Below are 47,113 nucleotides of genomic sequence, written 5' to 3'. Positions count from 1 at the left end.
CGTCCTCGCGGCGTACGCGCCGCTCGTCCTCGCCGTCGGGTGGGCTGACTCCAGCTTCACGTGGTTGTGGGTCGCCTACGGCGGCTTCATCGCCGCGCGACTGGTCACGCTGTGGCTGAGACAGCGGGGCACGGTGTGGATGGTCCTCGGCACCACCCGATCGCCGAACTGAGGCTACTTCTTTGCGAGGAAGCCGACCAACGTCCAATCAGGCTGTTCGAACTGCGCCGCACCGTAGTTGACGAGCCCCTCGCGTACACCCACCGCGATCGGCGTCACCGCCAGCGGGAGGACGGTGGGATCCTCGGCCAGCCTCTTGTCGAGCTTGGTGATCCGTGTGAACCTCAGCTGCTCGTCCAACGTCTTGATCGTGACGTCCCACCCCTTGCCGATCTCATCCCGCCCGATGCCGGTGAAGTTCTGGGTGGAGTCGACAGGGTAGAACTGCGCCTTGGCGGGGCCGACCGGGAACGGCGACGCCTGCCGGACGAATGTCACGAGGTCGAAGTCGAGCGGGATGATTCGTCGGTCGAAGAACTTCTCGGCCGGGACTGTCTCCAGCTTGACCTCGATGCCGACCTTGCCCAGATCGGCGACGATGCGCTTGGCCCGGTCGCTGTTGCGAGGGGTCTGGGCCGGGACCGGCATCGTCAAGGTCAGCGACTTGCCTTTCCGCTTGCGAGCGCCGTCGGGTTCCTCGACCCATCCAGCCTTCGTCAGCAGGTCGGCAGCCTTCTTCGGGTCGTAGGCGAGCTTCCCTGAAGAATCGACATAGCCCAGCTGGCCCGGCACCAGGATGACGCTGCCGAGTGGCTCGGCCGATGCTCCGAACTCCGCAGCGGCCGCCTTGGCGATGGCATCGCGATCGATCGCGTGCCCGACCGCTCGGCGCACGTCGGCGTCCTGAAGCGGTCCCCGACCACCGTTCAGCGTCACCTGCGACCAATCAACGCCCGCAGCCCGCTGCACCACACCACCTTTGGCCTCCGAGGCGGCGGCGTAGGTGTCAGCGTTCAGGTCAGCCGCATCCAGGTCTCCGGCGGCATAGGCCTTGGCCTGCAGTGCTGGGTCCGCCACCTGCCACACGATCTTGCCAAGTTTTGGCTTGGTTCCCCACCAGCGCGGGTTGGGCTCCTGGGTGATCGTTCCCATCTTGCTGTCGATAGCCGACACCACGAACGGGCCGTTCGACGAGATCGCGCGGTCGCGGAATCCCTTGTTGAAAACCTTCGGCGAGGAGGTGACGTTGGCGGCCAGTCTGGGATAGATGTAGCGCGGCCACTCGGCATTTCGCTGGCTGAACGTCACGGTGTAGTCGAACTTGGTCTTGCCCTGCTTGACGCTGGAGATGTCCTCGAACCCAGCTGTCGAAGCGACCTCGAAGTCCTGGTTCGAGCCGTTGAGGGCCTTCCAGTACGCAATCATGTCCGCTGCCGTGATCGAGGTGCCGCCCTGCCACACCGCGTCGGGGTTGAGGCGCACCTTGATGGTCAATGGGTCCTTGTCCGCGATCTCGACGGACGTCGCGTAGTCGGGATCGACCTCCCACCCACCGTGGGTCGTGATGCGCACAGCACCACCAACCGTCGGCGCGAGCAGTCGACCGGCATCGGAGTTGGCTGCTTCGGGATGGGCGGGATTGAAGTTGCGGGGCATCGCATCTGCGCCGAGGCGCAGAGTGCCACCGGTGGCGACACGGTCGCGGGCCGCGACGGTCCAGGCGGTGCTGCGCAGGCCTTCGTCCGCCGATGCGCTGGGGGCCGCGGTCGGGGTTGGAGCAGAGTCGTCGCTGGACGCCAGCGAACAGCCGGAGAGCGCAAGGCCACCGGCCAGGAGAAGTGCGGCGGGGGCCGCGGACACACGCATGGGTGAGAAAACCACCGGTGGCAGGTCAGGGCCGGTAGATCCAGGACCTGACCTGCCGAGGCGGTCTACTTGGCCGCGACGACGTTGAGCTTGACCTGCGCGCTCACGTCGGGGTGCACGCGGACGGAGACCGTGTGGGCTCCCAGCGACTTGATCGGGTTGCCGACCTCGATACGACGCTTGTCGACCTTGGCGCCGGCCAGGCCGAGGGCGCTGGCGATGTCCGAGACCGTGACGGCACCGAACAGACGACCACCGACACCAGCGCGAACCGGGACGTTGACCGGCTCCGCCTCGAGGTTGCCCTTGATGCTCTGGGCCTCCTCGAGATCGTGCACGGCGTGCGCCTGACGGGCGGCCTGGATCGATTCGACCTGCTTGGCAGCACCCTTCGACCAACGAATGGCGAAGTTGCGCGGCAGCAGGAAGTTGCGGCCGTAGCCGTCCTTGACCTCGACGATGTCGCCGGGTGCTCCGAGGTTCGTGACCTCGTGGGTGAGGATGAGCTTCATCTCGGGCCCCTTAGCGGCTGGTAGAGGTGTAGGGCAGCAGCGCCATCTCGCGGGCGTTCTTGATGGCCTTGGCGATGAGACGCTGCTCCTGGACGGTGACACCGGTGACGCGACGCGCGCGGATCTTGCCGCGGTCGGAGATGAACTTGCGCAGCAGCGCGGTGTCCTTGTAGTTGATCTCGGTGATCTTGGCCGCGGTGAGCGGATTGCTCTTCTTCTTCGGCTTCCGAATGACTGGCTTTGCCATGATGCTCCTGAACTTGATGCTGACGTGTGTTTAGAAAGGGGGCTCGTCGGTCGTGCCGGCGTTGCCGCCCCAGGCGTCAGACCCACCGCCCTGTGGTGCCGCAGGCTGCGTCGACCACGGATTGCTCTGCGCCCCGCCGCCTCCTGGGCCTCCGGCGTTGCCGCCGCCCTGGCCGCCACCGAAGTCGCCGCCACCGGACCGGTTGGCCTTGGTGACCTTGGCCGTGGCGTAACGCAGCGAGGGACCGATCTCATCGACATTGATCTCGACGCTCGTGCCCTTCGATCCGTCCTGACGCTCGAAGTTGCGGATGCGCAAAGCGCCAGTCACGATGACGCGCTGACCCTTCTGCAACGACTCCGCACAGTTCTCGGCCAGCTGGCGCCAAGCGGCGCAACGGATGAACAGCGCATCGCCGTCCTTCCACTCGTTCGTCTGACGATCGAACGTGCGAGGCGTCGAAGCGACGGTGAAGTTCGCAACTGCGGCGCCCGAAGGAGTGAACTTGAGCTCCGGGTCGTCGGTGAGGTTGCCGATGACGGTGATGACGGTTTCGCCTGCCATGTGCGCAGCCTTTCGGGTTTGGGGTGTCTGACTCCAAGTGAACCGCAGCAGTACGACACCTGCGAGGGGTCGCGCGCGGTCCTTGTGGACATCTCTGTCCTTGGGTCGGGCCTACTTCACGTCGGGACGTGTGACCTTCGTACGGACAACGGACTCGTTGAGCGTGAGCTGACGATCGAGCTCCTTGACCGTGGCCGGCTCCGCCTGGAGCTGGACGACGGCGTAGATGCCCTCGGTCTTCTTGTTGATCTCGTAGGCAAAACGTCGCTTGCCCCACACGTCGACGCTGTCAACGCTTCCGCCGTCCTGGCGAATCACGTTGAGGTAGGTGTCGAGGCTGGGGGCGACGGTACGTTCTTCGAGGTCACCATCAAGGATGATCATGACTTCGTACGGGCGCAATGACATTCAGTCTCCTTCGGACTAAACGGCCGCAGGGTCCCTGCGGCAGGAGAAGCGTCACCGATTGGCAACCGGTGAAGTCTACGGGAACAGCCGGAATGAAAGCCAATCCGCGTCCGATCCGGCCAAACGCTCCAGCCCCTGGTGTCGACTCGGCGTCATTCCGTCGTGATCGCCTGGAGCACGTTGAGCCTGGCGGCCCGTCTGGCCGGGAGAACCGCGGCGAGGACCCCGACGACACCCGCGACCACGACGAACGTCACGAGCCGGATCCACGGGATCGCGAGATCAGTGATTCCCTGGTCCGCGACGGCTCGCTGGAGCACGACCCCGAAGAGCAGCCCTGCGGCGATGCCGAGGAGCGCCCCGAGGACCGCGATCGCGATTGCCTCGAGCCGCACCATCCGTCGGAGCTGTCCGCGGCCGAGACCCACCGCACGCAGCAGCCCGACCTCCCGGGTCCGTTCGATGACGCTGAGGGCCAGTGTGTTGACGATTCCGAGCACCGCAATGACGATCGCCAGTCCGAGCAACGCGTAGATCAGATACAGCAGCTGGTCGACCTGAGCGCGCTGCGCCGCGGAGAACTCCGCTTGGTTCTGCACCGTGACTGTCGGGAACGCCTCGGTCGCGGCCTCCAGTCTGGTGCCGAGAGCCGCTTGGTCGACACCGGCTTCGGCATTGACTGCGATGCTGGAGTCTGCCCGCTGCACCTTGCCGGCGGTGATGGTGGAGAAGGGCGTGATGGCACTGCCGACGACATACGTCGAGGTGTAGATGCCCGACACCTCAAGCGGCACTGTGCCCGCGGCGAAGCGCAAGGTCACCGTGTCGCCTACCGAGACACCGAGCGAGTCCGCCTTGCCCTCGACGAGCGCGATCTGCCCGTCCCGAAGAGCGGGCCCGCCCGCAAGGTAGTTGATGTCGAAGATCTGTCCGAGCGCCGCTGAGTCGCCCGCCGAGATGTTGGCGCGGCTGCCATCTATTTTGGTGCTGGCGAGCTGGGCCGGGGCGACCGTCCGCACGCCGTCGACGGCCCTGATGTCATCGGCGATCGTCGGTGAGAACGGCTGGCCGATCGCGTTGGAGATCAGGTAGTCACTGGTGAACTCCTTCTTGACGCTGACGTCGATCGACTTGTTGATCGACGCACCGAGCACCGACATCGTGGTGACCAGGGCCAGCCCGATCATGAGGGCCGAAGCGGTTGCTGCCGTACGACGAGGGTTGCGCAAGGAGTTCTGTGTCGCGAGTCGTCCAACCGTGCCGAACATCCGCACGTAGACACGACCCATCGCGACGAGAACCGGGATCGCGAGCACGGGACTCATCATGGCGATCGCCAAGAGAATCGCGAGGATTCCGATTCCGACCTGCGTCGCACCCGAGGAGCCCGAGCCCAGCAGACCGGTCGTCAGCAGCGCGGTGCCGAGGACGGCCAGAGCCACTCCCACCAGCAATCGCCGTCGGATCGATCCCTCCGGCAGTGCGACGTCATCGCGCATTGCCGCAACAGGTGCGATCCGGGATGCCCTGCGGGCCGGGAGATACGCCGCGAACATCGTGACGAGCACGCCCACGACATACGCGAACACCGCGGTGCTGGGCTGGAACACCAGTGGACTTCCAGTCAGATCGAGGCCGAAGTTGGCGAACAGCGCGCGCAGTGCCGCCGCGAGTCCGAAGCCCAGACCGAGCCCGAAGGTCGAGCCGAGCAGACCCACGATCGCGGCCTCGATGAGCACCGACCGGGTGACCTGGCGGCGAGAGGCGCCGAGCGCGCGCAACAGGGCCAGCTCGCGACTGCGTTGCGCGACGAGGATCGAAAAGGTGTTGATGATGAGGAAGGTGCCGACGACCAGGGCGATCGCCGCGAACACCAGCAGAAAGGTGTTGAGGAATCCCAGCGCCGTGTTGACGATGCCCTTGATCTCGTCGATCGCCTTCTTGCCGGTGATCGCCTCGGTGTCCTTCGGCAGCAGGGGCGTCACCGCGTCGACGAGCTGCTGCTGGCTGACTCCGGGCTCTGCCGTGAGTCCGATCGTGGTGAAGGCGTCCGCGCCGCCAAGGAAGATGTCCTGCGCGGTGGCGGTGTCGAAGAACACCAGACTGGCACCCGCGAGCCCGCCGCCGGCGAACTCGGCGTGGCCGACCAGGGTCGCCTCGACCTCGGGCCGGTCGCCCGCCGTGATCATCTGGACCGTGTCGCCGATCGCGTAGCCGGCCGAGTCGGCAGATTTCTGATCCATCGCGACCTCGGCGGGGCCGTTCGGCTCGCGCCCGTCCGCGATACGTACGGACTGATCTCCGTTGGCGTTGGGGGCGTCGCTGAAGTTGAACGACAGCGTCGGGGCCCCCGTCCCTCCCAACAGCTTGCCGTTCTTCCTGACCACGAACAGTCCCTGACCATCGACGGATCCGTCCGCGCGCGCGACCCCGGGTACGTCGGCGAGCGTGGGCACCAACGACGCCGGGATCTTCCGACTGTCGATGTTGACGGCCTCCGTGAAGCCACCACCCCGGTCGAGTCCGGTCAATCTGACACTCGCATCGCTGACCGATCCGCTGACGATGTTGTCGAAGCTCTTGGCCATCGTGTCGGTGAAGATCAACGAGCCCGACAGGAAGGCGACACCCAGCACGATCGCGAACGCGCTGAGGATGAGCCGGACCTTGCGCGCCAGCAGATTGCGCAGTGTGACCAGAATCATCAGGCCTCCATGGCCCGAGCCTGCAGGGCGGTCATGTGCTCCAGCACCGAGTCGACCGATGGCGAGCGCATCTGATCCACGACCAGACCGTCGGCCAGGAAGATGACCCGGTCGGTGTACGAGGCCGCGATCGGGTCGTGCGTGACCATCACGACGGTCTGGCCGAACTCGCTGACGCTGCGGCGTAGAAAACTCAGCACCTCCGCACTGGCCACCGAATCGAGGTTGCCCGTCGGCTCGTCGGCAAAGATGATCGACGGGCGGCTCACCAGCGCCCGGGCACAGGCCACACGCTGCTGCTGGCCGCCGGACATCTCGTGCGGTCGGTGTCCCAGCCGGTCGCGCAGACCGACGGTGTCGATCACGGTGTCGAACCACGCCGCGTCAGGCTTCCTGCCAGCGATCGACAACGGCAGAGCGATGTTCTCCTCCGCGGTCAGTGTGGGCACCAGGTTGAAGGACTGAAACACGAAACCCACCTGATCGCGTCGCAGCTCGGTCAGCGCCTTGTCCTTGAGAGTCGACAGCTCGACGTCACCGATGTGGACCGTGCCGCTGCTCGGAGTGTCCAGAGCCGCCATGCAGTGCATCAGCGTGGATTTGCCGGACCCCGACGGACCCATCACCGCCGTGAACTCGCCGTCGTGGATGTCGACGCTGACGCCGGCCAGCGCCCGGACCTCGGCGTCATCCTTGCCGTAGATCTTCGTGAGATCTGTCGTCCGCGCGGCGATGGTGCGAGCGGGTGCAGGGGGTGACGTCATGCCTCCACGGTATCGACGTGGCGTGTCACCTGACATCGACGAAGGTCCCGATTCAACCCTGCCATCCAGCCTCCGCTGCTCGTGCTCGACGGCGATCATCCAGCCTCCGCGTAAGTGCCATCCGGTCTCTGCGCTGCTGCCCATTCCTTGACCCGACTGCAACCTCCGTAGGCTCGACGCATGGAGTTTCAGATCGCGACGCTGCTGGTGTCGCGGGTGCGTCGCTACGACGGACGGCCCGCCGATGGCACCGCGTCGTACGACCCCGACTCCGAGCTCGTCGACCGGGTGCGCGTGCGGGCTCATCGAGGGCTCGTCGGGGACAGGTATTTCGGCACCAGGTTCGCGTTCGCAGCAGTCACGATGCTCGCGGCGGAGAGCATCGACCTGCTCGAGGGGCAGATCGCCAGCGAGGGCCTGTTCCCAGCCGGTGGCACCCCGTTCGACCCGGTGCTGGCACGGCGCAACATCGTGACGCACGGCCTCGACGTCGATGCGCTCGCCCGGACGACCTTCACCCTGGACGCCGGCCACGGACCCATCCGGTTCCGCTCGATGACACCTGCCAATCCGTGTGCGTGGATGAACACGGTATATGCGCCCGGCGCCCATCAGGCACTGCGTGGCCATGCGGGCATCAGGTGTGAGCCCCTGGACGACGGCGAGCTCGCCGTGGGCGCAGCCACGATCACCGACATCAGCCCGATCCCGCCAGACGAGCTGACCCGCCGGATCAAGGCCGCACCCTCCAGGTGATCAGACCTGGGAGCTCGGCGCCCACAGGTTGATGCCGGCCTCACCCGCGTGGGTGTCGATCTCGGCGAGCTCGTCGTCGGAGAAGTCGATGCGTGCCGCCGCTGCGAGGTTCTCGTCGAGCTGCTCGACCGACGAGACGCCGATCAGGGCCGAGGTGACGCCGCCGGGCCGCAGGGTCCACGAGATCGCCATCTGGGCGAGAGTCTGGCCGCGCTTCTTGGCGATCGCTGCGAGACCCTTGAGCCGCTTGCGGTTGTCCTCGTTGGCCATCGAGGAGTCGAACGAGCCACGATCCTGCGAGCGTTCCGGGTCCGAGCTCTGGACGTAACGGTCCGAGAGCAGGCCCTGAGCAAGTGAGCCGAAGCCGATCGAGCCGACGCCGTGCTCGTCCAGGACAGTCGTGAGGCCCTCCTCAATCCAGCGGTTGAGCAAGGAGTACGACGGCTGGTGAATCACGATCGGAGTGCCGAGCGTCTCGGCGATCGAGACCGCCTCGGCGGTGCGCTCCGGCGAGTAGGACGAGATGCCGGCGTAACGGGCCTTGCCCTGACGCACCGCGGTGTCCAGCGCCCCGATGGTCTCCTCCAGCGGGGTGTCAGGATCGGCACGGTGCGAGTAGAAGATGTCGACGTGGTCTACCGACATCCGCTCCAGCGAGGCGTCGAGGCTCGCGAGCAGGTACTTGCGCGAGCCGCGGTCGCCGTACGGTCCCGGCCACATGTCGTAGCCCGCCTTGGTCGACAGGATCAGCTCGTCGCGGTACGGCCTGAAGTCCGTACGCATCATCCGGCCGAAATTTTCCTCTGCCGAGCCGTACGGCGGGCCATAGTTGTTGGCCAGGTCGAAGTGGGTGATGCCGTGGTCGAACGCGTGGCGCAGAACGGCCCGCTGATTGTCGAACGGGAAGTTGTCGCCGAAGTTCCACCACAACCCCAGTGAGAGCGGTGGTAGCAAGAGCCCGGACCGACCGACTCGGCGGTAGTCCCAGTGTGTGTAGCGGTCCTCGGCCGCGACATACGGCCGGTGGAGCTCCGAAACAGGGTCCGCGAAGGAGGCGTGGTCGGTCATCCCTACAAACTAGCCGGACCGTGGTCGTCCGCGACTTGTGCAGACGTGGTTCAGGCCACAGGCCGGGAGACGGCCAGCACCGTCGGCTCGGACACTCCCGGCCAGCTGCCGACCAGTTCGTCCTCGCCGAGTACCGACGAGCCGGCATTGATGACCCGGCGAACCACGATCTCGGCGACCGAGGTGACCACGACCGTGGTCCCACCGTCGTCGCGGACGTCGACCAGACCGACCGTACCGAGCTCGGGCTGCTGCCCACTGCCGTTGACCCGGGCCGACGGCTCGCGCGACGAGCGGTGACCATGATCGTCGACCTCGAGCGCGGCCTGCGTACCGCCGGTCAGGATTGCCGTCGCCAGCGTCTGCGCGTAGACCGGGTCTCCGCATGCGTCGTAGACCCACCGATCACCCAGCACCGAGTGCTGCATCATGCCGACGAGCCACTCGTCGGCCCCGGCGAGCGGAGCCCCTCGATACGTCAGCGGCACCTGGTGGGTGGGACCATTGGCGTCCCCGACCAGATGGGTCTCCACACCCACCTCGCCGTCCGGATCGTCGAAGCGATAGGCCGCGATCAGCTCCAGCTCGGCCGGCTCGCCGGAGTACCACGGCCGGGACGGGAGCCAGCTGCGAATCAGCTCGATCTTCGAGGGGGTGAGCTCTGCCGCGTGCAGGAGTGCCATGGTGCCGACGCTAGCGCAGGCGGGTTATCTCCACGCCCACGAACAGCTCGGAGCCACCTGCCGTTGAGTAGATGCCCCGCAACGGGGGGCTGTCGCCGTAGTCACGGCCCTTCGCCACGACGACATGGCGTGGCCCAGTGGTGATCGCGTTCGTCGGGTCCCACCCGACCCACTCGCCGTCCCACCACTCGATCCACGCATGTGACTCACCCTCGACCACATCGCCGATGACGGGATCGGGCGAAGGATGCAGATAGCCCGAGACGTACCGAGCGGGGATCCGCGCCTCCCGCAGGACGCCGAGGGTCAGGTGTGCGAAGTCCTGGCACACCCCGGTCTGCGCCTCCCAGGCGTCGGCCGCGGTCGTGGTGACCTCGGTGCTGCCGGGGACGTATGCGACCCGCTCGTGCAGGAACCGGCTCGCCGCCATGGCGTAGTCGCTGGGGCTCGCCGCGGACTCGCGATGCGATCGCAGCTCCTCCAGCAGTCCGGGCGCCGGGGAGACCCAGGACGACAGCTCCAGGAACTCGCACCACTCGTCCTGCACCGACCCGAGTTCGGCCCACGTGACGCCGTGTGGCTTGGGCGGAATCTCCTGCGTCTCGACTGTCGAGGTCGCGACGACGGTCAGCTCGGCGTGCGGGTCGTGCACCTCGAACGACATGACCGTCGTGCCCCAGTAATCGCGATATTCGTAGCTCCACGGCGTCGGGGTGATCTCGAGCCGCGAGCGCAGGACGTACTGCTCGGACGTCGTCATGGGCGTCATCCGCGCCTCGTTGAAAGAAGCGACGGCCCCTTTCTCGTACTGGTAGCCGGTGGTGTGGCGAATGCGCATCTGCATGCTCATCGGCGACCTCCGGCGACGTGCCAGCCGGCGGTCCGCTGGGATGGATTCACAGCAGGACCCCGCCTCTCCAGGTGTGCTCCTCGTACTCAGCGAAGTAGCGCGCCGTGACGGCATCGCTCGCCGCCGCGCAGCTGCGTTGCAGCCGCTCCATCTCGACCGGCAGGTCGAACACGATGTCGGCCAGCGGCCGGTACTCCAGCTCGGTGCGGGCCCGGCCCAGCAGGCGCTGCGCCTCATCGCTGAAGCCTGATCGCTGACCGCTGCGCTCGAGCTTGGTCAGGGCCTTCTCGGCCTGTGCCAGCGAGGACACGATCGACCGCGGGAACCAGCGGTCCAGCAACAGGAACTCAGCAGCCTGACGGTCGGCCTCGATGCCGCGATAGGCGCGGATGAAGGATTCGTACGCCCCACACGCACGCAGCGTCGTGGGCCACGCGACCTGGGGGCCGGACGCCAGCGCCGCGGTCGACATCAGTCGCGCCGTCATGTCGACCCGCTCGATGCTGCGTCCGAGCATGTAGAACTGCCAGCCCTCGTCGCGCGACATCGTCGAGTCGGCGATGCCGGAGATCATTGCGGTGCGGTTGCGGACCCACGCGAACATGTCGGGCGACCGCATCGCGCGCGCCGCCGGCAGTCCGCGCCAGGTCGTGTTGATCGCCGCCCAGATGTCGGTGGACAACGTCTCCCGAGCCCGGCGGGCACTCTCTCGTGAGGCGCCGATCGCGGCCGCGATCGAGACTGATGAGTCGGCGTTGTGCGCCAGCAGGTCCAGGATCATCCATCGGTTCGGGTTGCCGGTGTAGTCCTCGACACCCATGACCGATAGCAGCTGCTCGCACGACGTGCGCTCGTCCATGCCGGGGTCCTCGATCAGCACCTGCATCTGCACGTCGAGGATGCGGGCGGTGTCGTCGGCCCGTTCGAGGTAACGACCGATCCAGAACAAGGACTGCGCGATCCGGCTCAGCATGTCGGGTTCTCCTTCACGTCCGGTCCGTCCTGCTGCTGTTGCTGCTCCTGCTCGTGCACGTGGAGGTCGCCGGAGTCGCCGCCTATCGCCGGCCCGGCGGACTGCGGGGTGCCCGCGATCATGCTTGCGGTCGGCGCGATCTCGCCCTCGTCGTCAGGGTCGGTGTGGCTCGCGAGCACCCAGGTGTCCTTGGACCCACCCCCGCGGCTGGAGTTGACGATCAGCTCGCCCTCCGGCAGTGCGACGCGGGTCAGTCCACCGGGCAGCACGAACACGTCGTCGCCGTCATGCACCGCGAACGGACGTAGGTCGACATGCCGGGGGCGGATGCCGTCCTCCACGAGGGTCGGAACGGTCGACAGCGAGACGACTGGCTGCGCGATCCAGGCGCGAGGGTCGAGCAGGATCTTGCCGCGCAGCTCGTCGAGCTCGCCCCTGGAAGCGGCCGGCCCGATCACGATGCCCTTGCCGCCGGAGCCATCGACCGGCTTGAGGACCAGCTCGTCGAGGCGGTCCAGCACCTCTTCCCGCTGCTCGGCCTCGCCCATCCGCCAGGTGTCGACATTGCGCAGGATGGGTTCTTCGGACAAGTAGTAACGGATCAGGTCCGGGACGTAGGTGTAGAGCAGCTTGTCATCGGCCACTCCGTTGCCGACCGCGTTGGCGATCGTCACATGACCAGCGCGGGCGGCGTTGATGATGCCCGGCACGCCCAGCGCGGAGTCCGCCCTGAACTGCACCGGGTCGAGGAACTCGTCGTCGATGCGGCGATAGATCACGTCGACCGGCTCGAGCCCGTTGGTCGTGCGCATCATGACCCGGCCCGAGCGGCACACCAGGTCTCGGCCCTCGACGAGCTCGACGCCCATCGTGCGGGCCAGCAGGGTGTGCTCGAAGTAGGCCGAGTTGTAGACGCCCGGTGTCAGCACGACGACGGTCGGATCGTGGACACCGGCAGGGGCAGCCTTGCGCAGCGCCGCCAGCAGCTGCTGGGAGTACTGCGACACCGGTCGGATGCGGTGATCGGCGAACACCTCGGGCAGCGCGGCCGACAGCGCGCGGCGGTTGGTCATGACGTAGGAGACGCCGGACGGGACTCGGACATTGTCCTCGAGGACGCGGAAGTCTCCATTGCCGTCGCGGATCAGATCGACACCGGCGACGTGGACCCGCACGCCGTTGGCCGGCTCGAGGCCCGCGACGACCCGATGGAAGTGCGGGGAGGTCATCACGGTCGCACGGGGGACGACGCCATCGGTGAACAGCTCGCCTGAGCCGTAGGCATCGGCGAGGAACGCCTCGAGCGCCAGCACGCGTTGACGGACCCCGCGCTCGACATGGTCCCAGTCCGCGGCCTCGATCAGACGCGGGACGATGTCCAGCGGGAAGGGCCGTTCCTCGCCGGCGACGCCGAACGTGACGCCCTGCTCGAGATAGGACGACGCCAGCGAGTCGGCCCGCAGGCGCACCTCGTCGGGCCCCATGGTGTCGAAGGACTCGCGCACCTGCCGGTAGTTGGACCGGACCGCTCCGTCCTGGAACATCTCGTCGAAGCCCACCACGGGTCCGTAACCGTCGAAGAGCTCAGGAGTGTGCACAGCCTCCACCGTAGGACAGATTCGCCACCCGCGGGTTTCGGCAGCTCATCGGGCGAACCGTCAGGTTTGGTTTTTCGTCGCGATGACAGCACATATGCGGAATCGGCCGCTACGCTTTCGGTCAGAAAGGGGCCGCGCCCATGAGCGATGCGTACGTTTTGGTGCTCAACGCGAGCTATGAGCCCTTGCAGCGCGTCTCGATGCGGCACGCCATCAAGATGCTGGTTCGCGAGGTCGCCGTCATCGAGGAAGAAGCCGGTGGATCCTTCGGCCCCTTCCCCGTGCCCAAGGTCCTGCGTCTGGTGCGATACGTCGTGACCCGTTGGCGGCACCGCCGTCCACACCTGTGCACGAAAAGTGCGATCAAAGCCCGCGACAAGATGTGCGCCTATTGCGGCGGACGCGCCGAGACCGTCGACCACGTCGTGCCACGCAGCCGCGGCGGCACCCTGACCTGGGAGAACGCGGTCGCCGCCTGCATCCGATGCAACCACCGCAAGGCCAACCGAACCCCGACCGAGGCAGGGATGGCCCTGCTGCTGATTCCTCGACAGCCGGCCTTCGTCGTCGTCGCGTGATCACGGTCGACAGGATCGACCTCGTGGGCGCCGTGGCCTCGCGCCCGGTTGGTAGCGTGGCCCGGTGACGTCAGCTCTCGTGGTCCGGCCCATCAGCACAGCGGAACATCTCGACTTCGTGCGAGGTCAAGCTTCGGTGAGCTTCCTGCAGACCCCTGCGTGGGCGACGGTCAAGAACGAGTGGCGCGGCGAGTCGATCGGCTGGTTCGAAGGCGAAGCCCTGGTCGGCGCCGCGTTGGTGCTCTACCGGCAGCTGCCGCGGTTCAGACGCTACCTCGCGTACCTGCCCGAGGGCCCCGACATCGACTGGACCGATGGCAACCTGGCGCGCTGGCTGACGCCACTGGCAGCACACCTCAAGTCCCAGGGCGCGTTCGGCATCCGTATGGGTCCTCCGGTGGTGACCCACCGATGGCACGCGGCGACGATCAAACAGGCCATCGCCGATCCGGTACTGACGACACTTTCCGCCGTTCCCGCCGATGTGAGCGACCCGGCGGCACTCGACGTCGCCGCAGAGCTCGGGCGACTGGGCTGGAAGGAGATAGGCAGCGAAGGCGGATTCTCCGCCGGCCAACCGAAGTTCAACTTCCAGATCCCGCTGGCCGGGCGCGACGAGGAGGATCTTCTCGCGGGCATGAACCAGCAGTGGCGGCGCAACATCAAGAAAGCCACGAAGGCCGGGGTCGAGGTGACCCGCGGGTCCCGTGCCGACCTTGCGGAGTTCCACCGGGTCTACACCGAGACCGCTGAGCGAGACGAGTTCACCCCGCGGCCGCTGGCGTACTTCGAGCGCATGTGGGATGCGCTCACCGCCGAGGAGGCCGACCGCCTGGTGCTGTACCTCGCCCACCACGAGGGTGATCTCGTCGCGGCGACGACCATGGTGCGGGTCGGCACCCATGCGTGGTACTCCTACGGTGCATCGACCACCGCGAAGCGCGACGTCCGCGGTTCCAACGCTGTCCAGTGGCAGATGATCCGGGACGCGAAGCAGGCGGGCGCCGAGACGTACGACCTGCGCGGCATCACCGAGACAATGGATTCGGACGACTCCCACGTCGGCCTCATCCAGTTCAAGGTCGGCACCGGTGGCGAGGCGGTCGAGTACCTCGGCGAGTGGGACCTGCCGCTCAACCGAGCCCTCTACCTCGGCTTCACCACCTATTTGAAGAGGCGGTCACGGTGACCTTCGAGCTGGATGTCGACGTCCAGCGCTGGCGGCGTGGACTTCGCACCCTGGTGGAGCAGACCCCCGGCATCGTCCCGGTCGTGAAGGGCAACGGATACGGCTTTGGTCGCGATCGGCTCGCTGCGGAGTCAACCGCGCTGGGGCTGGACACGATCGCGGTCGGCACCTACTCCGAGGTGCCCGGCGCGCTCGCCGCATTCTCCGGCGACGTCATGGTCCTCACCCCCTGGCGACCCTTCTTCACCGACGTCGTGTTCGACGAGCGAGTCATCCACACCGTGGGTCGGGTCGACGACATCGCCGCTCTCGCGGCCGGCGAGGGCTCGGGGTCGCGCGTTCTGGTCGAGGGAGAGACCTCGATGTCCCGGCACGGACTGGACCGGCACGAGCTGGCTGCCGCCGTCGCGGCCCTCGGCGGCCTGCGGGTCGAAGGCTTTGCCATTCACCTACCGATGGCTGGCAGCAATCTCGACGAGGCCGAGCGCTGGGCCGCCGCCCTCGAGACCTCCCAGGTCGAGACCACCACGATCTTTGCGTCGCACCTGACCCCGGCCGAGCTCGCGGTACTGCACGAGCGGCGCCCCAACCTCGTCATCCGACCCCGGATCGGCACCTCACTGTGGCTCGGCGACCTCGGAGCGCTGTCCGTCCGCGCGACGGTCCTCGACAGCCACCTGGTCGCCCGCGGCGAGCGGATCGGATATCGGCAGCGGCCCATGCCGCGCGACGGATTCCTGCTGGTCATCTCCGGGGGCACCAGCCACGGCATCGCGCTCGAGGCACCCAAGGCTGCCGCCGGTGTCGTGCAGCGCGGCAAGTCCTTCGCCAAGGGCGGACTCGAGGCAGCCGGGTTCTCGCTGTCACCGTTCACGATCGATGGCAAGCAACGCTGGTTCGCCGAGCCTCCACACATGCAGGCCAGCATGATCTTCGTGCCCGCGAGCGCGAGTGCACCCGAGGTCGGTGAACGCGTCGCCGTCGCGGTGCGCTTCACCACCGCGACGTTCGACGCCGTCAACCTTCGCTAGCTGACTACTTCGGCTTCGGACAGGGATCGGTGATGGTTCCGCACGTCGCAGCCGGTGAGGGCTCGGTCGTCGGCTTGGGCGGTTTCGTCGGCTCGGGTGTCGGGGTCGGCTTGGGTGTCGGCTTGGGGCTCGGCTTGGGGTCGGCGACGCACCCGGTCCTCGAGGCGTTGAGGCGTTGGTCCTTCCCGCACGTGGGCACGGGCTTCTGGTAGACCGTCCCCTTCTTGCCCTTCAGATTGGCAGGCGGAGGGAACGAGCCGCAGCCGGTGCCTTGCAGCGCAGCATTCATGTACGTCTGGAACGTCTGCGCCGGGATGCCACCGCCGTAGAAGGTCGGCAGCATGTAGCCCTCAAGGTCCGCATTGCCGAACTTGCCGCGGTTGTACATCACGACCGTGGCCAGTTTCGGCGTGTATCCGGCGAACCAGGACGAGGAGACGTGCTGGTCGTCGTCGCCGCCAGCCGTGGCCGTACCGGTCTTGCCGGCAGTGGGGCACACCGTGCGGGCAGCCGAGCCAGTGCCGGCTCGCCCGGAGTTGACGACCTTTTGCATCGCCGCGATGGTGTCTGCGGCGACGTCCTTGGGGATCGTCTGCTTGTTCTTTTTCTTGTGCTTGTGCAGGGTTTGACCCTGATCGTCCTTCACGGTCTGGATGACGTACCACTCAGCACGCTTGCCATCTGCCGCGAGTGTCGCGTAGGCATTGGCCATGTCGACCGGAGGGACGGGGAAGTACCCCAGTGGCGTCACCAGCGGTGGCCCGTCCGGCGAGTTCTTGATCTTGTCCACGATCGACGCAGGTACTCCGGCCTGGACCGCGGCGTCGAGCGTCTTGGTGGGTCCGTTGCTCATCTGGTCCATCAGGTCGACGAAAGCGGTGTTGATCGACTTCTGCGCCGCGAACTCCAGCGGGACCGAGCCGAACGACTCACCGCCGCTGTCACCCTGGTTCTCGGTGACCTGCTTGCCATTGATGATCAGCGGTGACGATCCATTGAGCTTGGTCTTGAGGCTGTAGCCGTCCTCGAGTGCGGCAACCACGGCGAAGGCCTTGAACGTCGACCCGGGCTGGGTGCCGTTGGTCGCCCAGTTGAACTGGTTCTTGAGGTAGTCGCGACCGGCATACATGGCCTCCACAGCACCGGTGCCTGGTCTGATCGACACGAGCGACTGGTGAAGCTCCTTGGCCCCGCTGGGGCGATGTGTCTTGATCGCCTTGATGGCAGCCTTCTGGCGCTTGTAGTCGAATGTCGTGGTGATGCGCAGACCGCCACCGTCGACCTGCTGAGCATCGAAGTCCAGCCCGTCCATCTGTCGCTTGACCAGTTCGAGCAGGTATCCCTTCGATCCGCTGAATCGGTTGATGTCGCGCTTCTTGACGAACGACGGCAGCTTGTCGGCGAACTTGGCGGCCTCGTCGGCCGTGATAGCGCCTGACTTCTCCATGCCGTTCAGGACATAGCGGAAACGCGGCCCGATGCGATCAGCGGCGCCCTCGGCGTACGGGTCGTAGTAGGTGGGGCTGTTGATGATCGTCGCTAGCATGGCCGACTGGGCGTAGTTGAGCTCGCTCGCGGGCTTGTCGAAGTACGTCTTCGACGCGACCTCGACGCCATATGCGCCGTTGCCGAAGTAGATCGTGTTGAGGTAGCCCTCGAGGATGTCCTTCTTGCTCAGCTGGTTGTGGATCTTGATGGACAGGATCGCCTCCTTGACCTTGCGGGTGTAGGAGCGCTCCTGCGTGAGGTAGAGGATCTTGACGTACTGCTGGGTGATCGTCGAGCCACCGCCCTGGATCTGACCGCTGGTCGCATTGTTGCGCGCAGCCCGGACGATGCCCTTGAGGTCAATTCCGCGGTTGGTGTAGAACGTGCGGTCCTCAGCGGCGATCGCCGCGGCCTGCATCGAGGCGGGAATGTCCCCGATCGGGATGCTCTCCCGATCCTGCTTGGCGAAGGTGCCGAGCTGGTGCTTGCCATCGGAGTAGTAGACCTTGGTCGTCTGGGTCTGGAACGCCGCATTGGCGTTCGGGATCGAGATGGCCCGGTACAGGATGAAGAACGCAATCGCGCCGGTCACGATGCCGAGGATGCCGAGAAAGGCGACCCAGCGAATGGTCGCGAGCCACCACGGACCGTCGCCACCGACCTTGCTGGCGAAGGTCCGAAGACGTCCGTCGCTCGCCGATTTCGCACGAGGGGACTTGCTGCGCTGAGTTGCCAAGGGTCCGTCTACCTCCATCGAGATCCCGGGATCGGATCCGTCAACGTCCAAGTGTGCCGAATCTACCTGAGTATTGGTTAATCGAGCGCCCTCATCGTGTCGCGGGTCACGGGGGTCGGTGTGGCGGCGATACACCAGCGCGATGTATCGTCTCGATATACAAACAAACGACACACTTTGTCAGGACAGGTCATGACACGACGCGGCGCGGCACTCGAGGTGGCTGTCCTCGGACTCCTCCACGAGGCCCCGATGCACGGCTACGAACTGCGCAAGCAGGTCAACGTCCTGCTCGGCTGGGGTCGTGTCCTGTCCTATGGCACCCTCTACCCCTGCCTCAAGGGACTCGGCAAGGCCGGCTACATCGTGGCCGACGAAGCTGAGGATCCCGAGGGGCGGGGCCGCCGCGCCAAGATCGTCTACAAGCTGACTGCCGAGGGCAAGGAGCACTTCGCTCAAGCACTCGAGGACTCCGGTCCGTCGGCGTGGGACGACGAGACGTTCGGGGTCCGGTTCGCGTTCTTCGCGCGCACCGACGCCGCTTCGAGGGTTCGCATCCTCGAGGGACGTCGCAGCCGGATGGAAGAGCGTCTCGACAACGTGCGCAAGGCAGGACAGCGAAAGCGCGACCGCGTCGACTCCTACACGCTGGAGCTGCAGCGGCACGGTCTGGAGTCGGTTGAACGGGAAGTGAAGTGGTTGACCGAACTGATTGACCGCGAACGGTCGGGCGGCTATCCCGACGAGCAGGACAACACCAACAACACAGGCATCACCACCACCGAGAAGTGACACGAGAATGAAGGAGAACCCATGGGTTCGATACGCGTAGCAATTGTGGGTGTGGGCAACTGCGCCACGTCTCTGATCCAGGGGGTCGAGTACTACAAGGACGCTGACCCCGACGGCAACGTCCCTGGGCTGATGCACGTCAAGTTCGGCGAATACCACGTCAACGACATCGAGTTCGTCGCGGCGTTTGACGTCGATGCCAAGAAGGTCGGCTTCGACCTCTCCGAGGCGACGCAGGCCAGCGAGAACAACACGATCAAGATCGCCGACGTCGCTCCCACCGGAGTCATCGTCCAGAAGGGCAACACGCTCGACGGTCTCGGCAAGTACTACCGAGAGACGATCGAGGAGTCGGACGCCCCGGCGGTCGACGTGGTGCAGGTCCTCAAGGACACCCAGGCCGACGTCCTGGTGTCCTACCTCCCGGTCGGCTCCGAGGAGGCCGACAAGTTCTACGCACAGTGCGCGATCGACGCGAAGGTCGCGTTCGTCAACGCCCTGCCCGTATTCATCGCCTCCGACCCGGAATGGGCCAAGAAGTTCGAAGACGCGGGTGTCGCGATCATCGGCGACGACATCAAGAGCCAGGTCGGCGCCACCATCACGCACCGCGTGATGGCCAAGCTGTTCCAGGACCGGGGCGTCGTGCTCGACCGGACCTACCAGCTGAACGTCGGCGGCAACATGGACTTCAAGAACATGCTTGAGCGTGACCGCCTGGAGTCCAAGAAGATCTCCAAGACGCAGGCCGTGACGTCGAACATCGACCACGACCTCGGTGCCAAGAACGTGCACATCGGCCCGAGCGACTACGTCCAGTGGCTCGACGACCGCAAGTGGGCCTACGTCCGCCTCGAGGGTCGCGCGTTCGGTGACGTCCCACTCAACCTCGAGTACAAGCTCGAGGTCTGGGACTCGCCCAACTCGGCCGGCATCATCATCGACGCGATCCGTGCGGCGAAGATCGCCAAAGACCGTGGTATCGGCGGCGCCCTGCTGTCGGCTTCGTCCTACCTGATGAAGTCGCCTCCGGAGCAGCGTCCCGACGACCTCGGTCGCGAGATGCTCGAGAAGTACATCTCTGGTGAAGTCGAGCGCTGAGCACTCACGCAAGCTCCAAAAGAGCTAGCTCTGGTGAGGTCGAGCGCTGAGCACTCACGCAAGCTCCAAAAGAGCTAGCTCTGGTGAAGTCGAGCGCTGAGCACTCACGCAAGCTCCAGAAGAGCTACTGCTCTTCAACCGACAAGACCCCATCGCCCTGAGGCGGTGGGGTCTTTCGTCGTGCAGGGGGCCAACTGTTCTACGGGCGTGCCGCCCAGAACGACTTCAGCGCCTCGGCCGCGTCGGCCTCGCCGAGTGGACCGCGGTCCATTCGCAGGTCGAGAAGGAACCGGTACGCCTCGCCCACCTCGGGCCCGGGCGCGATGCCGAGGATCTGCATGATCTGCGCTCCGTCGAGGTCGGGCCTGATCGAGCCGAGCTCCTCCTGCTCGGCCAGCGCCGTGATCCGATCCTCCAGCTCGTCGTACGTTCGCTGCAGCCGCAACGCCTTCTTGTTGTTGCGGGTCGTGCTGTCGGCGCGGGTCAGGATGTGCAGCCGTTCGAGCTGGTCACCGGCATCGCGGACGTAGCGACGAACAGCTGAATCAGTCCACTCGCCGGACCCGTAGCCGTGAAACCTCAGATGCAGCTCGACCAGCTTCGCGACCTGGTCGATCACGTCGTTGCTGTAGCGCAGGGCTCGCAGACGCTTGCGCACCAGCTTGGCCCCGACGACGTCATGGTGGTGGAACGTCACCACCCCGCCCTCGACGAACCGGCGGGTCTTCGGCTTGCCGATGTCGTGCAGGAGTGCGGCCAGCCGGATCACGAGGTCCGGCTGCGCCTGGAGCCTGTCCTCGAGGGCGATCGCCTGCTCGAGCACCGTCAACGAGTGCTCGTAGACATCCTTGTGCCGGTGATGCTCATCGCGTTCGAGGATCAGTGCCGGCAGCTCTGGCAGCATCTGCTCGGCCAGTCCCGTGGCGACCAGCAGCCTCAGGCCCTGGACGGGATGGGAGCCGCACAACAGCTTGTTGAGCTCGTCGCGGATCCGTTCGGCCGACACGATCTCGAGCCGTTGAGACATGCCGGTCATCGCGGCGACGACCTCGGGTCCGGCGTGGAAGCCCAGCTGCGACACGAATCGGGCGGCGCGCATCATCCGCAACGGGTCATCGCTGAATGACTGTTCTGGGGACACCGGAGTGCGCAGCACCTGGTCGTCCAGATCGGTCAGTCCACCGAACAGGTCGACAAACTCCCGCGAAGGAAGGCGAACTGCCATGGCGTTGACCGCGAAATCCCGCCGGGACAGGTCCCCGTGAAGGGTCTGGCCGAAGCGGACCTCCGGCCGGCGCGAGGCCAGGTCGTACTCGTCGGTGCGATACGTCGTGATCTCCAGCTCGTGCGGACCCTTGCGCAGACCGATCGTGCCGAACTCACGTCCCACGTCCCAGATGGCATCCGCCCAAGCCCCGGCGATCTGCTCGATGTCGTCCGGTCGAGCAGAGGTCGTGAAGTCCCAGTCGTTGCCCGGTCGGCCTAGCACGGCGTCGCGTACAGGCCCACCGACGATGGCGATCTCGTGGCCCGCCGCCTCGAAGAGCGCGCCGAGCTCGACCAGGAACGAATTGGCGGCGAGCGAGGCGTCGATCCTGGCCCGACGATCGGGGGTCAGCGTGGTCGAATGCACAGGCACACACTCTATCGGTCGCGAGGACGCGCTCGAACCCGTCGGGCGGCTCGCTTCCACGATCGTCGGGCGAGTACAGGCTACGTCTAGCATGTTCGGGTGAGCCGCCGTTGTCTTCCCCTTCTCGTCGCGCTGCTCGCGATGGCTCCCGGGCTGCTGCTGATGCCCTCCAGTCCGGCCCACGCCGCGGACAAGAATCCTGATCTGAGCGTCAGCATCCGGTCGCTGAGCCCGAGCCAGTTGGCGGTCGGCAAGCGCGTCACGATGACCGGCACCGTGACCAATCGGGACGACCACGCCTGGGCCGACGTGCAGGCGTACCTGGTGATCCCGAGCGTTCCGTTCACGACTCGGGCCCAGATCGTGGAGGCGATCGACAACGGCGACTCCTACACCGGCCTGCGCGTCATCGAGCCCGGCACGTTCGACGACGTGGGTGACCTCGCGCCCGGACAGACACGACGGTTCACTGTCCAGGTGCCGTACGACGACCTTGGTGTCTCGGGTGCGCAGGGTGTCTACCCCGTTGGGGTGCAGATCCTCGGCACTGACACCGATGGTGAGCGCAGCACGAACGCCATCGGTCGAGCGACGACGTTCCTGCCGCTGATCTCCTCCAGCAAGGCTCGTGTGCCCACGTCCGTCGTCTGGCCGTTCCTCATGCCGGACCGGCGCGGCAAGGACGGCGCCTACCAGGATCCACGGGCGCTGCTCGCTGCGGTCGGACCGAAAGGCCGGCTGCGAAATCTGCTCGATCTCGCGGCAAGCACCTCCAGCAGCACCACGACCGGGATCGTGGATCCGGCTCTGCTGGTGGGCGTCGACGACCTGTCCCGCGGCCGGCACGTGCCACCCGGCCTCGAGATCAGCGACCAGCAACGTGCCGAGGCGGAGACCTTTTTCCAGGACCTGCTGACCTTCGCGCGGGTCCGCAGCACCTGGATTCTCGGGTTCGACCGTCCCGATGTCCTGGCCCTGTCCCAGAATGGCGACCTCAGGATGCCGCTGTCGGCCGCAATCCGCCGCGCCACGAGCGCGGCCCTGACCAAGTTCCAGCTCACCGGTCGGCGGGTGTCCTGGCCGACCGAGCACGGAGTGACCGCGAGCCTGCTTCGTGACCTGCGGGGGGCCGGTGACTCGCCAGTCATCGTCGCGCGCAGCTCGGTGCCCGGATGGGACCGCCGCCAAGGCTCGATCGTCCGGTATGCCACTCCGAGCGGTCCCGTGCCACTGTTCGTGGACGACGTTCTCGATGCGGACGTGCCGGGCCGGGACTCGGTCACGACGCTGCGCCAACGGATACTGACCGAAGCGACCCTCGCGGCGCTGCAACGCACGATCGACCCCAGATCGCGCGCCGACGCCATCACGATGGTCGACCCTCGGTGGGACCCAGGACCGGAATGGTCGATCGGGCGATTGTCAGAGGCATTCTCCGCCCCATTCACGGTCGGCACCAGCCTGGACTCGGTGCTCACCCGCACGCTCGCGACGTATCAAGGGTCGGTGCCCACCAAGGCGAAGGACCGTCCGCTCAGTCGATCGACGCTGAAGGCTGCCTCGGACATCCTGGTCAAGGGCAACGCGCTGAGCTCGCTCGTGCCGCAACGTGATGCCGTGGACGACGCCCTGTCCCGCGACGTGGCCGGCATCCTCGGCGTCCGGTGGCGCAAGGAATCCGCGGAGGCGTCGATGATCGCCGCCGCGTTGGCCCGGCGGGCCGGCTCCCAGCTCCGCAAGATCACCATCAGCGGGCCGCAGCTCGTCACGCTGTCGAGCTCCAAGGGTGCCTTCCCGGTGACGATCCTCAACGGCACCGACAAGGAGATTCGCGTCGGGGTGTCGATCCGTTCGAGCAACCCTGCGCTGCAGGTCCCCGACGTCGAGCCGGTCGACATCGGCGCCGGCGAACGACGCACGCTGACGGTCGACATCGACCTCGGCCGGCAGAGCACGACGTCGTTGACCGCCCGGCTCACGGCCGCTGACGGCAAGTCGATCGGCACGGCCGCCGAGTTCAACGTGCGTTCGAGCCGGATCGGGGCCGTGCTGTGGGGCGCCATGGCGCTCGCTGGGCTGTTCGTGCTGGCCGCTCTGGCGCGCCGCTTCACCCGCCACCGGATGCGCAGTCGCAACCGGGTCGAACGGGAACACCAGGTCGACGACGATGACTGATCGCGGAGTGGCCCGTGCCAGTGCGTGGATGGCGTTGGGCACGACTGTCTCCCGGCTGACCGGCTTCCTGCGCGCAGGCCTGCTGGCCGCCGTGATCGGTACGGCTCTGAACGCCGATCTGTTCGACATCGCGAACACCATCCCCAACACGCTGTACATCCTTGTGGCTGGCGGCATCTTCAACGTCGTGCTGGTTCCCCAGCTGGTGCGGGCGATGAAGAACGATTCCGATGGTGGCGAGGCGTACGCCAACCGGGTCATCACGCTGGGTCTGATGGTGCTCGCGGCCGGCACCATCGTGCTGACGATCGCGGTGCCCGCGCTGCTGCACGTCGTGTTCGACCCGCAGCTGTTCACGAACCAGTTCGACGATCAGCGGGCGTCCGCCGAGTTGCTGATGCTCCTGTGCATGCCGCAGGTGTTCTTCTACGGCGCTTTCGTGCTGGTGGGCCAGGTGCTCAACGCACGTGGTCGATTCGGCCCGATGATGTGGGCTCCGATCGTCAACAACGTCGTGGCCAGCACCGTCATCGTGATCTACGCCATCGTGTTCGGGGCGAGCAATGCCGTGGACGGCTACTCGACCCGCGAGGCGCTGCTGCTGGGTCTCGGCTCGACTGGAGCCATCGCACTGCAGGCGCTGGTCCTGATCCCGTACCTCCGGAGGGCCGGATTCCACTTTCGGCCGCGATTCGACTTCCGCGGCGTCGGTCTGGGTCACACGCTCCAGCTCGGTGCCTGGACGCTGCTGTTCATCGTTGTCAACCAGATCGCCTTCGTGACGATCAACAAGATCGCGACCGGCGCGACTCTTGAAGGTGCGGGAGACGGCAAGTCAGGTGCCGGGTCGACCGTGTACGGGCTCGGTTTTCTCATCAGCCAGCTGCCGCACGGCGTCATCACGGTCTCACTGGCGACAGCGATCATCCCTACTCTTGCTGCGCTTGCGGCGGATCGGCGCTACGACCGGTTCCGGATCGAGCTGAGTCGTACCGTGCGAATTGCGCTGGTGATCGTGACTCCGGCCGCCGTCGCGCTGCTGTGCCTGGGTCAGTCGGCCGCGGCGATCGCCGGTGGCCTCGGCTCTCTGGGGGGCAGCACCGTTGCGATCGGGTACACGATCCAGGCGTTCTCCTTGGCCATGGTCACGTTCACGGTGCACTATCTGATGCTTCGGGGCTTCTACGCCAACGAGGACAACCGCACACCGTTCTTCATCCAGGTCGTCATCGCGGCCGCCAACGTCGGGGCTGCACTGGTCCTGACTCGGAACGTGGAGCCGAACCGGGTCGCGATGATGCTGGCCCTCGCCTACGGCCTCGCCTACCTGATCGGCTCGATTCTGTCGGTGTCGATGCTCTCGCGAGCCGTCGGGAACGTGCTCGACCGCGAGATGATGGTGTTCGTGGCCCGCCTGGTCCTGGCGTGTGGTCTGGCGGCTTTCGTGATGCTGGGCATGGCGCGCGGACTGGAGGTTCTCGGAGTCGAGCCGGCGCGCGCCGTCGGCGGGCTCATCACCACCGCGGTTGCCGGGCTCGGCGGCGTCGTCACCTACGTTGCTGCAGCGCGAGTGATCGGCATGACACAGCTGGCCTACCTCGTCAACGCCCTGCTTCGCCGGGCGTGATTCGACTGACGTTCTCACGCTTGCGGACTAGCATGAGGACGGGAACGAGCCGGTGCTCGTGAGGAGGGGCAGTAGATGAGCGAGAGGCGGCCGTTGGCCTCCGGGGACGTGCTCGCGCAACGCTACGAACTCCAGGACCTCGTCACCGAGAAGCTCGGATCGTCGACCTGGCGGGCGCACGACCGCGTACTCAGCCGCAACGTCGGGATCGAGTTGATCTCCAGCGCTGATCCCCGCGCCGATCACTTCCTCTCGGCAGCCCGTGAATCCACCGTGGTCACCGATCCCCGGTTCCTTCGTGTCCTGGACCTGATCGAGGACGAGCAACACCATCACCTCGTGATCAGGGAATGGGCACGTGCTTTCCCGCTGGACCAGCTGCTGGCCCAGTCGCCCCTGCCGAATCGCCGCGCCGCGACCGTGGCGGCGGAGGTCTCCGAAGCCCTGGCCTCCGCACACGAGTACGGGGTCTACCACCGGCGACTGTCCCCCCATCAGGTCCTGCTCAAGCAGTCTGGCGCGGTCCGCATCGTGGGGCTCGGCGTGTCGACGGCACTGTCGCCGCTCGGCCGGCAGGACTCGTTGACCGACCTGCAGGGGTACGAGCAGCTGGACGTGCAAGCGATCGGCAAGCTGCTGTACGCCTGCGTCACCAGCCGCTGGCCCGGCGCGCACGTCGACGGGCTCCGAGCCGCCCCCTCCGAGCATGGGCGCCTGCTGCGTCCGCGGCAGGTTCGCGCCGGTGTCTCCCGCGACATCGACACGATCTGCGACCGAATCCTTGGCACCCCGCCGAGGCACCATGCTCCGCCGTTGCGGAAAGCAACCGACGTCGCGAGGACGCTACGGCTGTCTGGTGAGGACGACGAGCTGACCGATGACCAACCAAGTCTCTCCGGTCTGTCCTCGCCAGATCTCCTCCGGCTCGACCCGGTCATCGTGCCGGGCGGCCCGCCTCCCGGCCTCGAGCCGCCCCGACGACGGCCGAAGGCCTACGAACCGGCCCCTCCGACAACCCTGCAGCGAGGCAAGCTTCGCGCCCGACGAGCCGCCAAGGGCGATCGAGGGCTGGTGCTGCTCGGTCTCCTCGGCGCACTGCTGATCGCCTCGGTGCTGGCATTCCTCGTCGGCCGTTCGACCGGCGGCTCGACCAGTCCGGTCGACCGCACGTCGCCGTCCCGCATCCTGCCAGTGCAGCGCGCGGCCGACTTCGACCCGCAAGGCGAGGATGGCAGCGAGAATCCTGTCCAGGTCAAGCTGGCGATCGACGGCGACATGCGTACGGGCTGGCGCACCGCCACGTACTTCGGCTCGGCCGAGCTCGGCGGCCTCAAGGACGGCGTCGGCATCGTGCTGGACCTCGGCGGTCCCCGCGAAGTGGATTCGCTGCGCGTACGCCTGGGTGGTCGACCCACCAGCTTCTCGATCTACGCCTCATCATCGAGCGCGAGCCGCACGCCGACATCGCTGAGCGGGCTGCGCCGGGTGGCTGTCCTCAACCGTGCTGGAACGGACTCATCTGTCTCCCTCCAGTCCGGGCTGCTCACCCGCTACGTCGTGGTGTGGCTGCGCAAGGTGCCCCGAATCGATGCGGACGGCTTCCGCGGCGAGATCCGCGAGATCGTGGTGCGGGGTCGGTCCTGACTCCGGCCGGTCCCATGGCCCGGGGGAATGCCGGCCACCTAGTATTCGTTGACACCCGTACGACGATCAGAAGGTGCTAAATGAGCGACCCCGTACGTAATCTCATCATCATCGGTTCGGGCCCCTCGGGCTACACCGCCGCGGTCTATGCTGCCCGCGCCAACCTCGAGCCCTTGGTCTTCGAGGGTTCCGTGACGGCTGGCGGGGCGTTGATGAACACGACCGACGTCGAGAACTTTCCCGGGTTCCCCGACGGCATCATGGGTCCGGAGCTGATGGACAAGCTCCGCGCCCAGGCTGAGCGCTTCGGCGCCGAGCTGATCACCGACGATGTCACCGCAGTCCAGCTCGACGGCGACGTCAAGACTGTCACGCTGGCCGACGGGACGACTTATTCCGCCAAGGCAGTGGTGCTCGCGATGGGATCGGGCTACCGCAAGCTCGACGTCGAGGGCGAAGACCGGCTGTCCGGCCATGGAGTTTCCTGGTGCGCGACGTGCGACGGCTTCTTCTTCCGGGATCAGCACATCATCGTGGTCGGCGGTGGCGACTCCGCACTGGAGGAAGCGACGTTCCTGACCCGCTTCGCAAGCAAGGTCACGCTGGTCCACCGCCGCGACGAGCTGCGCGGCTCCAAGATCATGCAGGATCGAGCGATCGCCAACGACAAGATCGAGTTCGCGTGGAACTCCGAGATCGCGGAGATCATCGGTGAGGACAAGCTCCAGGGTGTGGTCCTTCGCGACACCGTCACCGGCGAGACGCGTCGCCTCGATGCAACAGGTCTGTTCATCGCCATCGGCCACGACCCGCGTTCGGAGCTGCTCAAGGGGCAGGTCGAACTCGATGACGAGGGGTATGTACTGGTGCAGCCCGGCTCCACCGCGACCAATGTTGCCGGCGTTTTCGCATCCGGCGACCTGGTCGACCACAAGTATCGGCAGGCCGTCACGGCGGCCGGCACAGGCTGCGCCGCATCGCTCGACGCCGAACGTTTTTTGGCTGACATCGACTCCGCCGGGGAGCCTGCCACTGACGTGGCGATGGCGCAGTGGTCGGAATAACTCCCAACTCACGACGTTGAACCCATCACAGACCTGAAGGAGAAAACATGGCAGACATCACCGCAGTCACCGACGCCGACTTCGACGAGAAGGTGCTGAAGGCCGACGGACCCGTGCTCGTCGACTTCTGGGCGAGCTGGTGCGGCCCGTGTCGCCAGCTTGCTCCGATCCTCGAGGAGATCGCCAACGAAAAGGGCGAGAAGCTCACGATCGTCAAGATGGACGCGGACGCCAACCCGGTCACCCCGGCGCAGTACCGCGTCACCGGACTCCCGACCATGAACCTGTACTACCAGGGTGAGGTCGTTCGGTCGATCGTCGGAGTCCGACCCAAGAGCGCGATCCTGAGCGAGCTCGAGGAGCACACGGCCTGAGCCATCCAGGCGTGAAAGGCCCCGGTGAGATTCTCACCGGGGCCTTTTCGTTGCGCTCGTCGCTCGCTCCGACACTGAGCCTTCACGGATTTATCGACTTATTGATATGTAGACTTATTCTGAGAAGGATCCATCAACTCCACGATGCGCTCGAGATCCTCCAGCGTCGCGAACTCGACCGTGACCTTGCCCTTGGATCGACCGAGATCGACCTTCACTCTCGTGTCGTACCGCTCCGAGAGGCGGGCAGCCAAGTCAGCCAGCCTCGGCGCCGACATCGTGGGAGACTGTCGGACTGCCGGCCGCTTGGTGGAATCCGGGCCGACCGTCACAATCTCCTCGAGGGCGCGCACAGACAAGCCCTCAGCCACGACCCGGGTCGCGAGCCGATCCTGAATCTCCGGATTGCTGACGCTCACCAGCGCACGGGCGTGACCAGCTGACAGGACGCCGGCCGCGACTCGCCGCTGGACGGCCGGGGTCAGCTTGAGCAGACGCAGGGTGTTGCTGATCTGCGGCCGCGATCTGCCGATTCGATCAGCGAGCTCCTCGTGGGTGCAGCCGAAATCCTCCAACAGCTGCTGGTAGGCCGACGCCTCCTCCAGCGGGTTGAGCTGTGAGCGGTGCAGGTTCTCCAGAAGCGCGTCTCGCAGCAGGTCCTCGTCGGAGGTGTCTCGGACGATCGCGCCGATCGTGTCCAGTCCAGCCTGACCACTGGCGCGCCAACGACGCTCTCCCATGATGAGCTCGTAGCGGTCCCTGCCTACTTCACGAACAACGACAGGCTGGAGCAGTCCGACCTCCTTGATGGAGTGGACCAACTCGGCCATGTGGTCCTCGTCGAACACCTGGCGGGGCTGCCTGGGGTTGGCGACGATCTGCTCGAGGGGAATCTCGGCGAATCGTGCGCCGGCGATCTCCTGCAGCCCTGAGGCCTGAGCGTCTGCGGGGCTCGACGGAATCAAGGATTCCAGGCCGCGACCCAGTCCGCGACGTGTGCTCATCGGGGTGTCTCCTGAAGTCCGGCCGCGGCGATCTCCCGGGCGGCCTCGAGATAGGACAGTGCGCCAGATGACGACCCGTCGTAGGTGATGACTGTTTGTTGGTAGCTGGGCGCCTCGGAGATGCGGACCGATCGCGGGATCGCGGTCCGGATGACCTTGTCTGCAAAGTGGTTGCGGACCTCCTCGGCCACTCCGGCCGACAGCCGGGTGCGAGCGTCATACATCGTCAACAGAATCGTCGACACCTCGAGCTGTGGGTTGAGGTGAGCGCGGATCAGGTCGATGTTGCGGACGAGCTGGCCCAGACCCTCCAGCGCGTAGTACTCGCACTGGATCGGAATCAGGACCTCGCGACCGGCGACCATCGCATTGACCGTCAGTAGTCCCAGTGAGGGTGGGCAGTCGATGAGGACGTAATCGATTCGGTCCCCTGCGGCTTCGCAATCCGCGAGATAGGCCTGTAGCGCTCGATCCAGGCGCGATTCACGAGCCACCAGCGAGACCAGCTCGATCTCGGCGCCAGCCAGGTCTATGGACGCGGGCAACACGGTCAGACCGTCGATATCCGGGCAGGGCTTGACCAGCTCGTCGAGGTCTGTTCCGTCGACGATCGCCTCGTACACGCCCGGTGTCCCCTCACTGTGCGGAACGTTGAGGGCGGTGGAGGCGTTGCCTTGTGGATCCAGATCGATGACCAGCACGCGAAGACCCTTGAGCGCCAGTGCAGCGGCGATGTTGACCGTCGTGGTGGTCTTTCCGACTCCACCCTTCTGATTGGCGACCACGAAGACCCGCGTCGCGCTGGGTGGGTCGAAGCGTTGGGTTGCCGACGCGCGTTGTACCAGCGCAATGTGTTCCTCGACCTCCGATGCCAGCGGCGTGGATTCGTCGTGGGTCGGGACGGGCACGCGGAAACTGGATGCGGTGGCGGGAGCTGTCCCGGGCGACGTGTCGCTCATAGGTCCCCTTCATTTGTTTCACGTGAAACATGGCTCGGGTGCGCTGGAGGCACATGGATCACTTGGTCACCTCGACGACGGTGGTCGGGACGTCTCCATTGTCATACGTCGACACCACGATAGAGGTCGCGCCGAGCCGATGGAGGGTTGCCGTCGCTGCCGTCACCTCGTCTTGGGCTGTTCGCCCCTTGAGTGCCAGCAACACTCCTCCTGGCTTCACCAGAGGAAGACACCAGCGGCCCAGCTTGTCGAGCGCTGCAACAGCCCGCGCCGTGACGACGTCATACGTCTCATTCACATCTTCTGCTCGAGACCGCACCACCGACACGTTGTCCAGGCCGAGGTCGCGCACCGCGTCCTCCAAAAAGGTCGTTCGCCGAAGCAAGGGTTCGATCAGCGTCACCGATAGATCCGGGCGGGCGATCGCCCACACCAGTCCGGGTAGTCCAGCGCCCGTGCCGATGTCGGCAACCGAGGCCTGCTGCGGCACGCGTGGCAACACCACAGCGGAATTCATGATGTGGCGATCCCAGATGCGTGGGACTTCCCGCGGTCCGATCAGCCCTTTGAGCACGCCGTCGGTCGCCAAGATGTGGGCGTATTCCTGCGCCAGCGCGAGGCGGGAAGCGAACACCCCCGCCGCGTGCGGAGGGGGTGTTTCACGTGAAACATCTCCGTCGGAGATGTTCTGAGGATCAGCGTCGGATCCCGTCATCGACGATCTACTCGGCCGCGGCGTGGACGACGACGAAGCGCTGCGGCTCCACTCCATCAGACGAGCTCGACAGCCCGGCGTCGGCCACGGCGTCGTGCACGACCTTCCGCTCGAACGGCGTCATGGCGTTCAAGGACACCGAGTCACCATCAGACTTCACCTTCTCGATCGCCTCGCCCGCGATCGCCACCAGCTCAAGCCGCCTGGCCGCCCGGAAGCCTGCGACGTCCAGCATCAATCGGCTGCGCTCCCCGGTCTCCCGGTAGACAGCCAGGCGGGTCAGCTCCTGCAGAGCATCAAGCACCTCACCCTCGCGCCCGACGAGATGGTCAAGATTGCCGCCGACGATGTCCACCGAAGCGCGGTCACCATCGACGTCCATGTCGATGTCACCGTCGAGGTCGGCGATGTCCAGCAGGCCCTCGAGAAAATCTGCGGCGATGTCGCCTTCTGCTTCCAGCTTCTTCGCGGAGTCGCTCACTGCATGCCGTCCTTGTCGGTGTTGTTCTTGCTCGTGATGTCGGGCTTGCTCTTCCGCTGCGGAGGAGTGGCCGGTTTCTTCTTGCGTTGGCTTCGCGCCTGGTTCTTCGGCTGCTGACGGACAGGCGGCTTGGGGGCTTCTTCAACGACGGGCTCTGCTGGGTCGAGGGCGACCGTTCGTCCGTGCTTGGCGTCGCGCTCCTGCTTGGCCGTGAAGGCCGGAGTGCCGGGTGCCGGGTTCTTGCGAATCACGTAGAACTGCTGACCCATCGTCCAGAAGTTCGAGGTCGTCCAGTAGAAGAGCACACCCAAGGGGAATGCCACTCCGCCGACGGCGAACACGACCGGCAAGATGTACAGCAGCATCTTCTGCTGTTGGGCGTACTGACCCGACATCGCGTCAGCTGGCATGTTCTTGCTCATGAGCTGTCGCTGAGTCGTGAACTGCGTCGCGACCATGACCAGAACCAGCGTCATCGTCAAGATCTTGGTCTCCACGGCAGAGCTCTTGATGAAGGTGTCGGCGATCTGCGCACCGAGCAGCTTTGCCTTGGAGAGCGACTCCGCGTCAGCACCGGACAGGAATCCGCGGGCCCCCGCGGCGCCCTCCTTCGACGCTTGATCGATGACCCGGAAGAGCGCGAAGAAGATCGGCATCTGCAGGATCAGTGGCAGGCACGAGGCGAACGGGTTGGTGCCGGTGTCCTTCCAAAGCTTCATCTGCTCCTGCGTCAGGCGCTCTCGATCATGCTTGTACTTCTGCTGCAATGCCTTGATCTGTGGCTGCAGCAGCTGCATGTTGCGGCTCGACTTGATCTGCTTGACGAACAGCGGAATCAGGATTGTACGAATGGTCACCGTCAGACCGATGATCGACAGCGCCCAGGTCCAGCCGGAGTCCTCTGACAGAACGGTCGAGAAGATCCGGTGCCACACCAACAGCACTCCGGAAACGGCGTAGTACAACGGCGTCATGATCGCGCCGCCGATGTCGCCTAGGAAGCCGAACATTGTTCTCCTCTTTGTGACTGGGGCACCGGGTCATATCCGCCGGTACTCCACGGGTGGCAACGCAGTACACGACGACCCGAGAGCCAGGTCCCACGCATCGCACCGTGAGTCTGCACGGCCTCCAAAGCGTAGGCCGAGCAGGTCGGATGGTAGCGACAGACCTGCCCGTACAGCGGGCTGATCGCGAATCGATAGGCCTTGAGCAACCAGATCAAGGGGTATTTCACCGCGCACCGGCCCGCGATAGAGCTGCGTCCAGGTGCTCGGCCAGCGTCGATGAGTTTGCCTCGCTCGACGCAGGAAGCGCTCGCACGACCACACGCGAGCCGGCGGGAAAGCTGTCCACACGCTCGCGCATCAGGTGCCTGAGTCGGCGCTTGACCCGATTTCGTTCCACCGCCGAGCCCACCGCCTTGCTCACGACGAAACCGACGGACGTGTGTCCGCCGGTTCCCGGGACGACATGGGTGACGAGGGTTGGTTGAGCGCCTTTGGCTCCACGACGGATCGTGCGCCGAAAATCCTCCCCGTTGCGCATGCGTTGAACGCGTGCGAGCAACGGATCAGGCAGACAGCTTGGCGCGGCCCTTGCGGCGGCGGTCCGCCAGGATGGCGCGGCCGGCGCGTGTGCGCATGCGGAGGCGGAAGCCGTGCTTCTTGGCGCGACGGCGGTTGTTCGGCTGAAAAGTACGCTTGCTCACGATGTGTTCCTCACGGGATTCGGTCTGGGCCGGTCGACGGCCACCGCTCGCCCACAACCGGATCTTGCAGTTGTCATGGGCATGCGGCGGAAGTCGTTCTAGGACGACTAGACAACGGTACGGGCGGCCCGCACCACGGTCAAACTGATACCCATACGCGACGAACCTGCACTCGTCCAGACGACACGCCGCATCGTCTGGACAACCTGGGGAAATTCGCTTGTAAGCACCCGCCAAGGCTGCTAGCGTCACCGCGGTATCGACTTTTCCACAAGGGCCGCCTCAACTCTCGAGTTCGCATTCACACCGTGTGGAAAACCCTGTGGACGTGTCGGGAGGCATTTGAATGAGCGACGGCCAGGAACCCAGCCCAGAGGAACATCTCCACCGAATCTGGCAGGGGGCCGTCGACACATTGTCGCCGGGAGCCAAGGTCTGGGTCTACTCGGCCAAGCCACTCACGCTCCACAACAACATCCTGATCGTGGCTGTCCAGGACGACCTGACTCGCGCACAGCTGGAGTCTCGCGTGCGCCCCGCACTGGAGCACGCCATCAGCACTGCACTCCGTGAGGAGACCCGGCTGGTCGTCACTATCGAGCCCACCCTGCTCGACTTTGATCAAAGTCCACAAGACGACATGTCGACAAATAAACCCAATCGGTTTGCCGCCGGTCACGACCTCGACGACGAAGACGATGACGCGCAGGACGAATTCGTGCCGAGCTGGGCCGAGCGCAAGACCGGCCCGCCACGAATCGGCAGTGTCGCCGAGGCCCGCCTCAATCCGCGTTACCTGTTCGAGAACTTCGTCATCGGTTCATCCAACCGATTTGCCCACGCTGCTGCCGTCGCTGTTGCCGAGGCACCAGGCAAGGCATACAACCCGCTCGTCATCCACGGTGAGTCCGGACTGGGCAAGACCCACCTCCTGCACGCCATCGGTCACTACGTCCTGAATCTCTACCCATCCTCGCGCGTGCGATATGTCAACAGCGAAGAGTTCACCAACGACGTCATCAACGCCATCCGGGAGAACCGCACCGCCGCACTCAAGCGCAAGTATCGTGAGATCGACGTGCTGCTGGTCGACGACATTCAGTTCCTCGAGGGCAAGGAGTCGACGCAGACCGAGTTCTTCCACACGTTCAACGCCCTGCACAACGAGAACAAGCAGATCGTCATGACCTCCGATCGGCCACCCAAGAACCTCACGACACTGGAGGATCGGCTCCGCAATCGCTTCGAATGGGGATTGACCACCGACGTCCAGCCTCCCGATCTCGAGACCAGGATCGCGATCCTGCGCAAGAAGGCCGCGAACGAAAAGCTCACGGCACCAGCCGATGTGCTTGAGTTCATCGCCAGCAAGGTGCAGACCAATATCCGCGAGCTCGAAGGTGCGCTCATCCGCGCCACGGCATTCGCGAACCTCAATGGCACGACGGTCGACCTGCAGCTGGCCCAGATCGTGCTCAAGGACCTGATTGCCGAGGGCGAGGAGCCTGACATCACGGTCGGCATGATCATGGCGCAGACCGCGGCCTATTCCGAGTTTTCGATCGACGACCTGTGCAGCACCAACCGCAGCCGCAATCTGGTGCTCGCGCGACAGATCGCGATGTACCTCTGCCGTGAGCTCACGGAGATGTCACTGCCCAAGATCGGCCAGGAGTTCGGCAATCGGGATCACACCACCGTGATGCACGCCGACCGCAAGATCCGCAAGCTCATGGCCGAGAAGCACGCTGTCTACAACCAAGTCACCGAGCTCACTGCGCGCATCAAGCAGCAAGCACGCCAGTCATGACCCATGGATGGCCGAATTGGACCATTCACACCTGGGGACGACGCTGTGGGAACACCCACCAAACCCGTGGACATCTTCGGAACCGTTGTGAACGGTGTGTGAACGCACCATGGACGTCCACAGGACCTTGTAGTTTCGGGCCCTGTGGAACCACAAGTAATCCACCAACGAAAAGCCCGTCTCGTCAGCACGAATCCGGGTTTTCCACCGAATCCACAGACGCTACTACAACTACTACTCTTCTTTATCTCCGCAAACCCCGCAGAAGTCACGTCGTGCCTTGTGTGTGGATAGCGATTTCTGTGGTTCCCCTGGTTGCCCCCCGTCGCGCATCCCGTGGCAGGATTCATCACGACGGCTCCCGTCCCCGGAAAGGCTTTCTTACGTGAAATTCCGCATCGACCGCGACACGCTCGCCGACGCCGTCGCCTGGACAGCGCGCAGCCTGCCCAATCGTCCGAGCGTCCCGGTCCTCGCAGGACTTCTGATCGAAACCGCCGCGGACGGCCTGACCTTGTCGGGATTCGACTATGAGACCTCGACCCGAGCCACGTTGCCGGCGGAGGTCAGCGCCGATGGTCGAGCGCTCGTGTCGGGACGCCTCCTGGCAGAGATCGTCAAGTCACTTCCGGCCAAGCCCGTCGACGTGTCGCTGGACGGCACCAAGGTGCAGGTCGTGTGCGGCAACGCTCGATTCAGTCTCCAGACGATGCCGGTCGAGGAGTATCCACAGCTGCCCGCCATGCCGACAGCCTCCGGCACGATCAAGGCCGACGACTTCGCCACTGCGGTCTCGCAGGCCAGCGCGGCCGCTGGACGCGACGAGATGCTGCCGCTGTTGACAGGAGTACGACTCGAGCTGGAGGGCTCGAAGATCTCCCTGATGGCGACTGACCGATTCCGCGCCAGCCTGCGCGATCTCGAGTGGTACCCCGAATCCAGCGATCTGTCGGCGCAGGCCCTCGTGCCGGCGCGGGTTCTCAACGAGACGGCACGCTCGCTGACCTCGGGCGGTGACGTCACGATCGCCGTCTCCTCGGGCGAGTCCGGGGATGGCCTGATCGGTTTCGAGGGGGTCGTCGGCAACGGCACCCGGCGCACGACGACCCGGCTGCTCGAAGGTGACTTCCCGCGCGTGCGCCAGCTGTTCCAGGCCCAGGCCGAGACCGTGGCGTACGTCGAGACCCAGGCATTCGTCGACTCGGTCAAGCGCGTCGCCCTGGTGGCGGAGCGCAACACGCCGGTACGCCTGAGCTTCTCCGACGGGCAGCTGTTGCTCGAGGCGGGAAGCGGTGATGAGGCCCAGGCCTCGGAGTCGATCGAGGCGACCATCAACGGAGCCGACATCTCGATCGGTTTCAACCCCACGTACTTGCTGGAAGGTCTCGCGGTCATGTCAGATCCGGTCGTGCACCTGTCCTTCACCCAACACACCAAGCCTGCAGCAATCTCAGGAGTCCAGGAAATCGGAGCCGACCCGGACGTGGCCTTCCGCTACCTGATAATGCCGGTACGCCTGCAGAGCTGACGAAGGGAATCGTGACGAGCATGAACATCGGAATCGTGGGACTCGGCAAGATGGGCGGCAACATGCGCACCCGACTGCGCAACGCCGACGTGACAGTCGTCGGCTACGACCGCGATCCCGATCTCAGCGATGCATCGTCCCTGGCCGACATGGTCGACCAGCTGCCGAGCCCCAAGATCGTCTGGGTCATGGTGCCCTCGGGGGACATCACTCGAGCGACTGTCGAGGAGCTCATCGAGCTGCTCGACGAGGGCGACGTCATCGTTGACGGCGGCAACTCCCGCTGGACCGACGACGAGAAGCACGCGGCCCTGGCGGAGCAGCAGGGCATCGGCTACGTCGACTGCGGTGTGAGCGGCGGCGTGTGGGGCCTGGACAACGGTTATGCCCTGATGGCCGGCGGCAGCGCCGAGGACATCGCCAAGGTCCAGTTCGCCTTCGACGCGCTCAAGCCAGAGGGCGACTCGGGATTCGTGCACGCTGGCAGGGTCGGCGCCGGACACTTTTCCAAGATGGTTCACAACGGTATCGAGTACGCCATGATGCAGGCTTACGCGGAGGGCTTCGAGCTGCTGGAGAAGGTCGACATGGTCGACAGCGTCGCCGAGGTCTTCAACTCGTGGCGGACCGGCACGGTCGTCCGCTCGTGGCTGCTGGACCTGCTGGTCAAGGCACTCGAGGAGGATCCGGGACTGTCGAAGGTGCGTGGTTACGCGGAGGATTCCGGCGAAGGTCGGTGGACCGTAGAGGCCGCGATCGACAACGCGGTGCCGATGCACACGATCGCCGCCTCCCTGTTCGCCCGGTTCAGCTCTCGTCAGGAGGAGTCGCCGGCCATGCAGGCTGTCGCTGCGATGCGACAGCAGTTCGGTGGTCACGCCGTGCGCGCCGCCGAGGAGGCTGGAATGAGCCCCGCCGACGCGGATCCCTCGGATCCCGTCTAGGCGTGTACGTCAGCCGCCTCACCCTGCACGACTTCCGGTCCTACACCTCGGTCGAGATCGATCTCGACGCCGGCGCGACCGCATTCATCGGATCGAACGGTCAGGGCAAGACCAATCTGGTCGAGGCGATCGACTACCTCTCCCGGCTGGATTCGCACCGCGTCTCGGGTGATGCGCCGTTGGTGCGAGCGGGTGCCGAACGGGCCGTCGTCAGGGCCGATGTCGTTCGGGGCTCGCGCACGGCTCTGCTGGAGCTGGAGATCACGCCCGGCAAATCCAATCGAGCGCGGGTCAATCGCGCCGCACTGACCCGCACCCGCGACATCGTGGGAGTCCTACGGACGGTGATGTTCTCGCCCGAGGATCTTGCGCTGGTCAAGGGCGATCCATCGGACCGCCGCCGATTCCTCGATTCGTTGCTGGTGCTTCGGACACCCCGCCTTGCCGGCGTACGGGCTGACTACGATCGCGTGCTCAAGCAGCGCAACACCCTGCTCAAATCTGCACGAGGTCGCCGCAACGTCGAGATTGCGACTCTGGACATCTGGAGCGAGAACCTGGCGCGGACCGGCGCCGAGCTCGTCTCCCAGCGGTTGCGTCTGCTCGACGCTCTGGCGCCGCACCTCATCGAGGCCTACGTCCGGGTCGCGGCCGACTCCGCCCCGGACCGCCGAAACGTCACCGCGACCTACCGATCCTCGCTCGACCTGCCCCCCGAGCTTCGTGACCAGGACGCCATCGAGGAGGCGCTGACCGAACAGATCAGCAGACGGCGACAGGACGAGATGGATCGCGGCATCAGTCTGGTCGGTCCGCACCGTGACGAAGTCACGCTCATGATCGGCGACCTCCCGGCCAAGGGCTACGCCAGCCATGGCGAGTCGTGGTCACTTGCCCTTGCGCTGAGGCTGGCGTCGTTCGAACTGCTGCGCGAGGACGATGACGACCCCGTTCTGATCCTCGACGACGTCTTCGCCGAGCTCGATCAGGGCCGGCGGCAGCAGCTCGCCGAGCTCGTCGGCGACGCCGAGCAGGTGCTGGTCACCGCTGCCGTCGCGGACGACGTTCCGGCGGCGCTCAAGGGTCACCGGTTCAACGTCGCCGCCGGGGAGGTCGTCCGTGACTGAGCCCGACGAGCCGATCAAACCCGAGGACGGCCTTGGCCTGGCCCGTGACATCGCCAACTCCTATCGCGGCAAGGCCAGCGCGGTCCCGCCGTCTGGCAAGCGTCGCGTGCGGCCAGCCAAACCATCGCGCGACAAGCGGGACGAGCCGAGTCCGCTGTCCGATCTGCTCGGTCAGGTCGTGAGCGAGCAGGGGTGGGAGGGCAAGCTCTCCGATCAGCGGATCTTCACCGACTGGACCGCACTCGTCGGCCCAGAGGTTGCGCAGCACGCCCAGGTCGAGGCGTACGAGGACGGTGAGGTCCACGTCCGAGCGGCCTCGACCGCGTGGGCGACCCAGCTCAAGATGCTGGCCCCGCGCATCGTGGCCAAGCTCAACGAGCAGCTCGGCGACGGTACTGTGCTCCGCATCATCGTGCGCGGACCACAGGCTCCGTCGTGGAAGAAGGGTCCTCGCTCCATCCGCGGTGCCAGGGGGCCTCGAGACACCTACGGGTAGGCCGTTCGCCGACCAGGCTCGGGAAGCGGCTGAGTGGAAGGCGCCGCGGGACTATTCGGCGGGTGAGATCGCCGCGGCGGCCGCGACGAACGCGGCCGTGACTGCCGTGACCGCTCCCAGAACCAGTGACGCCTCGAAGAAGCCAACCCAGCCGTAGGCGGGGCGAACCCCAATCACGACAAGGGCCGCAAGGCCGGCGACGCAGCCGATCAGCGCACTGATGAAGGAACCACCGACCGGTTGGCGCGGTCCGTGGATCACCGCCGCGACGATCCCGGTCCACAGCAGGCTGACTGCCAGCGCCGCCACGACGTCGGCCGGGCGGTGCCAACCAGCAACGATCGTCGAAGCACCCGCCAGGGTGGTGGCGAAACCACCCGCGGCCGCGGCCGTGGGACGTAGAACGCCGGGCACCACGAGCAGCATCGCTCCGGTTGCGCTCGCGACGACTGTCGTGTGGCCGCTCGGTAGACTGTTGAGCACGCCGAGGCCGAAGTCCGGCCGGTCCAGCACGAGCTGCTTGAGCAGCTGGGTCGAGATGTTCGCACCGACGATCAGCACCCCGGCGGCCACCGCGAGCCGGGCCTTGCCGCGAAACAAAGCGATGAGCACGACGCCGGCGACGACCAACGCGATTGCTCCGATCGAGACGTATCCGAGCCAGCTCAGCAAAGTCAGCTGCGCGTCCCGACCAGCCACGACCGTCGTCATGGCGGTGTCATCCCACCGCTGCCCCTGGGATGACTCCAGCGCAATTCGCACCATCGCGAACAGCACGAGCCCCGCCGCCACGACAACGCCGAGCGCAGGTAGCGCGGTGCCGCGACGGGCAGTGTCGGTCGTCATCCCTCTACGATGCCCGATGAGGCCCAAGACCTTCTGGCCACAGGATGCCACTGAACTCGAAATGGCGGCGATCCGGCCCTCGCGGACATACCCGTGGTCGGCGGCGGGTCTCCTGCCCCCTCAAAACCGCTGTTCTGTGCCTCTCAGTGCCACCTGGGGTTCGCGACGCGACGACTTAGAACGGTGGGCATCCGCTGAGACGCACACAATCGCCCGTATACTGCACAGGTGACTCAAACTCCAGATCCTGAAGCTTCATATGACGCCAGCAACATTCAGGTCCTCGAAGGTCTGGAGGCGGTTCGCAAGCGTCCCGGCATGTACATCGGCTCGACCGGAGAACGTGGTCTGCACCACCTGGTGTACGAGGTCGTCGACAACTCGGTGGACGAGGCGTTGGCCGGGTATGCCTCTCACATCGCCGTGACGATGCAGGCCGACGGCGGCGTGCGCGTGGTTGATGACGGGCGAGGGATCCCGGTCGACGAGCACCCCACGGAAAAGATGCCGGCTGTCACGCTGGTCCTCACCTCGCTGCACGCCGGCGGCAAGTTCGGCGGCGGTGGCTACAAGGTCTCCGGCGGACTGCATGGTGTCGGCGTCTCGGTCGTCAACGCGCTGTCGACGCGCCTCGACGTCGAGATCAAGCGCGACGGCTACCGCTGGACGCAGTCGTTCACGTACGGCGTGCCCGACGCTCCGCTCGAACGGCATGAGAAGACGGCCGAGACGGGCACGACGACGACCTTCTACGCCAGCGAAGACATCTTCGAGAGCACGGTCTACAACTACGAGACGCTCAAGACCCGCTTTCGCGAGATGGCCTTCCTCAACAAGGGCCTAGAGCTCGTGCTGCGTGACGACCGGGATGCCGCCCAGGATGCGGCCGAGGGCGACACCGCGGTCGACGAGGTCGAGCGCGACGCCCGGTTCCGCTACGACAAAGGTCTGGTCGACTACGTCGAGCACATCAACGTCGGCAGCAAGTCGCCGATCCACCGCGATGTCATCTCGATCGAGTCCGAGGACGAGTCCAAAGGGCTGTCGCTGGAGATTGCGATGCAGTGGAACGACAGCTTCATCGAGTCGGTCCACACCTTCGCCAACACCATCAACACGCACGAGGGCGGCACCCACGAAGAGGGCTTCCGCGCGGCGCTGACCACCACGGTCAACAAGTTCGCCACGACGCAGGGACTGATCAAGAAGGCTGCCGACAATCTGTCCGGCGAGGACATCCGCGAGGGACTCACCGCGATCGTGTCGATCAAGCTGGAGGAGCCGCAGTTCGAAGGCCAGACCAAGACCAAGCTCGGCAACAGCGAGGCCAAGTCATACGTCCAGTCGGTGCTCAATGATGAGCTGGGCGCGTGGTTCGAGCAGCACCCGGCCGAGGGCAAGACCATCGTCCGCAAGTCGATCGACGCCGCGACTGCTCGCATGGCGGCCCGCAAGGCTCGCGACCTGGCTCGCAACCGCAAGGGATTCCTGGGTGGCGGCGGCCTGCCGGGCAAGCTCGCCGACTGCTCCTCGCGCAACCCTGAGGAGTGCGAGGTGTTCATCGTCGAGGGCAACTCCGCCGGTGGCTCTGCCAAGGGTGGCCGCGATCCTCGAACCCAGGCGATCCTTCCGCTGCGCGGCAAGATCCTCAACGTCGAGAAGGCTCGGATCGACAAGATCCTGCAGAACGCCGAGGTCCAGGCGATCATCTCCGCGCTCGGCACCGGCGTGCACGAGGACTTCGACATCGACAAGCTCCGCTATCACAAGATCGTGCTGATGGCCGACGCCGACGTGGACGGCCAGCACATCTCGACGCTGCTTCTGACGTTGCTGTTCCGTTTCATGAAGCCGTTGATCGACGGAGGCCACGTCTACCTCGCGCAGCCGCCGCTGTACAAGATCAAGTGGAGCAACTCCACCGACGAGCTCGCGTACTCCGACTCCGAACGCGACGCGATGCTCAAGGCTGGTGCTGCCGACGGCAAGCGGCTGCCCAAGGAGATCGGTCAGCAGATCCAGCGTTACAAGGGTCTGGGCGAGATGAACGACAGCGAGCTGTGGGACACCACGATGGACCCGGCCAATCGCATCCTCCGCCAGGTGACCCTGGAGGATGCCGCGATGGCCGACGAGATGTTCACGATCCTCATGGGCGAGGACGTCGAGCAACGCCGCTCGTTCATCCAGCGCAACGCCAAAGACGTCCGCTTCCTCGACATCTGATCTGACAGGGCATTCACATGACAGAGACCACGCCTCCCGAGCACGACCGGATCGAGCACGTCGAGCTGCAGGACGAGATGCAGCGTTCGTACATCGACTACGCCATGAGCGTCATCGTGTCGCGAGCGCTCCCGGACGTGCGCGACGGCCTCAAGCCAGTGCACCGACGCGTTCTCTACGCGATGTTCGATGGCGGCTACCGACCCGACCGCGGCTTCTCCAAGTGCAGCCGCATCGTGGGTGACGTGATGGGCCAGTACCACCCGCACGGCGACACCGCGATCTACGACACCTTGGTGCGTCTCGCCCAGCCGTGGGTCATGCGCGCGCCGATGATCTCGGGCCAGGGCAACTTCGGCTCGCCGGGTGACGACGGTGCAGCCGCGATGCGCTACACCGAGTGCCGCCTCGCCCCCATCGCGATGGAGATGGTGCGTGACATCAACGAGAACACCGTCGACTTCCGTCCCAACTACGACGGACGCTCACAGGAGCCGACGGTCCTGCCGGCACGCATCCCCAACCTGCTGGTCAATGGTTCTGCGGGCATCGCGGTGGGCATGGCGACCAACATTCCGCCGCACAATCTGCGCGAGGTGGCCGAGGGAGCGCAGTGGGCCCTGGCGAATCCCGACGCGACAAAGGAAGAGCTGCTCGAGGCCATGATCGAGCGCATCAAGGGCCCGGACTTCCCGTCCGATGCGTTGATCGTCGGGACCAAGGGCATCGAAGACATGTACCGCACGGGACGCGGCTCGATCATGATGCGGGCCATCGTGTCGATCGAGGAGGACACCAAGGGCCGCATCCAGCTCGTCGTCACTGGGCTGCCGTATCAGGTCAACCCCGACAACCTCATGCGGAAGATCGCAGATCTGGTCAACGCCGGACGTCTGCAGGGCATCTCGGACCTGCGGGACGAGACCTCGTCGCGCGTCGGCCGGCGCATCGTGATCGAGATCCGCAGGGACGCGGTCGCCCGGGTCGTGCTGAACAACCTCTACAAGCACACCGAGCTGCAGACCAACTTCAGCGCCAACATGCTGGCACTTGTCGACGAGGTGCCGCGGACACTGACACTCGATGGTTTCGTGAGCAACTGGATCAACCACCAGATCGAAGTCATCCAACGGCGCACCCAGTATCGGCTCGACGAGGCGGAGGCGCGCGCCCACATCTTCCGCGGCTACGCCAAGGCGCTGGACGCGCTCGACGACGTCATCGCACTGATCCGCCGCAGCCCGACCGTCGACGAGGCACGCAGCGGGCTCATCGCGCTGCTGGACATCGACGAGCTGCAGGCCAATGCGATCCTGGAGATGCAGCTGCGTCGCCTCGCAGCCCTGGAGCGGCAGAAGATCATGGACGAGCTGGCAGAGCTCGAGACCAAGATCGCTGACTTCAAGGACATCCTTGCCAAGCCGGCGCGCCAGCGTCAGATCGTGTCCGACGAGCTGGCCGCGATCACCGACAAGTTCGGCGACGACCGCCGCTCGCAGATCATCCCCGCGGACGGCGACCTGTCGGACGAGGATCTGATCCCGGACGAAGAAGTGGTCGTCACGATCACCAAGGGTGGCTACGCGAAGAGGACCAAGACCGACCTCTACCGGGTCCAGAACCGAGGCGGCAAAGGTGTCCGCGGTGCGGCACTGCGCGGCGACGACATGGTCGAGCACCTGTTCTCGACGACCGCCCATCACTGGATCCTGTTCTTCACGACAGCGGGCCGGGTCTACCGCGCCAAGGCTTACCAGCTCCCCGAGGCGGGACGCGACGCCAAGGGTGGCCACGTCGCCGGGCTGTTGTCGTTCCAGCCGGACGAGGACATTGCCCAGGTTCTGGCCATTCGGGATTACGAGCAGGCGCCCTACCTCGTGCTGGCGACCAAGAAGGGTCTGGTCAAGAAGACCCGACTGGGCGACTACAACAGCCCGCGTCAGGCCGGAGTCATCGCGATCAACTTCCGCGACGAGGACGATGAGCTGATCGGTGCCGAGCTGGTCACTCCGGACGACGACTTGATCTTGATCTCCCGGAAGGCTCAGGCGATCCGCTTCCGAGCCGACGACGAGCAGCTCCGCCCGATGGGGAGGGCAACGTCCGGCGTCACGGGCATGAAGTTCCGTGGCGAGGACTCCATGTTGTCGATGTCGGTGATCCGGCGCTCCGCTGGAGCGCTGGAAGCCGACGAGGTGCCCGAGGAGGACCAGCTGTTCGTCTTCACGGTGACAGACGGAGGCTTCGCGAAGAAGACCCCGGTCGAGCAGTACCGACTGCAAGGTCGCGGCGGACTCGGCATCAAGGCGATGCAGATCACCGAGAATCGTGGTGAACTGGTGGGCGGTCTCGTGCTTGTCGACACCGATGACGTGATCTCGGTGACGGCAGGCGGCCAGGTCACTCGGAGCCTCGTCTCCGGTGTCAATCCCACCGGGCGTGGCACGATGGGAGTGAGCTTCGTGAAGTTCAAGGGCAGCGATCGGGTTGTGACGATTGCACGCAACGCAGAGCTCCCGCAGGATGAGGCGCAGATCGAGGCGACGTCGACCGACGAGGATCAGGACCAGTGACCAAAGACGACAAGCAGGACCCGAGCCCGACCCCGGGTTCCGCCGCTGGCGACACTGCACGGACCCAGGCAATCCCTCTATCGCCCAACGGTGCGGGTTTGCCGGCGAGCAAGACCGGTCAATCAACTGATAGCAGCCAGACGGACAAGGGGCGCCCGCGGGAGTCCGCGTCCTCCCGGCCCGAACGTCAGGACGGTCCGTCGCAGCCGACGGATCAGACCGACTCCGGAGACGACGAGTCGACGAACCGGACCCTGACGGCTGCGGACTATGCCCGCACGACGAAGCAGTCGGCCTCCACGACCGCTGTCATCCCTGCCGTCAGGGAAAGGATCGACAAGCTCAAGGACAAGAAGCGTTCGACCCCCCCGGTTGCGCCAGCGGTGACCGGCTCGGGTAGGCGGGCGAGTCTGCGGCTGACACACGTCGAGCCGTGGTCGGTGACTCGGCTCGCGTTCGCGATCTCGGTCGCCATGATGATCGTCGCCGTCGTCGCGGTCACGATCTTCTGGGTGGTCCTGGAGGCGACAGGAGTCTGGGACCAGATCAACGGCAGTGTGACATCGGTGCTGAGCGACGACTCGTCGAGCTTCAACATCACGGACTATCTCGGCTTCGGACGCCTGGTCGGACTGACCCTGGTGCTGTCGGCGATCAACGTGATCCTGTTGACCGCGATCGCCACGATCGGTGCTCACCTGTACAACCTCGCGGCTCAGCTCCTCGGTGGAGTTGAGGTCACGTTCACCGAGCAGAAGTAGTGACCCCTCCCCGTTTTGGGAGACCGTGGGCGGTGCGGTAAAGTTCACCGCTGTTGCGGGCGTATAGCTCAGCTTGGTTAGAGCGCTTCCCTGATAAGGAAGAGGTCCGAGGTTCAAGTCCTCGTACGCCCACTCACTAGGAGGTCCGCATGAAGAAAATTCTCGCCCTCGGGCTGGCAATTGCCGGAGTCGTCTGGGCGCGTGGCCAGTCGAAGAAGCAGCCCGTTGACACGTGGGCGGCGGCCAGCGACCAGGTCTGACCCGTGAGACCAGCACCAGCACGGGGCCGTGGCGCAATTGGTAGCGCACCTGCTTTGCAAGCAGGGGGTTAGGGGTTCGAGTCCCCTCGGCTCCACCACAGAGAACCGTTGCGAGAGCAGCGGTTCTCGTCGTTCCAGGACATTTCGGTAGGGCGGATCCGTCGACTCGTGGGGGACTGACGGGGGAAGCGCCCATTCTTCATCGCCTGAGTCGTAGACAGTCGGCCAGGTGGTGTCGTGAGAGAGCGCTAGTGCCCGATCATGCCGAGAGTCGGGCGGCCGTGCTTCATCCCCGATGCGTTTCGGTCCGGAGCCAGAGCGAAGCGTGCGCTGGTTGCACGGTGGCGTTGACCGCGTCGAGCAAGTCGGCGCCGAGCATGGAGAGGTCTATCTCGTCGCGAAGCCTTGCGCTGAAAGTCCCAACGATGAGTGCCGCGTCGTACCGACTCCGGAAGAATCGTCGGTCCACCACCCGCTGGATGCGGGTCCGCGCCGGTCGGAACATCGCCGCCACAGCCAACGTCGAGGCCGCGACCGCGAGTCCTGAGCCCTTTGTGATGCCGTTGAGTGCGAGCTGAAACAGCAGCACACTGCCGACGTATGTGCCCGCAAGAGTCGCCGTCAGCAAGCCGTACACGAGCGCCCGATTGATGACCAGGTCGATGTCGTAGAGCCGGTACTGGCGGATCGCCGCTGCTGTCGCCATCGGGAGGCCCATCACGCTGAGCATCATGGTTCCGTTCGCTATCTCCTCCCCCACGAGCCCGTAGGCCGCAGTCATCACCGGGATGGTCACCGCTGCAGTTGACCCGGCGAAGGCAATCCATTTAATCTGCCGGCGCTGCTCACCTCGCGCACTCCGGAACCTACGCACCAGCGACATGGCCGAGCCCACCACCCCGACCGCGATCGCCAGAACCGCGCTCAGCTCGAAGAGCTCGCGCGCTGCGCCCTCGATCGCGTAGGGGCTCCGGAGGGTGGGGTAGTCCTCTATCGGTCCGGGACGGATGACCCCCGCGATCAAGTTGCCGACGATGCCGAACCCTGCGCACCAGGCGATCGACCGCCAACGAGGCGACAGCAGCCTGCCGTCTGGGAAGAGCAGCAACAGGAACGTCGCGGGCACCAGGATGAAAGGGACCCAGGAGACCTGGCCGTACGCCGCAGCCGACTTCGCAACCATTGCCGATCCGTCGCCGGTGATCAGCCAGCGGTCGACATACGACCCGGCCATCGAGCTGACACC

The 47,113-nt window shown here is 65.6% G+C and carries 43 protein-coding genes and 2 tRNA genes; 21 read left to right on the top strand and 24 right to left on the bottom strand.

The genetic code is table 11. The features are described 5' to 3' along the window. Positions 1 to 174 precede the first annotated feature (174 nt). From WB461_RS03760 to WB461_RS03730, 7 genes are all read right to left on the bottom strand, one after another. Positions 175 to 1,866, bottom strand: coding sequence for an ABC transporter family substrate-binding protein (locus tag WB461_RS03760; RefSeq protein ID WP_423851379.1), 1,692 nt, complete (start codon positions 1,864 to 1,866; stop codon positions 175 to 177). A gap of 65 nt (positions 1,867 to 1,931) precedes the next feature. After that, positions 1,932 to 2,378 carry a 50S ribosomal protein L9 gene (gene rplI / locus WB461_RS03755; protein ID WP_423851378.1) on the bottom strand — a complete coding sequence of 149 codons (447 nt, stop codon included), beginning with the start codon at positions 2,376 to 2,378 and terminating at the stop codon, positions 1,932 to 1,934. A 10-nt stretch (positions 2,379 to 2,388) separates the two neighbouring features. Then, positions 2,389 to 2,625 (bottom strand): 30S ribosomal protein S18, encoded by a 237-nt coding sequence (rpsR, locus tag WB461_RS03750; RefSeq protein ID WP_118397792.1) that lies wholly within the window; start codon positions 2,623 to 2,625, stop codon positions 2,389 to 2,391. A gap of 30 nt (positions 2,626 to 2,655) precedes the next feature. Further along, positions 2,656 to 3,189 carry a single-stranded DNA-binding protein gene (locus WB461_RS03745; protein ID WP_423851377.1) on the bottom strand — a complete coding sequence of 178 codons (534 nt, stop codon included), beginning with the start codon at positions 3,187 to 3,189 and terminating at the stop codon, positions 2,656 to 2,658. A gap of 111 nt (positions 3,190 to 3,300) precedes the next feature. Beyond that, positions 3,301 to 3,591: a 30S ribosomal protein S6 gene (rpsF, locus tag WB461_RS03740; RefSeq protein ID WP_118399019.1), complete on the bottom strand. Its 291-nt coding sequence runs from the start codon at positions 3,589 to 3,591 to the stop codon at positions 3,301 to 3,303. 158 nt (positions 3,592 to 3,749) lie between these two features. Beyond that, complete coding sequence (locus WB461_RS03735; protein WP_423851376.1) at positions 3,750 to 6,302, bottom strand: ABC transporter permease; 2,553 nt, start codon at positions 6,300 to 6,302, stop codon at positions 3,750 to 3,752. Further along, entirely contained in the window at positions 6,302 to 7,066 is a 765-nt protein-coding gene (locus tag WB461_RS03730; protein ID WP_423851375.1) for an ABC transporter ATP-binding protein, read from the bottom strand. Before WB461_RS03730 ends, WB461_RS03735 begins: the two co-directional genes overlap by 1 nt. 180 nt (positions 7,067 to 7,246) lie before the next feature. Between WB461_RS03730 and WB461_RS03725 the strand changes: the two genes are divergently transcribed. Continuing rightward, a complete protein-coding gene (locus WB461_RS03725) occupies positions 7,247 to 7,822 on the top strand; it encodes an MOSC domain-containing protein (protein WP_423851374.1) in 576 nt (191 codons plus the stop codon). Here WB461_RS03725 and WB461_RS03720 read toward each other — a convergent pair whose 3' ends face one another. Genes WB461_RS03720 through WB461_RS03700 form a run of 5 tightly spaced genes read right to left on the bottom strand, consistent with a single transcriptional unit; the run spans position 7,823 to position 12,940 of the window. Then, entirely contained in the window at positions 7,823 to 8,890 is a 1,068-nt protein-coding gene (locus WB461_RS03720; RefSeq protein WP_423851373.1) for an aldo/keto reductase, read from the bottom strand. It lies immediately after the preceding gene. A 50-nt stretch (positions 8,891 to 8,940) separates the two neighbouring features. Then, complete coding sequence (locus tag WB461_RS03715; protein WP_423851372.1) at positions 8,941 to 9,573, bottom strand: CG0192-related protein; 633 nt, start codon at positions 9,571 to 9,573, stop codon at positions 8,941 to 8,943. A 10-nt stretch (positions 9,574 to 9,583) separates the two neighbouring features. Beyond that, positions 9,584 to 10,423, bottom strand: a complete 840-nt coding sequence (locus tag WB461_RS03710; RefSeq protein ID WP_423851371.1) for a transglutaminase family protein — start codon at positions 10,421 to 10,423, stop codon at positions 9,584 to 9,586. Between the two features lie 46 nt (positions 10,424 to 10,469). Then, complete coding sequence (locus WB461_RS03705; protein WP_423851370.1) at positions 10,470 to 11,396, bottom strand: alpha-E domain-containing protein; 927 nt, start codon at positions 11,394 to 11,396, stop codon at positions 10,470 to 10,472. Further along, positions 11,390 to 12,940: a circularly permuted type 2 ATP-grasp protein gene (locus WB461_RS03700; protein WP_423851380.1), complete on the bottom strand. Its 1,551-nt coding sequence runs from the start codon at positions 12,938 to 12,940 to the stop codon at positions 11,390 to 11,392. Before WB461_RS03700 ends, WB461_RS03705 begins: the two co-directional genes overlap by 7 nt. Before the next feature lie 194 nt (positions 12,941 to 13,134). Between WB461_RS03700 and WB461_RS03695 the strand changes: the two genes are divergently transcribed. From WB461_RS03695 to WB461_RS03685, 3 genes are all read left to right on the top strand, one after another. Next, positions 13,135 to 13,572, top strand: a complete 438-nt coding sequence (locus WB461_RS03695; protein ID WP_423851369.1) for an HNH endonuclease — start codon at positions 13,135 to 13,137, stop codon at positions 13,570 to 13,572. A 64-nt stretch (positions 13,573 to 13,636) separates the two neighbouring features. Then, positions 13,637 to 14,761, top strand: coding sequence for a lipid II:glycine glycyltransferase FemX (locus tag WB461_RS03690; protein WP_423851368.1), 1,125 nt, complete (start codon positions 13,637 to 13,639; stop codon positions 14,759 to 14,761). Then, complete coding sequence (locus tag WB461_RS03685) at positions 14,758 to 15,792, top strand: alanine racemase (RefSeq protein ID WP_423851367.1); 1,035 nt, start codon at positions 14,758 to 14,760, stop codon at positions 15,790 to 15,792. Before WB461_RS03690 ends, WB461_RS03685 begins: the two co-directional genes overlap by 4 nt. A 4-nt stretch (positions 15,793 to 15,796) precedes the next feature. Here the strand turns inward: WB461_RS03685 and WB461_RS03680 are convergent, their stop codons facing one another. Beyond that, positions 15,797 to 18,016, bottom strand: a complete 2,220-nt coding sequence (locus WB461_RS03680; protein ID WP_423851366.1) for a transglycosylase domain-containing protein — start codon at positions 18,014 to 18,016, stop codon at positions 15,797 to 15,799. A 192-nt stretch (positions 18,017 to 18,208) separates the two neighbouring features. Here WB461_RS03680 and WB461_RS03675 point away from each other — a divergent pair, with 192 nt between their 5' ends. Together WB461_RS03675 and WB461_RS03670 are read left to right on the top strand one after the other, a co-directional pair. Continuing rightward, entirely contained in the window at positions 18,209 to 18,808 is a 600-nt protein-coding gene (locus tag WB461_RS03675) for a PadR family transcriptional regulator (RefSeq protein WP_423851365.1), read from the top strand. A gap of 21 nt (positions 18,809 to 18,829) precedes the next feature. Further along, positions 18,830 to 19,909, top strand: coding sequence for an inositol-3-phosphate synthase (locus WB461_RS03670; RefSeq protein ID WP_423851364.1), 1,080 nt, complete (start codon positions 18,830 to 18,832; stop codon positions 19,907 to 19,909). 199 nt (positions 19,910 to 20,108) lie between these two features. Here the strand turns inward: WB461_RS03670 and WB461_RS03665 are convergent, their stop codons facing one another. Further along, complete coding sequence (locus WB461_RS03665; RefSeq protein ID WP_423851363.1) at positions 20,109 to 21,548, bottom strand: CCA tRNA nucleotidyltransferase; 1,440 nt, start codon at positions 21,546 to 21,548, stop codon at positions 20,109 to 20,111. Positions 21,549 to 21,641: 93 nt separating this feature from the next. Here WB461_RS03665 and WB461_RS03660 point away from each other — a divergent pair, with 93 nt between their 5' ends. From WB461_RS03660 to trxA, 5 genes are all read left to right on the top strand, one after another. Beyond that, a complete protein-coding gene (locus WB461_RS03660; RefSeq protein ID WP_423851362.1) occupies positions 21,642 to 23,717 on the top strand; it encodes a DUF6049 family protein in 2,076 nt (691 codons plus the stop codon). Then, positions 23,710 to 25,344 carry a murein biosynthesis integral membrane protein MurJ gene (murJ, locus tag WB461_RS03655; RefSeq protein ID WP_423851361.1) on the top strand — a complete coding sequence of 545 codons (1,635 nt, stop codon included), beginning with the start codon at positions 23,710 to 23,712 and terminating at the stop codon, positions 25,342 to 25,344. The genes WB461_RS03660 and murJ overlap by 8 nt, the downstream gene beginning before the upstream one ends. 75 nt (positions 25,345 to 25,419) lie before the next feature. After that, positions 25,420 to 26,988, top strand: coding sequence for a protein kinase family protein (locus WB461_RS03650; protein ID WP_423851360.1), 1,569 nt, complete (start codon positions 25,420 to 25,422; stop codon positions 26,986 to 26,988). Positions 26,989 to 27,068: 80 nt separating this feature from the next. Beyond that, on the top strand, positions 27,069 to 28,052 hold the full coding sequence (gene trxB / locus WB461_RS03645; RefSeq protein ID WP_423851359.1) for a thioredoxin-disulfide reductase: 984 nt from the start codon (positions 27,069 to 27,071) through the stop codon (positions 28,050 to 28,052). Positions 28,053 to 28,099: 47 nt separating this feature from the next. Beyond that, on the top strand, positions 28,100 to 28,426 hold the full coding sequence (trxA, locus tag WB461_RS03640; protein WP_423851358.1) for a thioredoxin: 327 nt from the start codon (positions 28,100 to 28,102) through the stop codon (positions 28,424 to 28,426). A gap of 98 nt (positions 28,427 to 28,524) precedes the next feature. Here trxA and WB461_RS03635 read toward each other — a convergent pair whose 3' ends face one another. From WB461_RS03635 to rpmH, 8 genes are all read right to left on the bottom strand, one after another. Beyond that, positions 28,525 to 29,430 (bottom strand): ParB/RepB/Spo0J family partition protein, encoded by a 906-nt coding sequence (locus WB461_RS03635; RefSeq protein WP_423851357.1) that lies wholly within the window; start codon positions 29,428 to 29,430, stop codon positions 28,525 to 28,527. After that, positions 29,427 to 30,338, bottom strand: coding sequence for a ParA family protein (locus tag WB461_RS03630; protein WP_423851356.1), 912 nt, complete (start codon positions 30,336 to 30,338; stop codon positions 29,427 to 29,429). The genes WB461_RS03635 and WB461_RS03630 overlap by 4 nt, the downstream gene beginning before the upstream one ends. A 109-nt stretch (positions 30,339 to 30,447) precedes the next feature. Further along, positions 30,448 to 31,023 carry a 16S rRNA (guanine(527)-N(7))-methyltransferase RsmG gene (rsmG, locus tag WB461_RS03625; protein WP_423851355.1) on the bottom strand — a complete coding sequence of 192 codons (576 nt, stop codon included), beginning with the start codon at positions 31,021 to 31,023 and terminating at the stop codon, positions 30,448 to 30,450. A gap of 88 nt (positions 31,024 to 31,111) precedes the next feature. After that, entirely contained in the window at positions 31,112 to 31,585 is a 474-nt protein-coding gene (locus WB461_RS03620) for a protein jag (RefSeq protein ID WP_423851354.1), read from the bottom strand. Continuing rightward, positions 31,582 to 32,595, bottom strand: coding sequence for a membrane protein insertase YidC (gene yidC / locus WB461_RS03615; RefSeq protein WP_423851353.1), 1,014 nt, complete (start codon positions 32,593 to 32,595; stop codon positions 31,582 to 31,584). The genes WB461_RS03620 and yidC overlap by 4 nt, the downstream gene beginning before the upstream one ends. After that, a complete protein-coding gene (gene yidD / locus WB461_RS03610; RefSeq protein WP_423851352.1) occupies positions 32,580 to 32,822 on the bottom strand; it encodes a membrane protein insertion efficiency factor YidD in 243 nt (80 codons plus the stop codon). Before yidD ends, yidC begins: the two co-directional genes overlap by 16 nt. After that, positions 32,819 to 33,154 carry a ribonuclease P protein component gene (gene rnpA / locus WB461_RS03605; RefSeq protein ID WP_423851351.1) on the bottom strand — a complete coding sequence of 112 codons (336 nt, stop codon included), beginning with the start codon at positions 33,152 to 33,154 and terminating at the stop codon, positions 32,819 to 32,821. The genes yidD and rnpA overlap by 4 nt, the downstream gene beginning before the upstream one ends. Before the next feature lie 4 nt (positions 33,155 to 33,158). Then, positions 33,159 to 33,296 carry a 50S ribosomal protein L34 gene (gene rpmH, locus WB461_RS03600; RefSeq protein WP_056210619.1) on the bottom strand — a complete coding sequence of 46 codons (138 nt, stop codon included), beginning with the start codon at positions 33,294 to 33,296 and terminating at the stop codon, positions 33,159 to 33,161. 346 nt (positions 33,297 to 33,642) lie between these two features. On the opposite strand from rpmH, the gene dnaA reads away from it, so the two are divergent. From dnaA to WB461_RS03575, 5 genes are all read left to right on the top strand, one after another. After that, positions 33,643 to 35,106 carry a chromosomal replication initiator protein DnaA gene (gene dnaA / locus WB461_RS03595; RefSeq protein WP_423851350.1) on the top strand — a complete coding sequence of 488 codons (1,464 nt, stop codon included), beginning with the start codon at positions 33,643 to 33,645 and terminating at the stop codon, positions 35,104 to 35,106. 385 nt (positions 35,107 to 35,491) lie between these two features. Beyond that, positions 35,492 to 36,634, top strand: coding sequence for a DNA polymerase III subunit beta (dnaN, locus tag WB461_RS03590; RefSeq protein WP_423851349.1), 1,143 nt, complete (start codon positions 35,492 to 35,494; stop codon positions 36,632 to 36,634). 20 nt (positions 36,635 to 36,654) lie between these two features. Beyond that, positions 36,655 to 37,578: a phosphogluconate dehydrogenase (NAD(+)-dependent, decarboxylating) gene (gnd, locus tag WB461_RS03585; protein ID WP_423851348.1), complete on the top strand. Its 924-nt coding sequence runs from the start codon at positions 36,655 to 36,657 to the stop codon at positions 37,576 to 37,578. 2 nt (positions 37,579 to 37,580) lie between these two features. Further along, positions 37,581 to 38,705 (top strand): DNA replication/repair protein RecF, encoded by a 1,125-nt coding sequence (recF, locus tag WB461_RS03580; protein ID WP_423851347.1) that lies wholly within the window; start codon positions 37,581 to 37,583, stop codon positions 38,703 to 38,705. After that, entirely contained in the window at positions 38,698 to 39,201 is a 504-nt protein-coding gene (locus WB461_RS03575; protein WP_423851346.1) for a DUF721 domain-containing protein, read from the top strand. The genes recF and WB461_RS03575 overlap by 8 nt, the downstream gene beginning before the upstream one ends. A gap of 51 nt (positions 39,202 to 39,252) precedes the next feature. Here the strand turns inward: WB461_RS03575 and WB461_RS03570 are convergent, their stop codons facing one another. Next, positions 39,253 to 40,047 carry a phosphatase PAP2 family protein gene (locus WB461_RS03570; protein WP_423851345.1) on the bottom strand — a complete coding sequence of 265 codons (795 nt, stop codon included), beginning with the start codon at positions 40,045 to 40,047 and terminating at the stop codon, positions 39,253 to 39,255. Positions 40,048 to 40,275: 228 nt separating this feature from the next. Between WB461_RS03570 and gyrB the strand changes: the two genes are divergently transcribed. The 5 genes from gyrB (at position 40,276) to WB461_RS03545 (ending at position 45,965) form a co-directional block, all read left to right on the top strand. Next, complete coding sequence (gene gyrB / locus WB461_RS03565) at positions 40,276 to 42,273, top strand: DNA topoisomerase (ATP-hydrolyzing) subunit B (protein ID WP_423851344.1); 1,998 nt, start codon at positions 40,276 to 40,278, stop codon at positions 42,271 to 42,273. Between the two features lie 17 nt (positions 42,274 to 42,290). Continuing rightward, positions 42,291 to 44,846, top strand: a complete 2,556-nt coding sequence (gyrA, locus tag WB461_RS03560) for a DNA gyrase subunit A (protein ID WP_423851343.1) — start codon at positions 42,291 to 42,293, stop codon at positions 44,844 to 44,846. Further along, a complete protein-coding gene (locus WB461_RS03555; protein WP_423851342.1) occupies positions 44,843 to 45,607 on the top strand; it encodes a DUF3566 domain-containing protein in 765 nt (254 codons plus the stop codon). Before gyrA ends, WB461_RS03555 begins: the two co-directional genes overlap by 4 nt. Positions 45,608 to 45,664: 57 nt before the next feature. Beyond that, positions 45,665 to 45,739: transfer RNA gene (locus WB461_RS03550), tRNA-Ile, on the top strand. Between the two features lie 150 nt (positions 45,740 to 45,889). After that, positions 45,890 to 45,965: transfer RNA gene (locus WB461_RS03545), tRNA-Ala, on the top strand. A gap of 188 nt (positions 45,966 to 46,153) precedes the next feature. On the opposite strand, the gene WB461_RS03540 is transcribed toward WB461_RS03545, so the two are convergent. Continuing rightward, a partial coding sequence (locus WB461_RS03540) for a hypothetical protein (RefSeq protein ID WP_423851341.1) occupies positions 46,154 to 47,113 on the bottom strand: 960 nt, incomplete at its 5' end.

It is taken from the genome of Aeromicrobium sp., from assembly GCF_049587115.1.
GTDB lineage: Bacteria > Actinomycetota > Actinomycetes > Propionibacteriales > Nocardioidaceae > Aeromicrobium.
The sequence above is the reverse complement of the archived record's forward strand: the minus strand, read 5'-3'. Positions and strand labels throughout refer to the sequence as shown.

Bases quoted from the DNA above. Each gene is read 5' to 3' on its own strand.
- trxA (WP_423851358.1), top strand. From the start codon at position 28,100: ATGGCAGACATCACCGCAGTCACCGACGCCGACTTCGACGAGAAGGTG.
- WB461_RS03700 (WP_423851380.1), bottom strand. From the start codon at position 12,940: ATGTTCCAGGACGGAGCGGTCCGGTCCAACTACCGGCAGGTGCGCGAG.
- WB461_RS03670 (WP_423851364.1), top strand. From the start codon at position 18,830: ATGGGTTCGATACGCGTAGCAATTGTGGGTGTGGGCAACTGCGCCACG.
- trxB (WP_423851359.1), top strand. From the start codon at position 27,069: ATGAGCGACCCCGTACGTAATCTCATCATCATCGGTTCGGGCCCCTCG.
- WB461_RS03720 (WP_423851373.1), bottom strand. From the start codon at position 8,890: ATGACCGACCACGCCTCCTTCGCGGACCCTGTTTCGGAGCTCCACCGG.
- WB461_RS03705 (WP_423851370.1), bottom strand. From the start codon at position 11,396: ATGCTGAGCCGGATCGCGCAGTCCTTGTTCTGGATCGGTCGTTACCTC.
- murJ (WP_423851361.1), top strand. From the start codon at position 23,710: ATGACTGATCGCGGAGTGGCCCGTGCCAGTGCGTGGATGGCGTTGGGC.
- gyrA (WP_423851343.1), top strand. From the start codon at position 42,291: ATGACAGAGACCACGCCTCCCGAGCACGACCGGATCGAGCACGTCGAG.
- WB461_RS03745 (WP_423851377.1), bottom strand. From the start codon at position 3,189: ATGGCAGGCGAAACCGTCATCACCGTCATCGGCAACCTCACCGACGAC.
- WB461_RS03710 (WP_423851371.1), bottom strand. From the start codon at position 10,423: ATGAGCATGCAGATGCGCATTCGCCACACCACCGGCTACCAGTACGAG.
- rpsR (WP_118397792.1), bottom strand. From the start codon at position 2,625: ATGGCAAAGCCAGTCATTCGGAAGCCGAAGAAGAAGAGCAATCCGCTC.
- WB461_RS03715 (WP_423851372.1), bottom strand. From the start codon at position 9,573: ATGGCACTCCTGCACGCGGCAGAGCTCACCCCCTCGAAGATCGAGCTG.
- WB461_RS03730 (WP_423851375.1), bottom strand. From the start codon at position 7,066: ATGACGTCACCCCCTGCACCCGCTCGCACCATCGCCGCGCGGACGACA.
- WB461_RS03725 (WP_423851374.1), top strand. From the start codon at position 7,247: ATGGAGTTTCAGATCGCGACGCTGCTGGTGTCGCGGGTGCGTCGCTAC.
- rplI (WP_423851378.1), bottom strand. From the start codon at position 2,378: ATGAAGCTCATCCTCACCCACGAGGTCACGAACCTCGGAGCACCCGGC.
- gnd (WP_423851348.1), top strand. From the start codon at position 36,655: ATGAACATCGGAATCGTGGGACTCGGCAAGATGGGCGGCAACATGCGC.
- WB461_RS03635 (WP_423851357.1), bottom strand. From the start codon at position 29,430: ATGAGCACACGTCGCGGACTGGGTCGCGGCCTGGAATCCTTGATTCCG.
- WB461_RS03675 (WP_423851365.1), top strand. From the start codon at position 18,209: ATGACACGACGCGGCGCGGCACTCGAGGTGGCTGTCCTCGGACTCCTC.
- WB461_RS03695 (WP_423851369.1), top strand. From the start codon at position 13,135: ATGAGCGATGCGTACGTTTTGGTGCTCAACGCGAGCTATGAGCCCTTG.
- yidC (WP_423851353.1), bottom strand. From the start codon at position 32,595: ATGTTCGGCTTCCTAGGCGACATCGGCGGCGCGATCATGACGCCGTTG.
- dnaA (WP_423851350.1), top strand. From the start codon at position 33,643: ATGAGCGACGGCCAGGAACCCAGCCCAGAGGAACATCTCCACCGAATC.
- WB461_RS03570 (WP_423851345.1), bottom strand. From the start codon at position 40,047: ATGACGACCGACACTGCCCGTCGCGGCACCGCGCTACCTGCGCTCGGC.
- WB461_RS03650 (WP_423851360.1), top strand. From the start codon at position 25,420: ATGAGCGAGAGGCGGCCGTTGGCCTCCGGGGACGTGCTCGCGCAACGC.
- WB461_RS03735 (WP_423851376.1), bottom strand. From the start codon at position 6,302: ATGATTCTGGTCACACTGCGCAATCTGCTGGCGCGCAAGGTCCGGCTC.
- WB461_RS03760 (WP_423851379.1), bottom strand. From the start codon at position 1,866: ATGCGTGTGTCCGCGGCCCCCGCCGCACTTCTCCTGGCCGGTGGCCTT.